Here is a 57671-nt window from a genome sequence, read left to right as displayed (position 1 = left end):
AAGCTGACCTCGATCTACACCTATCTCGACGGCCGTCTCGGACGCCGCGCCTACCAGAGCGGGGCCGGCTTCTTCATCCTGTCGCGCCTGTTCGGCGCCACCGCGCGCCTGTACCTGGTGGTGGCGGTCCTGCAGAGCATCATCCTCGACAGCCTGGGCGTGCCGTTCTGGCTGACCACCTTCGTCATCCTCGGCATGATCCTGCTCTACACCTACCAGGGCGGCGTCAAGACCATCGTCTGGACCGACACCCTGCAGACCACCTGCATGCTGGGCGGCCTGTTCGCCTGCGTCTGGTTCATGCTGGGCCACCTCGACCTCACCGTCCCGCAGGCCCTGCAGCAGATGCACGAGCGCGGCCTGTCGCGCGTGTTCACCTTCGACGCCGACAGCCCGAATTTCTGGCTGAAGCAGATCGTGGCCGGCGCCTTCATCGTCGTGACCATGACCGGCATGGACCAGGAGATGATGCAGAAGACGATCTCCGTGAAGACCCTGGGCGACTCCCAGAAGAACCTGCTGAGCCTGACCGCGGTGCTGGTGGTGGTGCTGTCCGCCTTCCTGTTCCTGGGCGGCCTGCTCTACCTGTACGCGCCGATCGCCGGCGTCACCGCCACCGGCGACAAGATCTTCGCCGCCGTGGTCATGGGCCACCTGCCGGCCGCGGTGCAGATCATCTTCCTGGTCGCCCTGATCTCGGCCCTGTTCCCCAGCGCCGACGGCGCCATCACCGCGCTCACCTCCACCTTCTGCATCGACATCCTCGGCATCAAGCGCCGCGACGACCTGTCGGAAGAAGGCAAGCAGCGCCTGCGCCGCCACGTCCACCTCGGTTTCGCCCTGCTGTTCCTGCTGATGGTGCTGTTCTTCAAATGGGTCGACAATCCCAGCATGATCGGCGTGATCCTGAAGCTGGCCGGCTATACCTACGGACCGCTGCTGGGCCTGTTCGCCTTCGGCATGATGACCAGGCGCACGCTGAACGACCGCCTGGTGCCGGTGGTGACGATCGGCGCGCCGATCCTGTGCGCCCTGCTCGAATACAACCAGCACTACCTGCTGGGCCATTACCGATTGGGCCTGGAGTTGCTTATTGTCAACGGCGCACTCGTGTTCCTAGGCTTGCTGGCGATCTCGCGCCGGGCGACCATCAAGCCCGCTGCCGTCGCTGCCTAACCTCTTTCAAAGGAGTTCCCGATGCCATTCAAGCCCATGACCTCCCTGCGCCGCGGCCTCGGGTCGCTCTGGCGCGGCCTCGATGCCACCCGCCGCTTCGTGCTGAACCTGATCTTCCTGCTGATCCTGATCTTCCTGCTGTGGGGGATCTTCGGCGGCGGCATCAAGCCGCTGGCGCCGAAGACCGCCCTGGTGCTGGACCTGAAGGGCGAGCTGGTCGAAGAAAAGGCCGGCAGCGTGCGCGACTCGCTGGTGGCCGGCCTGTCCGGCAATGCGCGCCGCCTGATTCAACTGCGCGACGTCCTCACCGTGCTCGACGCCGCCGCCAAGGACGGCAATATCGACAGCGTGGTGCTGCTGCTCGACGAGATGAATGGCGGCGGCCTGGCTTCGCTGCGCGAGATCGGCGCCGCCGTCGAGCGCGTGAAGGCGGCCGGTAAGACGGTAGTTGCCTGGGGCGGGGCCTACGACCAGAAGCGCTACCTGGTCGCCTCGCATGCCAACGAGGTCTACCTGCACCCGATGGGCATGGTGATGATCGAAGGCTTCGGGCGCCACCGCAACTACTACCGCGACGCCCTCGACAAGATCGGCGTGACGGTCAACCTGATGAAGGTCGGCACCTATAAGAGCTTTGCCGAGCCGTTCATCGGCAACGGTCCGTCGCCGGCGGCGCAGGAGGCCGACAGCTTCCTCTACAACGCCTTGTGGACCAACTACACGAACGAAGTCGAGAAGGCGCGCAGGCTGCCGGCCGGCAGCATCGCGAAGGGCATCGAAGAACTGCCGCAGCGCATGACGGCCGCCAACGGCAACGCCGGCAAGGTGGCGCTGGACGCCAAGCTGATCGACGGCCTCAAGACCCGCGATGAAGTGCGTGCCCTGATGGTCAAGCGCGGCGCCTGGGACGAGGCCAACAAGACCTTCCGCCAGGTGTCCTTCCACGACTACCTGTCGCGCAATCCGCCCAAGCTGCTGGGCGATGCGGTGGCCGTGGTGGTCGCCGCCGGCGACATCACCGAGGGCACGGGCGGCCCCGGCATGGTGGGCRGCATCACGACCGCCAACATGATCCGCGCCGCGCGCGAAGACAAGCAGGTCAAGGCCCTGGTCCTGCGCATCAATTCGCCGGGCGGCAGCGCCTACGGTTCGGAGCTGATCCGCCGCGAGCTGGAACTGACCCGCAACGCCGGCAAGCCGGTGGTGGTGTCGATGGGCGACGTGGCGGCGTCCGGCGGCTACTGGATCTCGATGGCGGCCGACGAAGTCATCGCCGACCCGAACACCGTGACCGGCTCGATCGGCGTGTTCGCGATCCTGCCGACCGCCGATAAAGTGGTCGACAAGCTGGGCATCCACACGGCCGGCGTGACCACCACCTGGCTGGCCGACGCCTACAATCCGCTGCGCCCGCTCGACCCGCGCTTCGGCCAGGTGGTCCAGGCCAGCATCAACCACATCTACGACGAGTTCACCACCAAGGCCGCGATCGCGCGCCGCACCACGCCCGAGAAGATCGACGCCGTCGGCCAGGGCCGCGTGTGGACCGGCGGCCAGGCCAAGGAACGCGGCCTGGTCGACCGTCTCGGCAGCTACGGCGACGCCCTGCAGTCGGCGGCCAAGCGCGCCCACCTGGAGGGCAACTTCCGCGTCGCCTACACCGAGCGCGAGGAAAGCGTGTTCGCGCGCCTGCTGGAGCGCATGGGCCTGTCCGAAGCCCAGACCCTGACCGTCCAGGTCAAGCTGGGCCTGCTGCCGGCCGACCTGGCCCTGGACGCGCTGCCGGCCGGCGCCGCCGCCGGGGTGGCCAGGGACCTCGGCTGGCTGTCGCAGGTGGCCTCGCGCCGCCAGCCTTTCGCGGCGGTCACGCACTGCCTGTGCGAAGTTCCTTAACGCTCTTAACGAGCGTTAAGCCTTTGTAACAAGTTGTAGGCCTGAGCAAGCCAGTGACTACGGGCGCGGAGCCGATCCGCGCCCGTTTTCGTTTTTGCTTCTGTACGTTCTGAAACATAAAGGCAAGGCGCTCCATGCTACATTCGGGGCGTCATTTTTATTGTGCATTTGAACACTCGGCCGCCAAGGACTCGCATGAACCCGACCGTTACCCCAGATAAGGAAAAGCCAGCCATCCGCCCCCAGCGCACACGCCGTTCGCGCGTGATCGGCGCCATCGTCGCCATCCTCGTGATGGCCGGCCTGGGCTGGCTGGCCTGGCACCTGACCCACCAGCCATCAGGCGCAGGCGCCGGCGCCGGTCCGGGTGCGGGCGCCGGCGCGAGGGGGCAGGGCGGCGCGGGCGCCGGCGGTCCGGGCGGCGGCGGCCGTGGAGGCCGCGGCGGCGGCATGGCGGCCACCACGGTCGGCGTCGGCAAGGCCGAGCGCAGCGATATCCCGATCACCCTCGAAGCGCTGGGCACCGTGACCCCGGCGGCGGTGGCGACCGTGCGGCCCCAGGTCGGCGGCGTGCTGCAGAAGATCACCTTCACCGAAGGCCAGCTGGTCAAGGAAGGCCAGGTGCTGGCCACCATCGACGCCCGCCCCGCGCAAATGAGCCTGCTGCAGGCGACCGGCCAGCGCCAGCGCGACCAAGCCCAGCTGGAAAGCGCGCGCGTGCTGCTGCAGCGCTACCGCACCCTGCTGGAACAGGATTCGATCGCGCGCCAGGACGTCGACACCCAGGCGGCCCTGGTCAAGCAGCTCGAAGGTGCCGTTACCACCGACAAGGCGGCCGAAGGCATCGCCCGCATCAACCTCGGCTACACCCAGGTGCGCGCGCCGATCGCGGGCCGGGTCGGCCTGCGCAACGTCGACATCGGCAACCTGGTGAGCGCAAACGACGCCAACGGCATCGCCGTGATCACCCAGCAGTCGCCGATCGACGTCGAATTCGCGGTGCCCCAGGACCACCTGCCGGAACTGCAGCAGCGCATTAACCAGAACGCGGTCCTGCCGGCCATCGCACTGGACCGCACCCGCACCCAGAGCCTGGCCGAGGGCCGCTTCATGGCGATGGACAACCAGGTCGACACCCAGACCGGCACGGTGCGCGCCAAGGCCCGCTTCACCAATGACAGCGGCAAGCTCTTTCCCAGCCAGTTCGTGAACGTGCGCCTGCAGATCAACACCATCAAGAACGCGGTCACGGTGCCGGTGACGGCCCTGCGCCACGGCGCCAGCGGCGACTACGTCTACGTGCTGAACCCGCAGGACAAGACCGTCGCGCTGCGCACCGTCAAGCGCGGCCAGGCGAATGCCGAGCGCGTCGAGATCGTCAGCGGCCTGGAAGGCGGCGAGACCGTCATCACCGAAGGCGCGGACCGTCTGAAGGACGGGGCCAAGGTGACCTTGCCTGGGGATCGTCCGGCCGGTGCCGGTGCGGGCGCGGGCGGCCGCGGTGGACAGGGCGGGGCGCAGGGCGCTCAGGGCCAGCCGGGCGAACACCGTCAGCGCCGCCAGCAGCAGGGAGGGGCGGCGCAATGATGAGCATGGAATACTCGTCGTTCCCGCGCAGGCGGGAACCCAAGTTTGCCTGCGTTTCGACGGCTCAGGCAGAACTTGGACCCCCGCCTTCGCGGGGGCGACGTGGTGATCAGCGTGCATGGCGTAGCGAGGGGGCAGCATGAGCCCATCCGCCCCCTTCATCCGCCGTCCGGTCGCCACCTCGCTGCTGATGCTGGCGATCGTGCTGGCCGGCCTGGTCGGCTATAAATTCCTGCCGCTGTCGGCGCTGCCCCAGGTCGACTTCCCGACCATCCAGGTGCAGACCCTGTACCCGGGCGCGAGTCCGGAAGTGATGGCGCGCACCGTGACGGCGCCGCTGGAGCGCCAGTTCGGCCAGATGGCCGGGCTGTCGCGCATGAGCTCCACCAGCGCCGCCGGCGTGTCCGTCATCACCCTGCAGTTCAGCCTGGGCCAGACCCTGGACGTGGCCGAGCAGGAAGTGCAGGCCGCGATCAATGCCGGCGGCTCGCTGCTGCCGACCGACCTGCCGGCGCCGCCGGTCTACGCCAAGGTGAATCCGGCCGATGCGCCGGTGTTGACCCTGGCGATCACCTCGGACACGGTGCCGCTGACCGAGGTGCAGAACCTGGTCAACACCCGGCTCGCGCTGAAGATCAGCCAGGTCACCGGCGTCGGCCTGGTGACCCTGCAGGGCGGCCAGCGTCCGGCGGTGCGGATCCAGGCGAATACCGAGGCCCTGGCCGCCAACGGCCTGGGCCTGGACACGCTGCGCTCCGCCATCACCGCGGCCAACGCCAACAGCGCCAAGGGCAGCTTCGACGGCCCAGCGCGCGCCTACACCATCAACGCCAACGACCAGCTGGTCACGGTGCCGGACTACACGAACCTGATCGTCGCCTACCGCAACGGCGCGCCGGTGCGCCTGGGCGACGTCGCCCGCGTGGTCGACAGCGCCGAGAACGTCAAGCTGGGCGCCTGGGCCAACATGAAGCCGGCCATCATCCTGAACGTGCAGCGCCAGCCGGGCGCCAACGTGATCGCCACCGTCGACGCCATCAAGGAGCGCCTGCCCGAGCTGCAGGCCAGCCTGCCGCAGTCGCTGCGCGTGGACGTGCTGTCCGACCGCACCACCGGCATCCGTGCCTCGGTCGAGCACGTGCAGATCGAGCTGGTGCTGGCCGTGCTGCTGGTGGTGCTGGTGATCTTCGCCTTCCTGCACAGCGTCCGCGCCACCGTGATCGCCAGTCTCGCAGTTCCCATTTCGCTGGTCGGCACCTTCGGCGTCATGTACCTGCTGGGCTACAGCCTGAACAACCTGTCGCTGATGGCGCTGACGATCGCCACCGGCTTCGTGGTCGACGACGCCATCGTCATGATCGAGAACATCTCGCGCTACATCGAGGAAGGCGAGCAGCCGATGGCCGCCGCGCTCAAGGGCGCGACCCAGATCGGCTTCACCATCATCTCGCTGACGGTCTCGCTGATCRCGGTCCTGATTCCGCTGCTGTTCATGGGCGACGTGGTCGGCCGCCTGTTCCGCGAGTTCGCGGTGTCGCTGGCGATCACGATCCTGATCTCGGCGGTGGTCTCGCTGACCCTGGTGCCGATGATGTCGGCGCGCTGGCTGCGCCAGAACGACGAGGCGCACAACTCCCGCTTCGCACGCCGCTTCCAGGCGACCTTCGACGACACCATCGCCTACTACGACCGCGCGCTGAACTGGGTGCTGGAGCGCCAGGGCCTGACCCTGCTGGTGGCGCTGGGGACCCTGGTGCTGACGGCGCTGCTGTGGATCTTCATTCCGAAGAGCCTGTTCCCGACCCAGGACACCGGCCAGCTGCAGGCGCGCGTGGAGGCGCGCCAGGCGATCTCCTACCAGGCCATGAGCGAGATCCAGCAGGCCGCCGCCCGCGAGATCCTGGCCGACCCGGACGTTGCCTCGCTCAGCTCGACCGTCGGCGTGGACGCCGCCAACAACACCATGCTCCACACCGGCACCATGCTGATCAACCTGAAGAAGGGACACGGCGACCAGGAAGAGCTGATGAACCGCCTGCGCGACCGCGTGAGCCATAACGTCGCCGGCGTCACGCTCTACCTGCAGCCGGCCCAGGACCTCACCATCGATGCCGAGAACGGCCCGACCCAGTACCGGCTGTCGATCGAGGGCGCGGACACCAAAACCGTGACCGAGTGGGCCAACAAGCTGGCCGACGCGATGGCCCGCCGCAAGGAAGTGCGCAACGTCGTCACCGATGCCGGCGCGACCGGCGCGGCCGCCTACGTCAACATCGACCGCGACAGCGCCTCGCGCCTGTCGGTGACGGCCTCGAACATCGACGACGCCCTGTACAGCGCCTTCGGCCAGCGCATCGTCTCGACCATCTTCACCGAGACGAATCAGTACCGTGTGATCCTGGAAGCCCAGCAGCCGCAGGACATGTCGCTCGACGCCCTGTCCAACCTGCAGCTGCGCACCGGTTCCGGCCAGCCGACGCCGCTGTCCGCGATCGCCTCGATCACCGAGCAGGCCGCGCCGCTGCAGATCACCCACGTCGCCCAGTACCCGGCCACCACGATCGGCTTCGACACCGCGTCCGGCGTGAAGCTGGGCACGGCGGTCAGCGCGATCAAGGAAGCGGCGCAGGAGATCAAGCTGCCGGCTTCCGTCACCATGACCTTCCTGGGCGCGTCCGGGGCCTACCAGAACTCGCTGTCGAACCAGCTGTGGCTGATCCTGGCGGCGGTGGTCTGCGTCTACATTGTGCTGGGCGTGCTGTACGAGAGCTACATCCACCCGCTGACCATCCTGTCGACCCTGCCGTCGGCCGGCGTCGGCGCGCTGCTGGCGCTGATGGTGACCGGCCAGGGCCTGGGCGTGATCGGCATCATCGGCATCATCCTGCTGATCGGCATCGTGAAAAAGAACGCGATCATGATGATCGACTTCGCCATCGAGGCGGAACGGGACGAGGGCAAGGACCCGCGCACGTCGATCCACCAGGCCGCGATGCTGCGCTTCCGCCCCATCATCATGACGACCCTGGCGGCGCTGTTCGCGGCGGTCCCGCTGATGTTCGGCTGGGGCGAGGGCGCCGAGCTGCGCCGTCCGCTGGGCCTGGCCATCTTCGGCGGCCTGATCGTCAGCCAGATGCTGACCCTGTTCACCACCCCGGTGATCTACCTGGCCTTCGACCGCCTGGCGCGGCGCTGGGGCGGCGAAGCGCCGGCCAAGCCGCACGGGCCGGGTTCCGATGACGGTCCGGGCGGCGGGCATCCGCAAGCCTGGCCGGCACCGCAGCAGCCGGCCCTGCTGACGCCGCAGCCGGCAAGCCAGAAGCGGATCGACGATCCGCACGGAGCGGGCGCATGAACCTGTCGCAGCCGTTCGTGCGGCGCCCGATCGCGACCGTGCTCCTGACCCTGGGCCTGGCCCTGGCTGGCATCGCCGCCTTCTTCGTGCTGCCCGTCTCGCCGCTGCCCCAGGTGGACTTCCCGGCGATCTCGGTGTCGGCCAACCTGCCGGGCGCGAGCCCGGACACGATGGCGTCCTCGGTCGCCACGCCGCTCGAACGCAGGCTGGCCGTCATCGCCGGCGTCAACGAGATCACCTCCAGCAGCGGCAACGGCTCGACCCGCATCAACCTGCAGTTCGACTTGAACCGCCAGATCGATTCCGCCGCGCGCGAAGTGCAGGCGGCGATCAACGCCTCGCGCGCCGACCTGCCGGCGACCCTGCGCAGCAACCCGACCTACCGCAAGGCCAATCCCTCCGACGCGCCGGTGATCATCCTGGCGCTCACCTCGAAGACGCGCAGCCCCGGCCAGATCTACGACGAGGTCTCGAACACCGTCCAGCAGAAGCTGGCCCAGGTGCGCGGCGTCGGCGACGTCGAGATCGGCGGCGGCTCGCTGCCCGCCGTGCGGGTCGACCTGAATCCCTTCCAGATGAACCGCTACGGCCTGTCCAGCGAGGACGTGCGCGCGGCCATCCAGGCCAGCAATCCGAACCGCCCGAAAGGCGCGCTGGAAGGCAACGGCATGCGCCTGCAGATCTATTCGCAGGCGAATACCCCGACCAACGGACGCACCGCTGCCGACTACCGCGGCCTGGTGGTGGCCTGGCGCGACGGCGCCGCGATCCGCCTGCAGGACATCGCCGACGTCACCGACGGCGTCGAGAACATCAACACCCTCGGCCTGTTCAACGGCCAGCCGGCGGTGATCGTGCTGGTGACCAGCCAGCCGGGCGCCAACGTCATCGAGACCGTCGATGGCGTGCGCGCATTGCTGCCGACCCTGCAGGCCCAGCTGCCGGCCGACGTCAGCATGCAGGTGGCCTCGGACCGCACCAACTCGATCCGCGCCTCGCTGCACGAGATCGAACTGACCCTGATGATCTCGATCCTGCTGGTGGTCGCCGTGGTCAGCGTATTCTTGAGAAGCGCGCGCGCCACCATCGTGCCGGCGGTGGCGACCGTGGTCTCGCTGCTCGGCACCTTCGGCGTCATGTACCTGCTCGGCTTCTCGATGAACAACCTGTCGCTGATGGCGCTCACCGTCGCTACCGGCTTCGTGGTCGACGACGCCATCGTGGTGCTGGAGAACACCAGCCGCCACGTCGAGCAGGGCATGGACCGCATGAAGGCGGCCCTGCTGGGCGCGCAGGAAGTGGGCTTCACGGTGCTGTCGATCAGCCTCTCGCTGGTCGCGGTGTTCATCCCGCTGCTGTTCATGGGCGGCCAGGTGGGCCGGCTGTTCCGCGAGTTCGCGGTGACCCTGTCGGCGGCGGTGATGATCTCGCTGGTGATCTCGCTGACCACCACGCCGATGCTGTGCGCGGTACTGCTCAAGGGCGGCCACGTGGAACGCAAGCCGGGCAGGCTGGCGCAATGGGCGGAGCGCGGCTTCAACCGCATCCTGAAGAGCTACGAGCACGCGCTCGACTGGGCGCTGGACATGAAGCTGCTGGTGATGCTGATCCTGGCCTTCGTGGTGGGCCTGAACGTGTTTTTGTTCTCGGCCGCGCCGAAGGGCTTCTTCCCGCAGCAGGACACCGGCCAGATCAACGGCGGCATCCGCGCCGACCAGAGCATCTCCTTCCAGGCCATGCAGGAAAAGCTGCGCCAGCTGGTCAACATCATCAAGAGCGATCCGGCGGTCGATACCGTGGTCGGCTTCACCGGCGGTTCGCGCGCCGGCGGCGGCTTCATGTTCCTGAACCTGAAGCCGGTGGGCGAGCGCGCGAAAGGGGAGAGCGGCCAGGCCGTGATCGCCCGCCTGCGGCCCAAGCTGGCGCGGGTCACCGGCGTGCAGCTGTTCCTGAACCCGGTGCAGGACCTGCGCATGGGCGGACGCCAGAGCAACTCGACTTACCAGTACACGCTCAAGAGCGACAACCGGGCCGACCTCAAGATGTGGGCGACGCGCCTGGCCGACGCCATGAAACAGCAGAAGGCGCTGATCGACGTCGACACCGATCAGGCCGAGAACGGCGTCGAGACCTATGTCGACATCGACACGCAAAGCGCGGCGCGCCTGGGCATCAGCGCCAAGGACGTCGACAATGCGCTGTACAACGCCTTCGGCCAGCGCCAGGTCGCCAACATCTACGATGAGCTGAACCAGTACCACGTGATCATGGGCGTGGCGCAGAAGTATGCGCAGTCGCCGCAGGCGCTGGACGATGTCTACGTGCCGGCGAAGAGTGCCGGCGCGTCGTCGGCCACTTCTTCCAGTACCGGCACGGGCACGGTCGGCGCCACGTCCGGCAGCTCCACCAGCTCCACCAGCTCGACCGCCAGCGCCGGCACCCCGGCCGCGCCCAGCAACCTGACGGCGGCGCGCGACCCGTCCAGCGGCTCGGCGCTGTCGACCAGGTCGACCCCCATGGTGCCGCTGTCGGCGATCGCGAAATTCGCCGAGCGCTCGACCCCGAGCTCGGTGAACCACCAGGACGGCGAGCTGGCCACCACCGTCTCCTTCAACCTGAACCAGGGCTATTCGCTGTCCGACGGCCAGGCCGCGGTGCGCGACGCCGAGGCGGCGATCGGCATGCCGGTCAACGTGCGCGGCAGCTTCCAGGGCCAGGCCAAGCAGGCGCAGGAATCGAACCAGCAGCAGCCGCTGCTGATCCTGGCGGCCATCGTCGTGATCTACATCGTGCTGGGCATCCTGTACGAGAGCCTGATCCACCCGATCACCGTGCTGTCGACCCTGCCGTCGGCGGGCGTGGGCGCGGTGCTGGCCCTGCTGATGTTCAAGATGGAGTTCTCGATCATCGCGCTGATCGGCGTCTTCCTACTGATCGGCATCGTCAAGAAGAACGCGATCCTGATCATCGACTTCGCGCTCGAGGCGGAGCGCGCGCGCGGCCTGTCCGCCACCGAGGCGGTGCGCGAGGCCTGCCTGCTGCGCTTCCGGCCGATCCTGATGACGACCCTGGCTGCCGCCCTGGGCGCGCTGCCGCTGGCGATCGGCTTCGGCGAAGGCTCCGAGCTGCGCCAGCCGCTCGGCATCGCCATCATCGGCGGCCTGATCGCCAGCCAGCTGCTCACGCTGCTGACCACGCCCGTGGTCTACGTCTACCTCGACAAGCTGCGCCGCGCCAGCCCGCACGAGCGCGAGCTGGCGCGCCATCCCCACGAACACGAGTCTCCGGTTACCACTCAATGAAAAGAACCATGCGTACCAACCCGTCCCTGCGATCGATCACCCTTGCCATGCTGGCCGCCGCGCTGGTCTCCGCCTGCGCCGTCGGCCCCGCCTACCAGCGCCCGACGGCGCCCGAGCCGGCGGCCTTCAAGGAGCTGCAGGGATGGGTGCCGGCGGCGCCTGCCGATGCGCTGGAGCGCGGGCCGTGGTGGACGCTGTTTGACGATCCGCAGCTGAACGAATTGGCGGCCAGCGTGGAGGTCTCGAACCAGAACGTGGCGGCGGCGGTGGCGGCTTATGCCCAGGCGCGCGCCCTGGTGTCCGAGCAGCGCGCCTCGCTGTTCCCGAGCGTGACCCTGAACGGCTCGGGCACGCGCTCGGGCACGCGCGGCGGCGGCAGCGGCAATGCCACCGTCGACGCCAACGGCAACATCATCGGCGGCGGCAGCGCGGGCGGCAGCGCGCGCAACGCCTACCGGCTGTCGCTGGGCACCAGCTGGGAACCGGACGTGTGGGGCCGCCTGCGCGCCGGCGTCACCGCCGCCAGCGCCAGCGCCCAGGCCAGCGCCGCCGACCTCGCCGCGGCGCGCCTGTCGGCCCAGGGCGAGCTGGCGGCCGACTACCTGCAGCTGCGCGCGATCGACGCCCAGCGCGCGCTGCTGGCCACCACCATCGAAGGCTACCAGCGGGTGCTGACGATCACCCGCAACCGCTACGACGCCGGCATCGCGCCGCACTCGGACGTCTACCAGGCCGAGACCCAGCTCGCCAGCGCCCAGAGCGACGACCTGAGCCAGGCCCGCCAGCGCGCCCAGCTCGAGCATGCGATCGCGGTCCTGGCCGGCAAGGCCCCGGCCGACCTGTCGATCGCGCCGCGGCCGCAGGGGCCAGCGCAGTACACCTTCTTCGTGCCGGAGGTGCCAATCGGCGTGCCCTCGACCCTGCTGCAGCGCCGTCCGGACATCGCCGGCGCCGAACGCCGCGTGGCCGCCGCCAACGAGCAGATCGGCATCGCGCGCTCGGCCTACTTCCCGAACATCGGCTTGAGCGCTTCTTACGGCACCTCGGCCAGCAAGGTGAGCGAGCTGTTCAACGCATCGGCCGCGGCCTGGTCCTTCGGCCTGTCGGCCGCCCAGACCCTGTTCGACGCCGGCGCCACCCGCGCCCGCGTGGAAAGCGCGCGCGCCGCCCACGAGGAAGCGGTGGCGCGCTACCGCCAGACCGTGCTGACCGCCTTCGCCGACGTCGAAGACCAGCTGTCCGCCACCCGCGTGCTGAGCCAGCAGCAGGAACTCCAGCGCCGCGGCTCGGAAGCCGCCGACAAGGTCGAGCAGCAGGTGCTGAACCGCTACAAGGCCGGCCAGGTCAGCTACTCCGAAGTGGTGCAGGCCCAGGTAACCGCCCTGAACGCCCGCCGCTCCCTGGTCACGACCCAATCCACCCGCCAGACCACGGCCGTGGCCCTGATCCAGGCCCTGGGCGGCGGCTGGCACGCCGAGTAAGCCAGCAACTTAAAATTCGGGGTCAGAGCACTTTTTGCCGATAATTCGGGGTCAGGATAATTCGGGGTCAGAGCACTTTTTCTGGAAAGGTCTTTGGTGAAATACTCTGGCGCTAGGGTGCAGGGCCTCACTACTCAGGCCCTCCTTATCCTTCGCAAGAAATGCGGTTAAGCTTTTGCCCAAAATGTGCTCTGACCCCGAATTTTGCGAGAAATGCGCTCTGACCCCGAATTTTTGAGAACGGGCTCGCCCGCGTGGGCGGCTCTTTATTTGCTTGGCACCATCGTGCTGACGGTGTGGATGCGGCGTGCCGATTTCAGGCGCGGCGGGCGGGCGGCGGGTGTTGCTGTGCTGGATGTGCTGGCCAGTGTGAGCCTGTCGATTCCGGCGCTGGCTTATTGGGATGCGGATATTGCCACCGGCCTAGGCGATCTGCCGCTGCGGCTGCTGTTCTTCCTCGGCGTGCTGGGTCTGCTCGGCTTCGTTGCCCATGACGCCCGCACCATGCTGCAGCATCCGCGCATGACGCCGCGCCAGCGCCGGATCTTTGCCGCGGTCGGCGCGGCGGCGGTGCTGTTGCCGTCGTCGCTCGAGCTGTGGTGGGGCGGCGCGGCCCTGGTTCACATCCACGCTTCCCCTGAAGAACTTGCCCAAAAAAGTGCTCTGACCCCGAATTACGGTTTGATCTAGGTCGATTGCTGGCGTTGCGCCCAGCGGGCGGCCAGGATGGCGCAGACCATCAGCTGGATCTGGTGGAAGAGCATCACCGGCAGGATCACCATGCCAAGTGCACCCGGTGCGAACAGGACCTTGGCCATCGGCACGCCGCTCGACAGGCTCTTCTTCGAGCCGCAGAAGACGATGGTGATCTCGTCCTCGCGCGAGAAACCCAGGCGGCGGCTGGCGAAAGTGGCCAGGCCGAGGGCGAGCGCCAGCAGCACGCAGCACAGCACGCCCAGGCCGATCAGGGTCGGCAGCGACAGCTTGTGCCACAGGCCTTCGTTGACGGATTCGCTGAAAGCCGTGTAGACCACCAGCAGGATCGAGCCCTGGTCGACGACCTTCAGCATCGGCTTGTGGCGGTCGACCCAGGTGCCGATCCAGGGACGCAGGAACTGGCCGGCCAGGAAGGGCAGCAGCAGCTGTTCGACGATGCTGACGATGGCGTCCAGCGAGGATCCGCCCGCCGACGATGCGCCCTGCACGATCAGGGTACCCACCAGCAGCGGCGTGACGAAGATGCCGACGAAGTTCGAGGCCGAGGCGCTGCACACGGCGGCGGCCACATTCCCGCGCGCCACCGAGGTGAAGGCGATCGACGACTGCACGGTCGAGGGCAGGGTGCACAGGAACAGGAGACCGATGTAGAGGTCCGGGGGCAGCACGCTGGTCGCCAGCGGCTTCATCGCCAGGCCCAGCAGCGGGAACATCACGAAGGTCGAGGCCAGTACCAGCAGGTGCAGGCGCCAGTTGGTCAGCCCCGACACCATGGCTTCGCGCGACAGCTTGGCGCCGTGCAGGAAGAACAGCAGGCCGATCGCGAAGGTGGTGACCTTGCCGTACACCACCGCGGTCTCGCCCTGACAGGGCAGCACGCTGGCCAGCGCCACGGTGCAGAGCAGCATGACGGTGAAGGAATCGGGAATCAGGCCGCGCACGGCGGAGGTGAGGCGGGCAAGGGCAGACATGAGGGGCTATTCGCAAACTCGACGGAGCAACCGTCTATTCTATCGCGTTGCAGCATCCGCCGCTGGCAGCCGCCAGGCGCCGCCGATCGCCACGGCCGTCACTACGCCGCGAAAGCACAAGGTGTTTGTCGGAGAGAAAGTTATTTCCAGTCATAACCAAGGACGATATACTCGCGCTTGCTTTTTATTCACCCTGGGGTCTACCGTGTTCAAATCCACGCTTCTTAACTTCGCTCTGCCTGCCGTCGCAATCATGGGGGTCATCGCCTCCGCTCACGCCGACGAGGGCCAATGGCAGCCGCACCAGCTGCCGCAGCTGAAGTCCGAACTCAAGCGCATCGGCATCACCATCCCGGCCGAGAAGCTGGCCGACCTGTCCAAGCACCCGATGAGCGCCATCGTCTCGCTCGGCGGCTGCTCGGCCTCCTTCGTCTCGCCGGACGGCCTGGTCGTGACCAACCACCACTGCGCCTACGGTGCGGTGCAGCGCAACTCGACCCCGGAGCACAACTACATCGTCAACGGCTACCTGGCCAAGACCCGCGACGCCGAACTGCCGGGCGGCCCGAACACCCTGGTCTACGTGACCGAGAAGGTCGAGAACGTGACCGACCGCGTCCTCAAGGGCCTGTCGCCCAGCCTGTCGGGCAAGGAGCGCCACGAGCAGGTCGAAAGCCGCATCAAGGCCCTGATCGCCGAATGCGAAAACAGTGACAAAGGCGCCTACCGTTGCTCGGTGCCGGCCTTCCACCGCGGCGGCGAGTACTACCGCATCAAGCAGCTGATGATCCGCGACGTGCGCCTGGTGTACGCGCCGGCGGACTCCGTCGGCAACTTCGGCGGCGACATCGACAACTACGAGTTCCCGCGCCAGGCCGGCGACTTCTCCTTCCTGCGCGCCTACGTCGGCAAGGATGGCCGCCCGGCCGATCCTTCGCCGGACAACGTGCCGTACAAATCGAAGGACTTCCTGGTGGTGTCGGCCGAAGGCCTGAAGGCCGGCGATCCGATCCTGCTGGCCGGTTATCCGGGTCGCACCAGCCGCTACAAGCTGCCGTCCGAAGTCCGCTTCGCGCGCGACGTCGACTACCCGGCCAAGGCCGCATCGATCACCGCCGATCTGTCGGTGATCGCAGCAAGCACCATGGGCAACCCGAACTGGGACGTGCGCTACGCCAGCGTGGCGAAGAGCCTGAACAACGTACTGAAGAAGACCCAGGGCCTGATGGACGGCTTCGCACGCACCGACATCGCCGCCATCAAGGACAAGCAGGATGCCGAGTTCCGCAGCTGGTACAAGCAGCATGGCAAAGGCGGCAGCCTGCTGTCCGACCTCGACACCGCGATCGGCAACGACATGGCCGGCTCGCAGCAGGAAGCGGCATGGCTTGAGGCCACCCACAGCGACCTGCTGAAGAGCGCGCGCACCCTGTACCGCCTGTCGCTCGAGCGCCAGAAGCCGGACGCCCAGCGCGAAGCCGGCTACCAGGAGCGTGACCTGTCCTTCATCAAGGCGCGCCTGACCCGCCTCGAACAGTCCTTCGTGCCGAGCGTGGACCAGGCCCGCTGGCAGGCGGCCCTGAACCGCTACGCCAGGATCGACGCCAAAAACCATCCGCAGGGCCTTGACGCGCTGCTGCCGAAGGCCGACGCGGTCCCGGCGATGGTCAAGTCGACCGAACTGGCCGACACCGCCAAGCGCCTGGCCTGGATCGGCAAGGATCCGGAAGCCTTCCGCAAGTCGAACGATCCCTTCATCCAGCTGGCCGTGCGCCTGCACGACACCGGCATGGCGCTGGAAGACCACCGCAAGGAAGTCGACGGCAACCTGGAACGTGTGATCCCGCAGTACATGGAAGCCGTGATCGCCTGGAAGAAGTCGCAGGGCAAACCGGTCTACCCGGACGCCAACTCGACCCTGCGCGTGACCTACGGCACCGTGGGTTCGTACCAGGCGCGCGACGGCGTCGTCAAGGGCCCGTTCTCGACCGTGCAGGGCATCCTCGAGAAGAACACCGGCAAGGAGCCGTTCAACGCCCCGGACAATCTGCTGCAGGCGATCCGCGACAAGCGTTACGGCGTGTTCAAGGATCCGGTGCTGGGCACCGTGCCGGTCGACTTCCTGTCGAGCGCCGACACCACCGGCGGCAACTCGGGTTCCGCGGTGATGAACAAGCGCGGCGAACTGGTCGGCCTGAACTTCGATTCGACCTACGAGTCGATCACCAAGGACTGGTACTTCGACCCGGTGATCACCCGCGCGATCCACGTCGACATCCGCTACATGCTGTGGGTGATGAAGGAAGTCGACCATGCCGACAACCTGTTGAAGGAAATGACGATCAAGTATCCGAAGAAGTAAGCGGATCAGTCCCATCATCGTCCCCGCCTTCGCGGGGACGATGTTTTCAGGCAGCCGGAAACCAGATATCGAAGCGCGTCTCACCCGCCCCCGCGGGCGCCAGCGCACAACCGGCCCCATGCCGCTGCAGCACCTCCCGCACGAACATCAGGCCGATTCCCTGGCCGCCGCGCTTGGTGCTGAAGAAGGGCGTGAACAGGCGCTGCGCCTGCCCGTCCTCGAGCAGGCCGCCGGAGTCGATCACCGACAGCCGCACGCGCTCGCCCAGATCTTCCAGTTCCACACGAATCGCGCCGCCGCTCGAACCGTCGCGCGCATTGCGCTCGTCGATGGCTTCGACCGCGTTCTTGACGATGTTCAGCAGGGCCGGTTCGATCAGGTTCACGTCCAGCGGCATCGGCGCCACCGTATCGCAGCGGCTCCAGCCCAGCTGGATGCCGCGCGCATTGCACTGTTCCCGGTTCAGCCACAGGATGTCGTCGACCACGTCCTGCAGGCGGGTCGGGCGCGGCTCCGGCGCCGGCATTTTCACCACCCGCGTGAAGCGGTCGATGAATTCGCCCAGGCTGACGTTGCGGCGCTTGACGGCGACGATGGCGGTCACGAAGTCGCCGGCGTCGCGCTCCGCCAGCTGGCCGCGGTAGGTCAGCAGGGAGTCTAGCACCGAGCCGGTGGCCGCCACCGTGTTGTTGACCTCATGCGCCAGCACGCGGATCAGGCGCGCATAGGTGGCGCGTTCGGAGTCCTCGAGTTCCGCGGTCAGCTCCTCGACGATCAGGAAGTGGCGGGCGAAGCCGCGGTCGAAGAAGCGGCTGCGCTGGGCGCGATAGCGGCGTCCCTCGGTGTCGACCAGCAGGCGGCTGTCGCCGAGGGCGAGGGCGTCGAGCTGGCGCGCCAGGTCGCGGCTGCGCGCGCGGCCGCGCTCGTCGAGCGCCGGGTCGAAGGCCGCGTCATCGCCGGTCCAGGCAGACAGCGGCTTGCCGAGCGGCGCATCGAGTCCCAGCAGGGCGGTGGCGCTGGCGTTCACCAGGCTGATCGCATGGTCGAAATCGAACACCAGCACCGCGCTCGGCGTGGCTTCCAGCAGCCGTTCCAGGAAGCCCTGCTGCTCGCCGATCGCCAGGCGCTCGCGGTGCAGGGCGGTCAGCATGCCGTTGAACATGCCGACCAGGTCGTCGAGTTCCGTCACCCCGGGCGCCGCCAGCCGCGAGGCGTATTGCTGGTCCTGCAGCAGGTCGTGGAAGCGGCGCGTGTAGCCGAGCGGTTCCAGCGCGCCGCGGATCAGCCACCAGCCCAGCGCAAAGCTGGCCGCCAGCATCAGCTCGGCGCCGACGAACAGCAGCGGGCGCTCAGGCAGCAGCAGGACGGCGCAGCCCCCCAGCGCCAGGTGCAGGAGTGCGAGGTAGACGGCCAGCCGCGTCTGGAGCCTGGGCGGCTGGAGCTTCAATGCTCGAAGCTTCATTCCTCGCGCACGCCGGCGCCCAGGCCGTGGCGTTCGAGGCGGCGGTACAGGGCCGTACGCGACAGGCCGAGCGCCTTGGCCATGCGCGAGATATTCCCCGCGTGCTGCTGCAGCGCCTGTTCGATCATGTGACGCTCCACCTGCTCGAGCGTCATCCCGTCCACGCCCAGGCGCGCCCCCGGTACGCCCTCGTCAACCGCGCTGGCGGCCAGGAAGTCGGCCTGGCCGAGATGCTGCTTGCCGGCCAGGAGCAGGGCACGCTCCAGGGTCTGCTTGAGCTGGCGGATATTCCCCGGCCAGGGCTGGTTCGACAGCCAGTCCAGCGCGCCGGGCGCCAGCACGACCTCGCCCAGGCCGTAGCCCTCGGCGACGCCGGCGGCGATGTGGCGCGCCAGCAGCGGGATGTCGCTGCGCCGCTCGCGCAGCGGCGGCAGGCGGATCGTGATCAGGTTCAGGCGGTAGAACAGGTCTTCGCGGAATTCGCCGCTCGCCACCAGCTCTGCCAGCTCGCGGTTGGTGGCCGACACCACGCGCAGGTCGGCCTGGGTCGTGGAGCTGGCGCCGACCGCCTGGTAGCGCTGGTCCTGCAGCACGCGCAGCAGCTTGACCTGGTCGCCGCGCTGCAGTTCGCCGATCTCGTCGAGGAAGAGCGTGCCCTTGTCGGCGCTGGCGATGTGGCCCTTGCGGTCGCTGCGCGCATCGGTGAAGGCCCCGCGTACATGACCGAACATCTCGCTCTCGAACAAGGTCGGCGTGATCGCGCCCATATTGATCTTGACGATGGGATGAGCGGCGCGCGGGCTGTTGCGGTGGATGGCGTCGGCGATCAGCTCCTTGCCGGTGCCGCTCTCGCCGAGGATCAGCACCGGCGCGCGGGTGTGCGCCACCTGGGCGATGGTTTCCAGCAACTTCAGCAGCTTCGGATGCTCGCCGACGATGCCGGAAAAGTCGCATTGCGCGTCGAGCGCGCGGCGGGTGAGGGCGGGCGTACGCGCCGGCCTTGCCAGCTCCAGCGTGGCCTCGATCAGCGCCACCAGCTGGGCGTTGTCCCAGGGCTTGGTGAAGAAGTTGGCGGCGCCGGCCTTCACGCCGCGCACCGCCAGCGAAATCGAACCCCAGGCCGTCATCAGGAGCACCGGCAGCGCCGGCTGCAGCTGCTTGATGCGGGCCAGCAGGTCCAGTCCTTCTTCGCCGCTGGTCTGCAGGGAGAAGTTCATGTCCTGTAAAACCAGGTCGAACTGCGGATCGACCGGGCCGGCCTGTAGCTGCTCCAGCGCCTGCTGCGGACCGTCGGCGCAGACCGCCTCGAAGCCGGACTGCTTGAGCAGCAGAGCCAGCGAGACCTGGACTGCGCTGTCGTCGTCGACGATCAGGATGCGCCGCTTGCGTGTTGCTTCCATATTTTTAATGCGAACCTTTTTATTCGTAGTGCAGCGCTTCGGTCGGACTCAGGCGGCTGGCGCGCCAGCCCGGGTAGAGCGAGCAGAGCAAGGATAGCAGATAGATCACGGCCATCGACAGCCCGGCGGCGCCGATGAAGACTTGCCAGTCCAGGTTCTCGCCGATGGCCCCGGTGAGCGGCAGCTGCACCAGCAGCACCAGTCCGAGCACCATCGCGAAAGAGCTGACAAGCAGCTGTTCGGCGACGATCTGGCGGTAGATGTCGGCGGCACGGGCGCCGATGGCGCGGCGCAGGCCGATCTCCGGGATGCGCCGCGTGGTGTTCTGCCACAGTACGCCGAACAGTCCGAAGGCCACCATGGCCAGCATGAAGGCGGCGATCACGCTGAGGACGGCCAGCGGCACCAGGTGTTCCTTCAGCAGCGAGGCGCGCATCGCCATCAGCGGCGCGATCTCATAGGACCAGTCGTTACGGATCAGCTTGAGCTGGCGGTTCAGCTTCGCCTCGAAGGCGCGCGGCGTACCGGGCGCCACCTTCAGCATGATGACGTTCAGGCGCGAGGTGCCGGCCTGCGGCGCGAAGCGTGTCATGATGAAGTTGGCGGGCGCAATCAGCGGCCCCTTGTTGCGGTAGGTGTCGATGATGCCGACCACCTTCAGCGTCTGCGCGACCTTGTTCTCGGTATGGGTCAGCTGCTGGCCCAGGGCATCCTTCCCGGGGAACATGGCCGCCGCCATGCGCCGGTCCATGACCACCGGCTGTACCGCCGCGCCTTCGTCGCTGGCGTCGAACCAGCGTCCGCGCACCATCTTCATGCCGATCGCGTCGGCGAAACCCTCGTCGGCCTCGAGGATGTTGGTGTTGACGTCGGCGCCGGTCTGCGGCGACTTGAAGGAGGTGTGCCAGGTCGACATCCGGTACGGCGCGTAGGCGGCGAAGCCGACCGTGCGCACCTTCGGCAGCGCCCGCAGGCCGCGGCGCAGGGTGTCGTAGGTATCGGCCGGGATCTTCGCGGTATCCTCGCCGGTGCGGATCGTGACCGCCCAGGTGTCGCTGCCGTCGAAGCCGATCGGTTCGCGATACAGCTGCCAGTAGCGCAGCGCGAAGGCGGCCACGCCGAACACGATGGCGAAGGCGAGCAGGATTTCGAGGCTCAGTAACAGGTTCCTGGATTTGCGCTTCCAGGTCAGCTTCAACAGGTGGCGCAGCATCATGCGGCTCCTTTCAGGGCGWGGACGGGATCGAGACGCGACATCTTCCAGGCCGGGATCAGCCCGGACAGCAGGCCGAAGACGAAGGACAGCAGCATGCCGCAACCAAACACCGGCAGGTTGACGCTCACCTGCAGGTAGGGAATCAGCTGCGATTGCTCCAGCCACCACAGCACCCCCTGTGTGGCGGCCAGGCCGAGCAGGCCGCCGGCCAGGCACAGCAGGATGTTCTCGACCACCAGCTGTCCGGCCAGCTGCATGCTGGTGGCGCCGAAGGCCTTGCGTACCCCGATCTCGGCGCTGCGTTCGAGGATGCGCCCCATGTTCAGGTTGACCAGGTTCAGGGCCGGCAGCAGCATGAACACCAGCATGCCGCCGGCGATATACGCCAGCAGCTTGCGGGCGCCGGAATCCKGGCCCTCGTCCCGGTTGATCTCGCCGCCGAGCAGGTTGCGGGCGAAAAGGTCGAGCTTGCTGTCGGCCCAGAAGGTCGTGGTGGCGAAGGTCTTCGGGTCTTCCGCCACATAGCCCTTGGCGATGCGCGCGACTTCCTGCTGGATACGCGGCAGGTCGGCCTTGTCCCTGGCCAGCAGCATGGCGGCGAAGGAGCCGGTGAGCTGGTTCTGGTAGTCGCTCGACGGGAAGGTGGAGAGCGGCGCCCACATGTCGGCATAGGCATTGAAGTGGATGACATCGTCGACCACGCCGATCACGCGGAACAGCTGGCCGCCTGCGCTGATGGTCTGGCCGACCGCTTGTTGCGGCGCGCCGCCGAACAGCCTGCGGGCGGTCGAGGCGTTGATCACGGCCACCAGGCGGCCGCCGGCTTCATCGTCCTCGTTCGGCAGGCGCCCCGCCAGCACCTTGAAGTCGAGGATCTTCCAGTAGTCGGCGTCCACGCGCCGCATCTGCAGCTCGCTGACGCGGTCGCCCTGGTAGACCGATACCGCGTCCGGCGTGGTGAAGGCGGACACCCGCTCGACCCCCGGCATGGGCTTGAGGTATTTGTCGATGGTCTTGAAGCCCAGCGTGCCGGTGCGGATGGTGCTGTGGTCGGCGCTCATGCTGCGCATGGTGTAGATCTGCAGGAAGCGCTCGCTCTTCCCTTCGACGCCGGTCGGCCAGAAGGTGGTTTCCAGCAGGGCGCTGATCACCATCAGCACCACCAGGGTGAGCACGATGCAGGCCAGGTTGATCGCCGTGAACAGCTTGCGGCGCATGAAGACCTTCCAGGCGGTGAGCAGGTAGTTACGCAGCATGGAGGTGCTCCGGCGTGACCAGCTGGCCGTCGAACAGGCGCACGATGCGGTGGGTGCGGCGCGCTTCGCGCTCGTCGTGGGTGACCATCACCACGGTGGTGCCCTCGGCGTTCAGCTTGAGCAGGATGTCCATGACTTCCTCGCCCATCTTGCTGTCCAGGTTACCGGTCGGTTCGTCGGCCAGCAGCACTTTCGGCTGGCCGACGATGGCGCGCGCGATCGCCACGCGCTGCTGCTGGCCGCCCGACAGCTGGTTCGGGTAGTGGTCCATGCGTGCACCCAGGCCCACCTTTTCGAGGGCCTCGCGCGCTAGCCGGCGCCGCTCGCTGCCGCTGCCGCTGCGGTAGAGCAGGGGCAGTTCGACATTGTCGATCACGCGCAGGTCCGGGATCAGGTGGAAGCTCTGGAAGATGAAGCCGAAGGTGCGGTTGCGCATGCCGGCCAGCTGGCGGTCGCCGTAGCGGGCAACCGAAGTGCCGCCGACTTCCACGCTGCCCTTGCCGGGCCGGTCGAGCAGGCCGATGATGTTCAGCAGCGTGCTCTTGCCGCAGCCGCTCGGTCCCATCATGGCGACGAATTCGCCTTCCCTGACGTGCAGGTCGATGTCCTTCAGGGCCAGGGTCTCGACCTTGTCGGTGCGGTAGGTCTTGCTGACCTTGTTCAGTCTGATCATTGTTGTTCCCCTCGTTTTGTCGGTCAATTCGAAATGCGGATGCTGTCCAGATCCTTGAAAGTACTGGTGTCGGACACGATGAAGCGGTCGCCGGCACGGGCGCCGTTCACGACTTCGACCAGCTTGCCGTCGCTCGAGCCGAGCTCGATCCAGGTCTTGCTGGCGGCGCCTTCGTGCACGGCAAAAGCCGGCTGGCGGCCCTTGCCGTTGAAGGCGGCGCCGTTGTCGATCACCAGCACGTTCGCGCGGCTGGCGGTGACGACGTTGACGTCGACCCGCATCTTGTTGCGCAGGTGCGGGTTGTGCGGCTGTTCGAGGTCGACCAGCAGCTTGATGGTGCCGTTCTGGATTTCGGGCAGGATGGTGTGCACGCGGCCGGCCAGGATTTCGCCGTTCTGCTCGACGCGCACAGGCTGGCCGGCGGCCAGCTGGCGGGCGTGGAAGTCGGACAGGGTCGCTTCGACGCGGTAGTTGTTCAGCTCCGACACGCGCGCCACCAGCTGGCCGGCGGCGACGCTGGCGCCTTCTTCCTCGACCACTGAAGTCAGCATGCCGGAGAAGGGCGCGGTCACCCTGGTTTGCTGCAGCAGCCCGTCCTGGCGGGCGATCTGCTTCTGCAGGATCTCCTTTTGCAGATTCGCGGCGGCGACGGCGCTGGCGGTGGCGCGCCGCGTGTCCTCGATCAGCTCGTGCTGCTGGCGCAGCTGGACTTCGTTGCGCTGCACGTTCAGCTCCGAGGTGAGCAGGTCCTGGCCCGACACCAGGCCGCTTTCGCGCAGCTTGCGGTTGCGCTCGCGCAGCGCGCGGCTGGCCTGGAGGTCGATCTCCAGCAGTTCGATGGCGGACCTGGTCTGCTTGAGCTTCTGGTCCATCTCCAGCTTGAGCACGACGACCCTGTTTTCCTGCTGCGCCAGCTGCTCCTTCAGGGCTTCCAGCGCCAGGCGGATCTCGCGGTCGTCCAGTTCCAGCAGCAGCTCGCCCTGCCTGACCTGCTGGCCCGGCTTGGCGTGGACCTTGGCGATGCGGCTGGCGCCGGGGCTGGACACGACTTCCTCGTGTACGGGAATGACCACGCCGGCGGCGTTGATGGTGTTGTCGACGCCGCCGCGCCGCACCTCCGCCACCACGATGTCGGCGGCGGAAACGCCCGGCCGCACGACGCGGTTGATGCCCCAGGCGGCGCCGAGGAAGCCGGCGCACAGCAGGAGGCCGGTGGCGAGCCGAAAGTGGCGGCGGCGGCGGAGCAGATCGATGCCGATGGCTTGGTCCATGACGATGCTTGCGATGAAGGAGTGAAGATGCATCCTTTATTGCAAGCATCGTGCCAGCACCGCTTCACTGGGCGGAAGCCGCCATCAGGCGCCGGGTCCTGCCCGTGCGCGGGCAAGGGTGTCCGGATCCGGGCAGTGGCGAGCGTCGCAAGGGCACCTACTGGCCGAGATGTTTGGCCAGGAAGGTCTCGAGCCGCTGGTAGAACTCGGTCACGTTCTTCGTGTCGTAGAAGCCGTGGCCTTCGTTGGGAGCAAGGAACCACTCGGGCGTATGACCCGCCTTGACGAGGGCCGCGCGCATCGCTTCCGCGTGTTCGACCGGCGCCCGCTTGTCCTTGCCGCCGTGGACCAGCAGCACCGGCGCCGTGATGTTCGCCGCCAGCGTCACCGGTGACGCCTTCTCCAGCGCGGCCCTGTCGGCGCCCACGGTCTTGCCGATGTAGGCGGCGCGGTAGGCGTCCTTGCGGTTGTTCTCGGGCTTGGCCAGCAGGGTCAGGTCGTACACGCCGATGTAGCCGACCGCGCACTTGAACAGCGCCGGTTCGCGCGCCGCCAGCATCAGTGCCGAATAGCCGCCGAAGCTGGCGCCGTACACGCACATGCGCCGTCCGTCGACCTCGCCCTGCGCCACCGCCCAGCGCACGCCGTCGACCAGGTCGTCCTGGATCTTGCCGCTCCATTCGCGGTAGCCGGCTTCCATGAATCCGTCCCCGCGCCCACCGGAGCCGCGGAAGTTGACCTGCAGGACCGCATAGCCGCGGCTGGCCAGGAACTGGGCGTCGTTATCGTAGCGCCAGGTGTCGGCGATGCCGAACGGGCCGCCGTGCGGCATCAGCACCAGCGGCACCTTGCTTCCTTGCGCGTGCGCCGGCATGGTCAGGTAGCCGTGCAGTTCGAGACCGTCGCGCGCCTGGAAGCTGATCGGGCGGCGCGGCGCCATCTTGTCGGGGTCGATGGTCTCGAGGGAGGAGAACAGCAGGCTGGCCTTCATGGTCTTGCGGTCGAGCAGATAGAAGGAGCCGGGGTCGCGGTCGCTCGACACGCCGAACAGCAGGACCGTGCCGTCGTCGCTGAAATCGACGAAGCTGACCCGATGGTCGGGGAACTGGGCGCTCAAGTCCCTGTGTAGGCGGGCTTCCGCGCTGTTCTCGTCGAAGTAGACGGCGCGCGGCCGGCCGATCGAGGTCGAGGCGCCGAAGGGTTCGCCCAGCTTGGCGCCGTACATCACGCTGGTGACGCTGCCGGTCYCGTCCTTGAACAGCGTCGTCCGTTTGCCGTCGGCGACCTGCTCGCGGATCAGTTCATACGGGCCGCCGTCGGCCGAGTAGCTGACGTAGAGGGCGCTGTCGTCGGCGTTGAAGCCCATCGGAGCGTAGCGCCGCCCGAGCTGGGCGTCGGCCTTGCGCCAACGCTTGCCGGCATCGTCGAAGCGCATCAGGACCCGTTCCGCGCTGTCGTTCGCACCGAAGGCGAAACGCGGCACCCCGTTGTTCTGGATGACGAAACCCAGGTCCGACAGCGGCAGGTCGGCCACCAGGCTGCGCACCGCGCTGCGCGAATCGACGTCGTACAGCAAGCTGTGGCTGCCTTCCCAGGCGTGGGAGGCGATGAACAGGTGGCCGTTGCGGCTGCGCGGGATGTCTTCGATGTAGCCATATCCTTCGTCGGCGCCGTAGCGGCTGCCGCGGCTGGAGCTGTTGCGCATCTTGTAGCCGTACAGGTATTCCTGTTTGCCGCCGTCGAGTTCCGCGGCCAGCACCTCGCCGGTGGGAACCGGCTTTTCACGCGAGCCCAGTTCGATGCCCTTGGTGATCGCCAGCCGCGTATTCGTCAGCCACTGGTAGTCGAGCGGCACCTCGAAGGCGGGCATGCGGATCGCGCCCGTCATCGTCATCTCCGGCACCGAGTAGAAGGTCACGACGGGAACGAAACGGTCGCCGTCCGGGACCCGCGCCGTGATCGCGATGTGCTTGCCGTCCGGCGCCAGGCGCGGATGCGAGAACTGGTCTTCGTAGACGAAGGCGGCGAGCGGCACGGTGGGCGCGGCCAGGGCGGGCGCCGCGCTGGCGGCCAGCAGGAAGGTACACAACAACAGGGATCGCAGCGTCATGATGGCTCCGTTCGGTCCCGGCGGGACGATCCGCTCATTATGTATGTATGAACCCCCAAATGACTCACCAATTGTCACGCCTTCGGCTTGCGCAATCGCGCTCCAGCTTCGATAATCGACCGCTATGAACGACCCGCTCACCTTCCTCGGCTTCCCGACGACCCCGCTGGAACTCATCTCCTTCGTCCTCTCCATCGTCACGGTGCTGCTCAACATCCGCCGCATCCACTGGGCCTGGCTGTTCGCGATCGTGTCGTCCGCCACCTACGGCGTCGTGTTCTTCGAGGCCCGCCTGTACGGCGACGCCGGCCTGCAGGCGGTCTTCATCGCCGCTGCAGTGTGGGGCTGGTACGAATGGCTGCGCGGTACGGGCGAAGATGACAAGCCGCTGGTGGTGACGCGCCTGGACGCGAAGGGCTGGATCTGGTCGCTGGCCGGATGGGGACTGGGCTTCTTCATCCTGTCGTGGTTCCTGCATGGTTACACCGACACCGACGTGCCGCACATGGACGGCTTCCTCACCGCCGGCAGCCTGCTCGGCACCCTGCTGGCGGCGCGCAAGAAGGTCGAGAACTGGCATGTGTGGATCGTGGTCGACATCCTGTATGTCGGCCTGTACGTCTACAAGGACCTGCACCTGACCGCGATCCTGTACGCGGTGTTCGTGGGGATGGCGGTGCTGGGCCTGCGCGCCTGGGCGCGTGCGGCGCGCGAGGGGGCGCGATGACGCGCGGCTCGCTACCGGCGCGGATTGCGATTCTCGGCGCCGAGTCGACCGGCAAGTCGACCCTGGCGCCGGCGCTGGCGGCGCGCTACGGCACGCTGTGGGTGCCCGAGTACCTGCGCGAGTTCGTCGAGACGGAGCAGCGGGTGCCGCGCGAAGAGGACCAGCCCGCGATCGCGCGCGCCCAGCGCGGGCGCGAGGATGCCCTGGCCGGATCGAAGGATGCGCGGCGCTTCCTGTTCTGCGACACCACGCCGCTGATGACGGCGGTCTACAGCCGCATCTACTGGGGCCGGGTGCCGGTGGAACTGCTGGAGATGGAAGCCGCGCACGACTATGCGGCGACCCTGGTGGCGGGCCTGGACCTTCCCTGGGTGCCGGACGGCCTGCAGCGCGAATCGGAAGAGGTGAGGAAGCAGGTGCACGACTGCCTGCTGGCGGTGCTGCGCGAACGGGGCATCCCGTTCACGCTGCTGGAGGGAGACCTGGCGCAGCGGCTGCGCCAGGTGGAGGACCTGCTCGGTCCTCCCTGAGCTTCGCGATCAGAAGTCGAATTGCCCCGACACGCGGAAGGTGCGCGGCGCGCCCGGCAGCAGGTAGCCGCCCAGCGCCGGCGTGACGTCGCGCCAGTAGAACTTGTCGAACAGGTTGTCGACGCGGGCGCGCAGCGTCACTTTCGTCACGCCCAGCTTCATGGCCCAGGCGGCGCCGAGGCCGAACACGTGGTAGTCGGGCACGAACACGCGGTTCTCGACATCGAAGGCCTTCTTGCCCGAGTACTGCCAGTTGGCGTCGACCTTCAGGCCGGGCACTTGCGGCACGGCGTACTCGATCCAGGCGGTCGACTTGACGCTGGGGACGTCGGTGACGCGCTTGCCGTCGATGGTCGGATCGCCGGTGCCGTCCTGCCGGGTGTTCAGGGCCATCAGCGACAGGCCGGCCTGCAGGTTGGAAGCCAGCTTGCCGTCCGCCGACAGCTCGATGCCGCGGTGGGTCTCGCGGCCGCCGCGCACGTAGGGATGGCGCTGCACGGTGTCGCCGTCGACCACCACGGCCACGGTGCGGTTCGGGTCCGTGTACTCGAGGCCCTGGCGGATCTGGAACAGCGAGGCCGACAGGTTCACCCCGCGCACGGAGCCCTTGGCGCCCAGTTCGAACTGCTTCGAGCGGCCCGGTTCCAGCACCTGGTTCTCGTTCGAGGTTTCCATCGGCGCGATGCCGCCGTGCTGCAGGCCGTGGCTCACGGAGCCGTAGACGTTCCAGTCGCGATTCAGGTTGTAGACCAGGGCGACGCTCGGCAGCAGGAAGGAATCCTTGCTATCCACGTAGCCGGCGGTGTGCACGACCGGACGGTCGTCTTCCCAGTCGCGGCGCTTGGTCTCGACGTAGCGCAGGCCGCCGTGCAGGGTCAGCTGCGGGGTGATGGTCACGATGTCCTGGGCGAACAGCGCGCTCTCCTGGTCGCTGCGGCGTTCGAACACGGGGCCGGTGACGCGGTCCGGGCCGGCGTGCGGGGTGTCCAGCGGATGCCAGATATTGCTGTAGCCGACCAGGTCGTAAACATAGTCGCCGAAGCTGTCGTGGCGCTCCGAATACGAGGCGCCGACGGTCAGCTCATGGCGCAGCGCGCCGGTGGCGAAGCGGCCCTGCAGCATCGCCTGCAGGCCCCACGGCGTCTTGCGCTCGCCCTCGCTCTGGTAGTCGTAGACGTCGTAGTCGCCGTTCGAGCAGAAGCCCGGATAGTAGCCCGCGCCCTCGTTGCTGCAGCCGTAGGGGAAGGCGGTGTAGTCGTTACGCTTGAACCAGTGCTTGTTGGCGGCAACCAGCGCTTTCCAGCCGTCCGCCAGCTTGTACTCGAAGCGCAGGCCGAGATTGGTGTCGCGGGTATCGACCGGACGGGCCCAGGGCTGGTCATTGAGCAGCAGCCTGGCGGAGACGCCGGACGGCAGCACCTCGTTGCGGATCAGCTGATAGCCGGGTGCGGTGAGCTGGGCCTTGTGCTGGTAGTCGAAGTCGACCTGGAACAGGGCGTCCGGGCTGATCTGCCAGTCGAAGGCGCCGGACACGAACTGGCGGTCGCCGTTGGCGCCGCGCACATAGGAATGCAGGTCGGCGGCGGCGGCATTGATGCGGTAGCCGAAGCGGCGGTCGTCGAAGCGGCCGCCCAGGTCGACCGTGCCGTACAGGGTGCCGCGCTCGCTCACTTCGACGGTGGCCGAGCGCAGCGGGGTATTGGTCGGGCGCTTGGTCACGTAGTTGACGATGCCGCCCGGGGTGGCGACGCCGGCGGTGAGGCCGGCCAGGCCCTTCAGCACCTCGATGCGTTCCTTGTTCTCCAGCGGGATCTGGGTGTCGCCCGGAATCGCGAAGCCATCCTTGCGGTAGCTGTAGTTGTTGTCGAGGGCGAAGCCGCGGATCGAGAACTGTTCGGCATAGCCGACCGCGTTGTAGGCGTCGCTGACCGAGGCGTCGTAGCGCATCGCCTCGGTGGCATTACGGATCGACAGGTCCTGCATCCGGGTGCGGTCGATCGCGCTGATCGAGGCCGGGGTTTCCCACAGCGAGGATTCGGAGAAGCCGCCGACGGCGGCGCGTTCCAGTCCGGCGCGGGCGCCGGTCACGACCACTTCGGCGATCGGCTGGCCGTTCTGTTCCTGCGCATGGACGTTGAGGGAGAAGGCTTGCGCGATGGCGCAGGCGAGGATCGGGTACTTCAGTTGTGGTTTCATTGTTTGCTCGTCTTCGCGCCGGCTCGGGGAAGGGCAAACTGGAGTGGGCGCCGTTCGGCACCGCGTTGCGCTTTCCTTCGCTGGCATTATCCAGATCAGGTACGAAGGGTATCTCTCACCCGGAAGCAGATCGGCTTCCAGGACCCCTAGCGAAGGCGCGAGTGTAGCACGGATGCGGGCGAGCGTGGCGAGTCTGGCAATGCTCGCCGGATGGCGCTCAGCTTCTTTGCGTTATGTAGGCTTCGCGCAACGGCCGCCAGCTCAGGCGGGCTTCGATGAGGCGGCGGTAGGGCGTGTCGATGTGGGCGGGTGTGCGGCGGATGTAGTCCTCGGCCTTGGCGCGCTCGCCGCCGCGCAGGCTGCCGAGCCAGGCGACGGCTTCCCCGGCCGTCGGCGCACGGCCGCTGGCGCGGTCGAATTTGGCGGGCAGGGCGGTCCAGACCACGGCGTCGATGCGCTTGCCGCGCATCCATCCGGTGATACGCGGGGAGCCCCAGGCGATGCAGGCGATGTTCATGAGCAATTGAACTTTGGCGATATCGAGTGCCAGTCTGGCTTGCCAGAACAAAGCGGGGTGCACGGCTGTCCGCGCACCCCACCGTGCGTCTACATCAGGCGCAGCGCTCGAGAACCTTGCGGCTCACGTTCAGCGTGACCTCGCCGCTTTCGCCCAGGTTCGTCATGCCGTGCGCTTCCAGGGCGGCGACGACGGCCGGCACGACATCCTTGCCGAGGCCATAGTCGGCAAAGCGGGTACCCACGCCGACTGCGCGGAAGAAGTCCTCAGTGCGGGCAATGGCCGCCTCGATGCGCGCATCTTCGTCGCCGTCACGCAGGCCCCATACGCGCGCCGCGTACTGCAGCAGCTTTGCCCGCTTGGCATCGCGGCGTTCGCGCAGCATGGCCGGCAGTACCAGCGCCAGGGTCTGTGCATGGTCCAGGCCGTACAGTGCGGTCAGTTCGTGGCCGATCATGTGGGTGGACCAGTCCTGCGGCACGCCGGCGCCGATCAGGCCGTTCAGGGCCAGGGTCGCGGTCCACATCAGGTTGGCGCGCACCGCGTAGTTGTCGGGCTCGGCCAGCGCGCGCGGACCTTCTTCCACCAGGGTCTGCAGCAGACCCTCGGCAAAGCGGTCCTGCACCTTGGCATCGGCCGGCACCGTCATGTACTGCTCCATGATGTGGACGAAGGCGTCGACGATGCCGTTGCCGACCTGGCGTGCCGGCAGGGTATAGGTGCGGGTCGGGTCGAGGATGGCGAACTGCGGGAACACCAGGCGCGACATGAAGGCGAATTTTTCCTGCGTGGCTTGTTTGGTGATCACGCTGCCGGAGTTCATCTCGGAGCCGGTGGCCGGCAGGGTCAGCACCGCGCCGAAAGGCAGGGCCGCGCTCACGTTCTTTGCGCGCTGTTCGAGAATGGTCCACGGGTCGGCATCCAGCAGGCTGCCGGCGGCAACGAACTTGGTGCCGTCGATGACCGAGCCGCCGCCCACCGCGAGCAGGAAGTCGATGTTCTCGCGCTTGACCACGGCGATGGCCTCGACCAGGGTCTCGTAGCTGGGGTTCGGCTCGATGCCACCGAATTCGAAGATGGTACGGCCGTCCAGGGCGGCCATCACAGCGTCGTAGGTGCCGTTGGCGCGGATGCTGCCGCCGCCGTACAGCACCAGCACGCGCGCGCGGGCAGGGACCAGCTGCGCCAGGTGCTCGATCTGGTTCTCGCCGAACAGGATGCGGGTAGGATTGTGGAAGTCGAAGTTAAGCAAAATAAAAATCCCCCTCGGGTTGCAGAGGAGGGGGATTATCGCGCAAGCGGGAAAAGCGCGTTGGCGGGCGGTCCGCCGCCGGAGTTCAGACCTGCGCCGGCTCCAGCACCGGCGCCGCATGCTCGACGTGGGCGCGGGCATGCAGCAGGTGGCGCTGCAGCGTCGTGCGGGCGGATTCGCAGATCAGGCGCCAGTGTTCGCGGCGCTGGGCGGCGCGCTTGCGGTGCTTGGACGGCATTTCGGACAGCGGCTTGACGTAGAAGGGCAGGGCGATCCGGTAGCCCCGCTTGCCCGGCATTTCCTCGCCGCCCAGGATTTTCCAGAAGCCGTCGTAGGCATTGGCGAAGTGCTTTTCCGGGTCGGGGTCGTAGGCGATGTGATCTTCGCTGCGGATGGCCACGACCTGGTCGATGYCGACCGCCTGCGCCACGCCCTGCATCGCGGCGAAGCAGAAGAAGCTGGGGGAATTGTTAGGGAATACGCGCTCGAAGGCTTCGAAGGCGGCGCCGGAATCGACCCAGCGGCCCTGGTTGCGGGCGATGAAGGGCACCACCGGCGCATCGACGCCGACCATGTGGCCTTCCAGCCAGCTGAAGGACAGGCGGTGCAGGCATTTGCCGTCGGCGACCAGGGCCAGGGTCAGGTCGCCCTCGGCATTGCTGCGCGACGCCATTTCGAGCTGGATCATGAAGCTGCTGCCGTCGGCATCGATCTGCCACAGCGGCAGGCAGCGGGCGCCGTAGACGGCCTGCTTGTAGGCGTCGTTGAAGGTGGTTTCCTCGAAGCGGTAGTGGCTCAGGACCGCCTGCACGCGGCGCCGCGCCGACAGGCCCTTGATGAGGTAGTCGCGGTGACTGAGGTGGTGGAAGGGGTCGTCGTTCGACGGCAGCGCCACGTGGTTGCGGTAGACGCCGAGCTGGCACAGTGCGCGATGGTCGCGCATATAGGCCAGCACGCGCAGGCTGCGCGCGATGCAGAGGATCCAGGAGGTCAGGCTGTACTGGCTGCGGCGGGCCATCCAGTGCTTGGTGAGGTGAGCGAAAATCATGGTGCGCTCCGGGCATTCATTATCGGGGTGGTTCTATCTTGGCTCACCGGCTTTGGCGGCACGGTGATATTGCTCAATGGAAATAAAATGCCAAGCAGGTCAAGATCGCCACGCTCGATAACGCATCCCTGGGGTTTTCTTATTCGTGATCACGATGTCTCTTGTTGATTTTTTGTCAGGCAGAGGTTGCCAGTCGCAAGACTAGCACGATTGCCGCGCCGAACATCGAAATCCTAATGAATAATTGAGTCATCCCGAATAAGATGAGGAGCGTCGCATGGTGTACGAACTTTTTTACTGGCCGACGATCCAGGGCCGCGGCGAATTCGTGCGGCTGGCGCTGGAGGAAGCCGGGGTCGACTACGTCGACGTGGCCCGCGAACCGGGCGGCATGGCGCGCATGCTGGCGGCGATGGACGGTCCCGACCATCCATCGTTCGCGCCGCCCTTCCTGAGGGCGGGCGGGCTGACCATCGGCCAGACGGCGAACATCCTGCTCTTCCTGGGCCAGCACCATGGCCTGGCGCCCACGGACGAGGCCGGTGGCTTATGGGTGCACCAGCTGCAGCTGACGATCGCCGACCTGGTCGCCGAAACCCACGACACCCATCACCCGATCGCGACCTCGCTGTATTACGAAGACCAGCGTCCGGAAGCGAAGCGCCGTTCGGCCGATTTCATCGAGACGCGCATCCCGAAATTCCTCGACTACTTCGAAGGCGTCCTTGCGCGGCCGGAGCCGAAGGACTACCTGACCGGCGCCACGCTCACCTATGCCGACCTGTCGCTGTTCCAGCTGGTCGAGGGCCTGCGCTATGCCTTTCCGGCGACGATGGCGCGGATCGATGCGAGCTATCCTCTGCTCGGCGCGCTGCGCGAGCGGGTGGCGAAGCGGCCGCGAATCGCGGCCTATCTGAAATCGAAGCGACGGCTGCCTTTCAATGAGGAGGGGATCTTCCGGCACTATCCGGAGCTGGAAAATCGGGATAGTGAATGACATCCGCCCGGCGCGCACCGTTGCGGTATTCAAGAGGACTGCTGCCGGTCCAGTGCCTGAAGGCGCGGCAAAAACCTGTGGCATCGGCGAATCCGAGGTCGAAGGCCAGCGCCGCCACCGGCGTGTTCGAATGCGTCAGCCGGTGCACCGCGACGTCGCGCCGCAATCCATCCTTCACCTGCTGGAAGTGCGTCCCTTCTTCGGCGAAGCGGCGGTTGAGGGTACGGACCGACATATGCAAGGCCGAGGCAAGGCCGTCGATCGTGGCCGGCCGGGAGAGCGTCTGCTCGAGATAGGCGCGCGCTTTCGCGGCGACGGTGCCGCCTTCCGCCTGGCGGAATACCCAGTCTTCGGGAGCGCGTTTGAGGAAGGCCCACAGCTCGTGCTTCTCGCGTTTGAACGCGGACGCGCAGTCCGCGTAGGCGAGGGAAATGCCGGTGGCAGCCGCATCGAAGCCTACGTCGCCCGGAAACATGAACACATAATCCTCGACATGCCTGGGCTCAGGAAAGCGGAATTCGGCCCGGAGCAGCGTGACGTCGCGGCCGAGCAGCCACGACACGATGCCGTGGACCAGCTTCATCATCAGCGCATGGCCGAGTGGCTTGACCTCGGTATCCGGCGTCCTCTCCAGCAGGGCGATGCCGACCGTTTCGTTCCTGGTCGCGAGGTGCAGGCGGTAGTCGTCGAGCAGCAGGTTCCAGAAACGGACGAAACGGTTCAGCGCCACCAGCACGGTCGGYGCGTCGAGCAGGCTGAGCATCAGGTATTTCAGGGTGCCGCTCCGGATCGGCCTCGACCACAGGCCGAGCATTTCATCGTCGAGCGTCGCCGCGATGGCGCGGTAGAGCGCCCCGTATTGTTGCCGGGTGATGCGCGCGCCGGGCCGGTGCAGCAGCGAGCGCGGAATGGCGGCGCTGGCCAGCGCCTGTGCGGCCACGTCCTTGCCGCGGCTGCCGCGCAAGGCATGCAGCATCTCGTGCAGGACGCGGGCCGACACCGTGACGGCGCTTGGCGAGGGCAGGTTCATGGTCCGTGATTATGGCGCACTTTGCATATAAGTTGGCGTGACGGGGCAATTATTCCCGACTCATTTGCCTATACTTCTCATCAGTTCAACGGGATGATGCGGCCTTGAGGCGGGCTCGGCAACGTGCCATTGGCGTGCTTTGCGCATCGCCGGCTGCATCGCTCATCAACACATGGGAGCATCGCTTTGACTACGAGACGCATCGTCGTGACCGGCATGGGCATGGTATCGCCCCTGGGATGTGGAGCCGGGACCGCCTGGGCCCATCTGCTGCAGGGCCGTTCGGGACTGGTTCCCCTGAACGACGCGCTGGCGGACGGGATGCCGTGCAAGGTCGGCGGGCTGGTGCCGGCGCTGGCGCCGGACCGGCCATGGGGATTCGACGCCGGGCTGGTGGCCGAAACCCGGGATCTGAAGAAGATGGACCGCTTCAGCCTGTTCGCCCTGGCGGCGTCCGGCGAGGCGCTGGAGCAGGCCGGCTGGCGGCCCGAGACCGACGAGGAGCGCGAACGGACGGCCACCATCGTGGCTTCCGCCGTCGGCGGCTTCGGCACGATCACGGACGCGGTGCGCACCCTCGATGCGCGTGGCCCGAAGCGCCTTTCACCCTTCACCGTGCCGAGCTTTCTGGCGAATATGGCGGCCGGACAGATTTCGATCCGCCACGGCTTGCGCGGTCCCATCGGTGCGCCCGTCACCGCCTGCGCCGCCGGCGCCCAGGCCATCGGCGACGCCGCGCGCCTGATCAGGGCCGGCGAGGCCGATATCGCCGTCTGCGGCGGGACCGAGGCCTGCATCGACCGCGTCAGCCTGGGCGCCTTCGCCGCCGCCAGGGCGGTGTCGACCGGCTTCAATGACGACCCTGCGGCGGCCTCGCGGCCGTTCGACCTGGAGCGGGACGGCTTCGTGATGGGCGAGGGCGCGGGCATCCTGGTCATCGAAGAACTCGAGCACGCCTTGCGGCGCGGCGCCGTGCCGATCGCCGAACTGCTTGGCTACGGCACCAGCGCCGACGCCCATCACATGACCTCGCCGCCGGACGACGGCGCCGGCGGCCGGCGCGCCATGCAGGCCGCGATCCGCCAGGCTGGCATCGCCCCGGCCATGATCGGGCACCTGAACGCCCATGCGACCTCGACCCCGGCAGGCGATGCCAGCGAGCTTGCCGCAATCAGGGCCGTATTCGGCGCGGGCCGCGGCCCGGCCGTCTCGGCCACCAAGTCGGCCACCGGCCACCTGCTGGGCGCAGCCGGCGGCGTGGAAGCGATCTTCACCGTGCTCGCACTGCGCGACCAGCTGGCGCCGCCGACACTGAACCTGGCCCGGCCGGACCCGGCGGCGGACGGCGTCGACATCGTCGCCGGAGCGGCCCGCGCGATAGCGACCGAGTACGCGATATCGAATGGCTTCGGCTTCGGCGGCGTGAACGCCAGCCTCGTTTTCGGGCGCTTGTGATCCGCTGGGACCGGCTTGTTGTTCCGCTCACGAGCATCGGTTAGGATCGACGGACAAGAGCGCGCAACGCTCCAAGTCCGTCACCCAACCGCAGAGGAGTCATGACACAACGCCGCCAGTTCCTGATCAATGCGCCGCTCGGCCTGCTCGCCGTCGCCGGCGCCGCCCGTTCCGAACCCGTCCCGCAAGTGGCCGATACCCCTGGTGCGCCGCCGACCTTCGGCGCCACCCCGGCGGTCGGCCCGGAAGTCACGCCCGCCACCTTTGCCGAAGCCGAAAAGCTGATGCAGGTGTCGATGACGCCCGCCGAACGCCAGATGGCGGCCGGCAGCTGGCGGGTATCGCTGGCCTCGACGATGGAGCGGCGCACCGGGCCGCGCAAGCTGGCGATCGAGGACGGCATCGCGCCGGCCACGGTCTGGTCCCCGGCGACAGTCGGGGCGAAAGCGGCGGCCGTGGGCGCAACGGGTGGACCCGTGCGCGAACGCTTCGTGCGCAGCCGCAGCGATGCCGGCCCGCTGCCGAAGAACGACGAGGACATCGCCTACGCCCCGGTCGCGAAACTCTCGCGCTGGATCGAGACGCGTGCGCTGACGTCCGAACGGCTGACCCGCATCTACCTGGACCGCATCAAGCGCTACGACGGCAAGCTGCGCAGCGTGATCACGCTGACCGAAGAGCATGCGCTGGCGCGCGCCCGCCTGGCGGACAAGGAAATCGCCGCAGGCAGATACCGCGGCCCGCTGCACGGCATTCCGTACGGCGTGAAGGACCTGCTGGATACGAAAGGCATCCGCACTACCTGGGGCGCGGAATTCAATCGCGACCGCGTGCCGGCCCAGGACTCGGCCGTGGTGGCGAAGCTGGATGCCGCCGGCGCCGTGCTGATCGCCAAGCTGAGCCTGGGCGCGCTGGCGCTGAACGACGTCTGGTTCGGCGGCCAGACCATGAATCCATGGCTGCTGGAAGAGGGCGCTTCGGGCTCCAGCGCCGGCCCGGGCGCGGCCACCGCCGCCGCCCTGGTCGCGTTCTCGATCGGCAGCGAGACCGGCGGCAGCATCGTCAGCCCGTCGATGCGCTGCGGCGTCACCGGCCTGCGCCCGACCTATGGCCGGGTGCCGCGCACCGGCGCCATGACCCTGTGCTGGTCGCTCGACAAGCTGGGGCCGATGACGCGCAGCGTCGAGGATGCGATGCTGGTGCTGAAGGCGATCTCCGGCACCGACCCCGGCGACGTCGCCGGCGTGCCCGCGAAGCTGGACTACGACGCGAACGCGAAGGTGGCGGGCCTGAAGGTCGGCTATTTTGCCGACTGGATGAAGGAGGCGCCGGCCCTTGATGCCGACCGCGCCGCGCTGGAGAACCTGAAGAAGCTGGGCTTGAACCCGGTGCCGGTGACCTTGCCGGACTGGCCGTATCAGTCGCTGAACGCGGTGCTGTTCGCCGAAGCGGCGGCGGCCTTCGAGGAGATCACGCTGGACCACCGCGTCGACCAGCTGAAAGCCCAGGTGCCGGATGCCTGGCCGAACCTGTTCCGCGAGGCGCGCTTCCTGTCGGCGGTGGACTTCGTGCAGGCCGACCGCATGCGCAGGAAGGTGGCGCTGGAGATGACACGCATTTTCAGCCAGGTCGACCTTCTTCTCGTACCTTCGCTGCGCGACGAGATGCTGACGATCTCGAACTTCACCGGCCACCCCTCGCTGACCCTGCGTACCGGGCAGGTCGAGGTGACGCAGGCGCGCAGCGACTGGGCGCCGGATCCGGCGCAACCGCTGCCGACATTCTCGCCGCCGCGCAGCGTCCCGCATGGCGTGACCCTGATCGGACGCCTGTTCGACGAGGGCACGATCGGGCGGGTGGGATTGGCCCTGGAGAAGGCCGCGGGTGTGGCGGGGGAGCGCCCGCCGGGTTTCTGATCCGTTTGCGGTCGTGGGCACCCCGTGCCCACGCTCACGCGCCGCCGGCGCGCTCCAGCCGCTTGTAATACACCAGCGAGTAAACCACCGGCACCAGCGCCCCCGCCAGCAGCGCGGCGGTAGACACATACGGGGGCAAGCCGGCCAGCGCGGCGGCCAGCACCACCAGGCCGCCCGTCACCATGGTCTTGCCGGCCAGCCGGTGGGTCGAATACCAGACCCGGTCGCTGGCCAGGGTCCAGGGGGTGCGCACGCCGAGCCAGAAGTTGCGCTTCACCTTGCCCAGTACATTCCCCAGCAGGACGAAGGCGATGCCGATGCCGCCGAGCAGGGCGCGGCCGATGTCCAGCGAGCCGTGCGCCAGCACCGCCAGCTGTACGACCTGCACGTAGGCGAGCAGGGCGACCATCACCAGGCCGCTGAACCACCAGGTGTCGCTGAAGCCTTCGACGCGGAACTTGTCCGGCGAGACCGTCGGCAGGACGGGCCACAGCAGCAGCATCAAGCCCATGATGAGGGGCAGCAGGAAGATCGTAATGCGCGCGCCGTAGCCGTTGGCTTCGCCGGCCGCGTTCCAGTGGATGGGGATGATGTCCGGCAGGTCGCGGTAGACCAGCGCGGTCGCTCCCAGCACCAGCACGAGCACCGGAATCGACCACCACAGAAAACGCTTCTTCGTCATTCTTGTCTCCCTTATGTCAATCGCGCGCGCCGCCGCGCGCCATGTCCATCGTCCAGGCCAGCACGTCTTCCAGGACGGTCGTGTTCAGCGCGTACCAGATGGTCTGGCCCTCGCGCCGGCTGCTGACCAGGCCGGCATCCTTCAGCACCGCGAAGTGGTGCGACATGGTCGGCTTGGTCATGTCGAAGTGGGCGGCGACGTCGCCGGCCGTCATCTCTTCCTTGCGCAGCAGGTGCAGGATTTCGCGCCTGGTCGGATCGGCGATGGCCTTGAACGCGGCGGTGAGCTTGCCCGTCATATTCGATTCTTCTCTAATTAGATGGATGTCTAAATATAGGCCGGTCCGGCGCCGCCGTCAAGCCGGCATTATCATTATTCTTCTTTCAACCAGTTCGAGGAGAGCCCCATGAGACTATCGTCCACCCCGGTGCTTCGCATTGCCGCCTTTTCCGACGGCGACCAGGGCGGGAATCCGGCCGGCGTCTGGATCGGCGCGGCCATGCCGCCGGACGCCGAGATGCAGCGCCTGGCGCATGAAGTGGGTTTCTCGGAAACCGCCTTCGCGGTGAAGGAAGAGGGGGGCGAGGGTTTCCGCGTGCGCTACTTCTCGCCGGCGGCCGAGGTGCCGTTCTGCGGCCACGCCACCATTGCCCTCGGCGCCGCGCTGGCGCGCGAGTTCGGCGACGGCGTCTACCCGCTGGCCCTGAACCAGGCCAGGATCACGGTCGAAGGCCGCCGCGAGGGCGCGATGGTGGCCGCGGCGCTGCAGTCGCCGCCGACCAGCAGCCGGCCGGCCGACCCGCAACTGGTGGCCGCGGCGCTCGACCTGTTCGGCTACAGCGAGGCCGACCTCGACCCGCGCATTCCGCCCGGCCTGGCCCATGCCGGCAACGACCACCTGGTGCTGGGCCTGGCGAGCCGTGATTTGCTGTCGGCGATGCGCTACGAGCTCGAGGCCGGCCGCGCCCTGATGCAGGCCCACGGCCTGGTCACCATCGTGCTGGTGTGGGCCGAGAGCGCGCGCCTGCTCCATACCCGTAACCCCTTCGCCATCGGCGGCGTCTACGAAGACCCGGCCACCGGCGCCGGCACCGCAGCCCTGGCCGGCTATCTGCGCGACCTCGGCTGGCCACACGGCGGAGCGATCGACGTGGTGCAGGGCGAGGACATGGGCATGCGCTCGCGCCTCCATGCGGATATCGGGAATGCGCCCGGCAGCTCGATCCGCGTGGCCGGCACGGCCCGCTTCATGTAAGCCTGTCCATGAATCGAACGGGTGTTCGGGAACGCGTGAAAAGGGGGTAAAAAGCGCCTTTCCTCAAGGCTTAGGATTTTTTTGAACGATTGATAATGGTCAAAACGAAAAACCGTTGTCTAGCCAATCAAGGAATCCTGTCATGGAAATGCGCATCCCCGCCGCCGTGTCCGCCGTGCACCCGCGGGCAGGCATGAAGATCGAACGCCTGCCGTTCACCGTCCGCCGTGTCGAGACCGAGGATGGCCTGCGGAAGGCAGTCCGCATTCGCCATGCCGCCTATGCGCGCCACGTTCCCGAGTTCGCCCGCACCCTGAGTGTGCCGGAAGCCTGCGATTACGAAGAAGACACCGTCGTGCTGCTGGCCGAGTCCAAACTGGACGGCTCGCCGATCGGCACCGCGCGCCTGCAGACCAATATCTTCCGTCCGCTGCACCTCGAGGAATCGGTGGCGCTGCCCGCCTGGCTGCAGGGCCGCGCCCTGTGCGAAGTGGAGCGCCTGGGCGTGGGCGAGGGCCGTATCGGCCATATGGTCAAAGTTGCATTGATGAAAGCATTTTTCGATTACTGGGAATTAAGTGGCACCGAATTCGCCGTGGTCGCAGGCCGCAGCCCGGTCGACCGCCAGTACGAACAACTGCTGTTCAAGGATGTCTTCGGCGACAAGGAAATGGTGCCGCTGCGTAACACCGGGAATATCCCGCACCGCGTGATGGCCTTCGAGATCGCCACCGCCGAGGAACGCTGGCGCGCCGCCAACCATCCACTGCTGAAGTTCTTCCGCGAGACCCATCATCCGGACATCGACATCGGCAGCGTCACCCCGCAACGTGGTTTTACCGCCACACGGCCTGTACAGCGTACCGCCGCACCGACGCATATGCCCCAGTTCGCCTAGTCTGAGTAAAATATTCCATGACCGTATCATCGGCAGGATGTATCCTTAGGGAAATTTCATGCGCCCGCATCTGCATGCCGGCGCCTGCCTGCCCGATCGATACAATTTATGCCACAGCCCTCCAGTCCAGCACGAATACCGGTGTCCGGAGTCCTCGACCGTCTTCTGCAGGCCATGATGCGCCTGCTGTCGGTCTACTTCGTGCCGCTGGGCGTGCTGCTGGTCTCGGTCGTCGCCTACGCTTCCTGGAATAGCCATTACGTCGCCAGCGGCGACGTCACCCTGCCGCTGCGGGTGCTCAGCGATGCAAGCGCCCGGCTGGATCCGGCCAGCGCGCTGCGCGAGCTGGCGCATGCGCCGGCCACCGACCGCTACGAAACCCACCTCTCCGAAGCGCCGGTCTGGTTCTCCCTGCGTACCCGGGACATACCCGGCGGACCGCATGTGGTCGAATTCCCGTCGCGCCACGCGGTCGACGTCAGCTGCTGGGATGCGGCGACCCTGGTGTCGCTCGGCAGCGCTTCGCACGAAGGGGCGAGCGGCGCGATGACGGCCGCCAAGGCCGGCTTCGTGCTGCGCACGCCGTTGACGCCGGCCGAGGTACTGTGCCGCGCGCGCTTTACCGGACCGGCGCGCCTGAGCGCCGTGCAGTGGCCGGCCAGCGAGATGACCCTGTCGATCCAGCAGTTCCACCGCAAGTCCGGCCTGCTGGACGGCGGCATGATCGTGCTGAGCCTGTTCATCCTGATCACCGCGCTGATCAACCGCCAGCTGCTCTACCTCGAGTTCGCGGCCTGGCTGATCCTGAACCTGCGCGTGGGCGCGATCTCGGCCGGCTGGGATATCCAGTGGCTGGGCCAGGCGCTGCCGGCCAGCTGGCTGGTGCCGAGCAAGGCGGTGACCACGGCGCTGTACTCGATCTCGACCCTGACGCTGTACATGTCCCTGTTCGGCGCCGACCTCGCGAAGTCCCGCTTCGCCAGGCCGCTGCGCCTGATGCAATGGCTGGCCCTGGCGCTGCTGCCGCTCTCGCTGGTGCTGCCTTTCGCTTACTACCTGCCGGCGATGTGGGTGGTGGCCTCGTCCGGCCTGACCCTGATGACGGCCGGCCTGATCAACCTGATGCTGCGCGACCAGGCACGGGTGGCGATGTGGTTCGCGGCGTCCTTCGGCGTGACCTTCCTGTCCGGCCTGGCCGAGGTGGTCGCCGCCGCGCTCGGCGTACGCGAGATGCTGGGCCTGGTCAACAGCGTGACCGCGGCGCTGGCGTCCAGCCTGCTGGCGGCGCTGGCCATCGCCGAGCAGATGCGCCTGGAAACCAAGAAGCGGATTGCGGTCCAGGCCGAACTCGAACACGCGTACGAAGCGATGCCGGTGGGCCTGTTTACGCTCGACCAGTACGGCGGCTTCCTGTCCGCCAATCCGGCCCTGCTGCGCATGCTCGACTGCGAGGCGGTGGTGGTGGGCCGCACCCGCTGGCAGCAATTCTTCAGCGACGCCACCTGGAGCTACCTGCGCGAGCAGGTGCAATCCCAGCTCAGCGTCGAACTCGAGATCGACCCGCGCGAGGGCGAACGCCGCTTCCTGGTGCGCGCCACCCTGGCGCATGGCCGCATCGAAGGCGTGCTCGAGGACATCACCGAAAAGACCAAGGCCACCGAACAGCTGCGCTTCATGGCCAACAACGACCCGCTGACCAAGGTCTACAACCGGCGCGGGATCGAAAAGTTGTTCGAAACGGTCGCCGCGACCACGGCGCCGGGCCGTCCGCTGACCCTGGCCTACCTCGACCTCGACCGATTCAAGCTGATCAACGATCTGTTCGGCCACGCCGCCGGCGACGAAGTCCTCAAGCAGGTATGCGACCGGGTATCGATGACCCTGGCCGGCAACCAGCAGGTCGGGCGCGTGGGCGGCGACGAATTCGTGATCGTGATGCCGGACACGGCGATCTCGATGGCCTCGCTGATCTGCCGCAGCATCGTCGACCGCATCGGCGGCTCACCCTACCGCGTCGGCGACAAGGCCTTCCACGTGCGCGGCTCGGTCGGGCTGATCGAAGTGGCGCCGGGCATGGAGATGAAGGATGCGATCTCGACCGCCGACCGTGCCTGTCGCGAAGCCAAGGAAGGCAATAGCGAAGGGCTGGTGGTGTACAAGCGCGGCTCTTCCGCCTTCCACGAGCGCGAGGCCGAACTGAACCTGGTGGCGCGCCTGAACGGCCCGAACGCCACCGACGGCATGTTCCTGGAGATGCAGCCGATCATGTCGCTGCGTTCGCCGCACGAATCGCTGAACTTCGAAGTGCTGCTGCGCATGCGCGAAGAGGACGGACGGGTGTCGCCGGCCGGCCCGCTGATCGCCGCCGCCGAGAAGAGCGGACGCGTGGGCGTGATCGACCGCTGGGTGCTGTCGAGCACCCTGGCCTGGATCGAGGAGCACGTGGACTCGCTGCGCAACACCCGTTTCGTCTGCATGAACCTGTCGGGGGCCTCGCTCAACGACGAACGCTTCGTGCAGGACACGCTCGAGATCCTGTCGCGCTACGAGCACGTGGCGGGGCGCCTGTGCATGGAGATCACGGAAAGCGTGGCCCTGCACGACCTCGACAACACGCGCCGCTTCATCGACCAGGTGCGGGCCTTCGGCGTGAAGGTGGCGCTGGACGACTTCGGCGCCGGCTATACCTCCTTCTCCTACCTGAAGGAACTCCCGGCCGACGTGCTGAAGATCGACGGTAACTTCATCGTCAACATCAATGCGCACCCGGCCAACGTCGCCATCGTCGAGGCCATCGTCAGCCTGGCGGTGAACCTGGGCATGAAGACGATCGCCGAGTGGGCCGAGGATGCCGACACGGTGCGGACCCTGGCCGAGATCGGCGTCGACTACGTGCAGGGCTATGCGATCGCGCGTTCCCAGCCCCCTGAGAAACTGCTGGCGGCCAGCTCGTCGGCGAGCTTCATCAAGAGCGAAGAGGTGCTGCAGCTGGTGCGCACGCTGGGCGCGTCGGCCAACGAGCCGGAACTCCCCGACCTGATGCCCTTGCGGGATCTGCACTAAGCAAGCCGAGCCGCACCAGGCAGTTTCAGTTCAGCCCGGCCAGACGCGGACGGGCTTCCTGCAGCATCAGCATGCGGCGCGCCGCCTTCAGGGTAGCGACGTCGCGCGACAGCGGGGCCGCCTTGGGTTCCTGCGGCCGTTTCCATCCTTCGTGGCGCAGCTCGGTGGCCGGGAGCACGTGGCGCTGCGGCGGCGGTGTTTCGCTCGACAGCCTCACGATGGCGCTGCCGGCTTCGCAGGGCTGGTCGGTCAGGGTCACGTGGCCGCCCGCGTCGACGCATTTGACGATCTCGTTGCCGGCCAGCGCGGCCGGGGTTGCCATCGATGCCGCGCAGGCGGCAGCGGCAACGATGCTCAGCAGTGTAACTGGACGCTTCATGATGTTCTCCTTTACCTGGTTCCCATCCTGCCCGCCGCGCCCGCCGCTCTCTGTTCGCTGACTCACCGTGAACGAATGTTGCTTTGACAAGCCTCCCGCGTGCGCTCAGCGGGAAACTGTGACATGATGCCCGACATGCCGACCACCCCCGACAACGCCGCCAGCCAGGAACTGCGCTTTCGCGAACTGTTCCGCCAGGCCCCGGTCAGCCTGCAGATCCTTGCGCCCGACGGCCGCACCCTGCGCGTCAACAAGGCCTGGGAGGCGCTGTGGCAGATCCACGAGGGCTCGGAGCTGAAGCGCTTCGTGCTCGGCCAGTACAACGTGCTGACCGATCCGCAGCTGGTCGCCAAGGGCGTCCACGCCTATCTGCGGCGGGCGCTGGCCGGCGAGTCGGTCGAGATCCCGGCGATCCGCTACGACGTCGGCCAGCTCGAGGGCGGCGTCCAGCATGCGCGCTGGGTCATCGCGCGCGCCCATCCGATCAAGGACGACAGCGGCGCCGTGCTCGACGTGCTGCTGATGCACGAGGACATCACCGACCGGGTCGAGGCCGAGCGCGCGCTGCGCCTGCGCGAGGAGCGCTTCCGTTCGCTGGTGATGGCGACCTCGCAGATCGTCTGGACCACCTCGCCGGATGGCCGCGTGCTCGAGGACTCGCCCTCCTGGCGCGCCTTCACCGGCCAGTCCTATGACGAGTGGAAGGCCCTTGGCTGGCTCGAGGCCCTGCACCCGGACGACCGCGAGCGCATCGAGCGCCTGTGGCTGCACTGCGTGGCGCACCGCACCGTGTTCGAAGCCGAGTACCGGCTGCGCCGCGCCGACGGCGGCTACCGCTGGACGGCGGTGCGGGGCGCGCCGGTCACCGATGAGGACGGGACCGTGCGCGAATGGATCGGCGCCAACACCGACATCCACGACATGGTCATGGCCCAGGCCGAGCTGGCCCACCGGCTGGAGCGCGAAAAGCGCAACTCGGCCCTGCTGGCGAGGGTCGCCCAGGCCACCCGTATCCTGCATTCGGCGCTGTCGGACAAAGCCATCGCCGAGGCGCTGGTGGAAGAAGTGCGCGCCATCCTCGAGGTGCACCAGGCGGTGGTGTCGCTGAACGACGGCACGAACCTGGCGCAGGCTATCAATGCGGTGTCGCTGTCCGACAAGTATGCGCGCTATCGCAGCTACGACGCGGCGCCGGACGGCAGCGGGATCTACGCCGAAGTCTGTCGCAGCAACCGGACGATGCGCCTGACCCAGGACGAGTTGCTGGCGCACCGGATGTGGAAGGGCTTCGGCGCGCATGCGGCGCAGCATCCGCCGATGCGCGGCTGGCTGGCGGTGCCGCTGATCGACCGCCAGGGAAAAAATATCGGCGTGATCCAGGCCTCGGACAAGGTCGAGGGCGAATTCACGGCCGAGGACGAAGCCATCCTGGTGCAGCTCGCCGCGATCGCGGCGACCGGCTTCGAGAACGCGCGCCTGGTCGCCTCGCTGCAGGAGCAGGACCGGCGCAAGGACGAATTCCTGGCCATGCTGGCGCACGAGCTGCGCAACCCGCTGGCGCCGATCGCGGCGGCGGCGGAGATGCTCAAGCTCGGCCACGCCGGCGAGGAACGGGTCGCCAGGGCGAGCGAAGTGATCGGCCGCCAGGTGCGCCATATGACCTCGCTGGTCGACGACCTGCTGGACGTCTCGCGCGTGACCCGGGGCCTGATCCAGCTGGAGCGCGAGCGGGTCGAGGTCGGCGCCATCGTCGCCAGCGCCGTCGAGCAGGCCCGGCCCCAGTTCGAGGCGCGCGAGCACGCGCTCGCGATCGGCGAGGTGCCGCCCGGCGCCGCCGTGACCGGCGACGCCAACCGCCTGGTGCAGGTGATCGTCAACCTGCTGAACAATGCGGCCAAGTACACGCCGCGCGGCGGCCGCATCGCGCTCTCGGTCGGCTGCGGCGAGGGCAGGGTGGCGATCGCCATCCGCGACAACGGCATCGGCATCGACGCCAGGCTGCTGCCGCATGTATTCGGCCTCTTCACCCAGGCCGAACGCACGCCGGACCGTGCCCAGGGCGGCCTCGGCATCGGCCTGGCCCTGGTCCGCAACATCGTCGGCCTGCACGGCGGCACGGTCGCCGCCCACAGCGAAGGGCCAGGTCTGGGCAGCGTGTTCACGGTGACTCTCGACGCCATCGGGTAAAACGACATGCAAAACGACTTCAGTTCCGCGGCATCGTCCGGTGCCGGTGCCGGTGCCGGGCCCGGGCCAGGCGCCAGCCAGGAGCAGCGCTTCCAGGCGCTGTTCCAGCAGGCCCCGGTCAGCATCCAGATCCTGGCCCCGGACGGCAGGACGCTGGGCGTCAACAAGGCCTGGGAAACGCTGTTCCAGATCCACGAGGGCTCGCCGCTCAAGGAGCTTTTCCTCAGCGGGGCGCTCAATGTCCTGACCGATCCGCAGCTGGTCGCCAGCGGCGTCACCGCCTATCTGCGGCGCGCCCTGGCCGGCGAGTCGGTCGAGATTCCGCCGATCCGCTTCGACACCGCGCTGCTGGGCGGGGTGGCGCACGTGCGCTGGATCCGGGCGCGCGCCCACCCGATCATCGACGAGCGCGGCACGGTGGTCGAAGTCATGCTGATGCACGAAGACATCACCGAGCAGGTGGAGGCGGAAACCGCCCTGCGCCTGCGCGAGGAGCGCTTCCGCTCGCTGGTGATGGCGACTTCGCAGATCGTCTGGACCGGTGCGCCGGACGGCCGGGTGCGCGAAGACTCGCCCTCGTGGCGGGCCTTCACCGGCCAGTCCTATGAAGAAGGAAGGGACTTCGGCTGGCTGGCCGCCATCCATCCCGACGACCGCGAGCGCGCCCGCGACCTGTGGCAGGCCAGCGTGGCCTCGCGCACCGAATTCGCGACCGAGTACCGGCTCCGCCGGGCCGATGGCGCCTGGCGCTGGACCGCAGTCAAGAGCGTGCCGATCCTCGACACGAACGGTGCGGTGCGAGAATGGATAGGCGCCAACACCGACATCCACGAGAAGATCATGGCGCTGGCCGAGCTGGCCCAGCGCCTGGATCTGGAGAAGCGCAACTCGGCGCTGCTGGACAAGCTGGCGCGTGCCTCGCGCACCCTGCACACCGCGCTGTCCTCGAAGGACATCGCCGGCGCGCTGGTGGAGGAGGTGCGCCTGATCCTCGGCGTGCGCCACGCCGGCGTGTCGCTGAGCGAAGGGCCGCATGTGCGCCAGGCCATCAAGGCGGTCTCACGCACCGACGACGGCGCCGAGCCCGCGCCGATGCGCGCCCGCCTGGCCGTGCCGCTGGTCGACCGCAAGGGCCGCAACATCGGCCTGATCGAGGCCTGGGACAAGCAGGGCGGGTTCACGGAAGAAGACGAAGCCATCCTGGCGCAGCTGGCGTCGATCGCCGCGAACGGCTTCGAGAATGCGGGCCTGTATGGTTCGCTGCAGGAGCAGGACCGGCGCAAGGACGAGTTCCTGGCGATGCTGGCGCAGGAGCTGCGCCATCCCTTGGAGCCGATCTCGAAGGCGATGGCGACGCTGCAGTCGGCGCACGCCGCCGACGCGCGGGTGCTGGAAGCCGGCCAGGAGATCGGCCGCCAGGTGCAGCACCTGGGCGCCCTGGTCGACGACCTGCTGGACGTTTCGCGCGTCACGCGCGGCCAGATCCAGCTGGAACGATCGAGAGTCGAGGTGGCCGGCATCGTCGCCGCCGCCGTCGAGCAGGTGCGGCCGGCGGCCGGGGCGCGCGCTCATGCGCTGGTGGTGGAGCAGGAAGAGGATGGGCCGGGACGCGGCCCGGCCGTGATCGGCGACGCCAGGCGCCTGGTCCAGGTGCTGATCAGCCTGCTCGACAATGCAATCAGGTACACGCCGCCCGGCGGCAGGATCCTGCTGTCGGTCATGCGCCAGGCGCCGGCGGTGCGCATCGCCGTGCGCGACGACGGCGTCGGCATCGAGCCCAGGCTGCTGCCCCATGTGTTCGAGCTGTTCACGCGGGCCGAACGCATGCCGGGGCCGATCCAGGGCGGACTGGGCATCGGCCTGGCCCTGGTGCACAACATCGTCGTGCTGCACGGCGGCACGGTCAGTGCCTACAGCCAGGGGCCGGGCAAGGGCAGCGTGTTCACCGTCAACCTTGCCACGGCTCCCGACTAGACCTCAGCTGCGGTTCGGGTTGTTGGGACGGGCGTCGTAGCGGTTCGGTACGCCGTCGCCGTCGCGATCGCGGTCGCGGCCGTTGCGGATGCCGTCGCCGTCACGGTCGCCACGGCGCCAGCCGCCGCGTTCCATTACCCAGCTGCCGTCGCGCTGCACCCAGGTCGGGGCGTTGTAGGCATAGCCGTGGCGTTCGCGCAGCCAGCTGCCGCGCACCCAGACGTAATGGCCGCGGCGGTATTCCCAGTGACCTGGCGCCCACACATGGCCGCGGCGCGGCGGCGGGGTGCGCTCGGCGCGCGGCGGCGGCGGGGCTTCGCGGATGATGATGGTATCGGCGACCGCCGGGACGGCGATGCTGCCGACGGAACCGGCGATCAGGCTGGCGATCAGAAGCTTGTGCAAGTTGTTCATTGTGGCCTCCTTGTAAGAGTGATGCTGCAGGTTCACTCTACGCTTCGTAAGCCAGCCCGACTGTGCGCGGCTTAACGCGTTCAGGCCTTGATGCCGGTGCCCGGGAGGTTGGCCGCAGCGCCCTGTTCGACAATGCCGTTCTCGACGCGGTTGATCGTCACCAGGCGGAACAAGGCCAGCACGCGGATCGCCAGCCAGCCGGCATCGAATTCCCACCAGCGCATCGAGGTCTTTGCCGAGGCGGGGTAGGCGTGGTGGTTGTTATGCAGTTCCGCGCCCCAGAAGATGATGCCGATCGGGAAGAAATTGCGCGAATGCTCACGCGTCTCGAAGTTGCGGTAGCCGACCACGTGGAAAAAGCTGTTCACGAAACCGGCGGCCCAGATCGGCGATACCGACAGCTGGAACAGCCAGATGTAGAAGCCGTGTTCGATGCCGAACAGCGCCATCTCCGCCAGCAGGAAGAACCAGGCGCCCTTCATGCGGTGCTTCGTGTAGAGGTGGGTATCCATCCAGTCGTCCTTGACGCCGACGCCGTAGGTCTTGATCACGTCCGGATTCAGGGCCGCCTTGCGGTAGAAGAGCACGCCCTTGGTCAGGATCGCCCAGAGGCCGTGGACGATCGGGCTGTGCGGATCTTCGGCGGTGTCGGTCTTGGCGTGGTGCTTGCGGTGCACGGCCACCCAGGCCTTCGTGGTCAGGCCGAAGGTGGTCAGGAACATCCACATCCGGAAGAACTGGCACAGCAGCGGATGGAAGGTGATGGCCCGGTGCGTGCGCGAGCGGTGCAGGTACAGCTCGCTCGCGGCGGTGGTCAGCGCGAACGAGATCGCCATCGCAATCATGACTGCTGCTGGCGAGAGGTGGATAAACCCTGAGAACATCTTCTTCCCTTTTGTGGATGACAAATTGGGAAGAAGAATAGCGGGACGGCGTTGTTTTCTAAGCCACGATTACAGGCGCTTTTACCGCCTGTTCCTCGCGTTTGCCCCGCTTGCGTAAATTAGACGGCCACCAGCCTGGCGAAGCGCGCCAGGTCGACGTTGCCGCCGCTGATCAGGATGCCGACCTTCTTGCCGGCCACCGGCACCGCGCCATGGAGGGCGGCCGCGGCGGCCAGGCAGCCGGTCGGCTCGACGATGGTCTTCATGCGCTCGGCGAAGAACTTCATGGTCTCGACCAGCTGGGCATCGCTGACGGTGACGACGTCCGACACCAGCCGCTGGATCACGGCGAAGTTGTGATGGCCGAGGTGGCTGGTCTGGGCGCCGTCGGCGATGGTCTGCGGCACGCCGATGTCGACGATCTTCCCGCTGCGCAGCGACTGCTGGCCGTCGTTGCCGGCTTCCGGCTCGACGCCGATCACGCGGCAGTTCGGCGACAGCTTCGAGGCCGACAGCGCGCTGCCGGCCAGCAGGCCGCCGCCGCCCAGCGGCACCAGCAGCAGGTCCAGTTCGCCGACCTCGTCGAACAATTCCTTGGCGGCGGTGCCCTGGCCGGCGATCACGTCCGGATGGTCGTAGGGCGGAATCAGGGTCATGCCGCGCTCCTTCGCCAGGCGGGCGCCGATCTCTTCGCGGTTCTCGGTATAGCGGTCGTAGAAGATGACTTCGCCGCCATAGCCCTGGGTGGCGCGCACCTTCAGCTCCGGCGCGTCCTTCGGCATGATGATGGTGGCGCGGATCCCGGCCAGTCTGGCCGACAGGGCGATCGCCTGCGCGTGGTTACCGGACGAGAAGGTCAGCACGCCGGCCTGGCGCTGCGCCTCGCTGAACCTGGCGATGGCGTTGCAGGCGCCGCGGAACTTGAACGCGCCCATGCGCTGGAAGTTCTCGGCCTTGAAGAACAGCTGCGCGCCCGCCATCGCGTCGGCGGTGCGCGAGGTCAGCACCGGGGTGCGGTGGGCTGCGCCGGCGATGCGGGCGGCCGCCTGTTCGACGTCGGCGTACTGGAGTTGGGTGTCGGTCATGTCTGTCAGCCCTTCGTTCGGTTGGATCGAAAGGCGACAGTATAGCGGAGGGTCAGGCCGCCAGCGGGAAGGCAAACTGCAGCACCAGCCCGCCGCCCTCGCGGTTGCGCACCAGCAGCTCGGCGTTGTGGCGGCTGATCACGCGTTCGACGATCGCCAGGCCGAGGCCGGCGCCGTTGGCCTGGCCGCGCGCGCTGTCCAGGCGGGTGAAGGGGCGCATCAGCTGCTGGATCTGGTCGTCCGGCACACCGACCCCGCGGTCGCCGATCTCGACCACGGCGCGGCGGCCGTGGCCCGTCATCTTCACGTGACAGGCGATGTCGATCTCGGTCACGTCGCTTCCCGGCGTCTTGCCGTAGCGGCGGGCGTTCTCGATCACGTTGTTGATCACGCGCCGCAGGTCGGTGGCGTTGGCCGGCACCTCGATGCCCGGCTCGATGGAGGTGGCGGTGCGCACGTCCGGCAGGCGGTCGGCCGTGTGGGCGCAGTCTTCGAGCAGCTCGGACAGGTCGACCGGCACGAAGGTGGCGGCCTCGGTCGGCCGCGCGAAGTCGAGGAACTGGCCGATGATGGCGTCCATCTGCGCGATGTCGGACTGCATGCCGTCGCGCGCTTCCTGCGACAGGTTGGCCATCTCGACCTCCAGCTGCATGCGCGCCAGCGGCGTGCGCAGGTCGTGCGAGATGCCGGCGAGGATGATCGCGCGGTCCTTCTCGAGTTGTTGCAGGTCGTCGACCATCTGGTTGAAGCTGCGGTTGGCCTCGATGATCTCCTTCGAGCCTTTTTCAGGCAGGGCGGCGGGGCGCTTGCCCTGGGCGATCGCGCGCGCGGCGGCGGTCAGGCGCGCCAGCGGCCGGTTGATCAGGGTCGAGATCAGGGCCGCGCCCAGCAGCGACAGGGCGCCCACCACGGTGGCCCAGCCCAGCCACTGCACGCGCGTGAGGCCGGCCAGGCGGTCGCGTTCCAGCATCAGCCAGTACTTGTCGCCGTCGATGTCGAAGCTGACCCAGAAGCCCGGCATGTCGTTCACCTTGCGCGAGAAGCGGGTGTCCTTGCCGAGGCGCTCGCGCACCATGGCGGCGATCTCGGGCATCAGCGCGTTCGAGGGCGGCGGCTCGACCTTGTCGTCCGGTTCCAGCGTGAGGATGCGGATGCCTTCGTTCGACACCAGTTCGAACAGCAGTTCGCGCCGCAGGTCGGGCGCCGAGTGGGTCAGCGCCGCCTTGGTGAGGGTGACCACCGAGACCAGCAGCTCGGCGGTCTGCTCGGCCTGCGGGCCGCGCTGGAATACGTTGATCATCCCGATCCACGATGCCATCGACAGCGTGGTCAGGAAGGACAGCAGCAGGAAGGTGCGCCAGAACAGGCCACTCTTCATGCGGCCGAGCAGGCGCGCGCGGGGTGCTTCGAACATCGCCTGGGACACTCAGCGCGGCTGGCCTTCGGGGATGAACACGTAGCCCAGGCCCCACACGGTCTGGATGTACAGCGGGCTGGACGGATCCGGTTCGATCAGTTTGCGCAGGCGCGAGATCTGGACGTCGAGCGAGCGGTCGAACACCTCGTACTCGCGGCCGCGCGCCAGTTCCATCAGCTTCTCGCGCGACAGCGGCTGGCGCGCATGGCGGGCGAACACCTTCAGCACCGAGAATTCGCCGGTGGTGAGCGGCACGGTCTCGCCGTTCTTCTTGAGCGTGCGGGTGCCGAGGTCGAGCACGAAGTCGCCGAACTCGAAGGTCTGCGGGGTCTCGGAAGGCGCGCCGGGGATCTCGTCCGGGCCCTTGCGGCGCAGCACCGCGTTGATACGGGCCACCAGTTCGCGCGGGTTGAAGGGCTTCGGCAGGTAGTCGTCGGCACCCATCTCGAGGCCGACGATGCGGTCCACATCCTCGCCCTTGGCGGTCAGCATGATGATCGGGGTCTGGTCGCCGGCGCCGCGAAGGCGGCGGCAGATCGACAGGCCGTCCTCGCCGGGCAGCATCAGGTCCAGCACCAGCAGGTCGTAGCGCTCGCGCAGCCACAGCTTGTTCATGGCCGGCGCGCTTTCCGCGGTCACGACCTGGAAGCCCTGTTCGGTCAGGTAACGGCGCAGCAGGTCGCGCAGGCGCACGTCGTCGTCGACCACCATGATTTTCGCGGAATGGCCGCTGTTCTGGCCTGCGTTATTCGGGGTAGTTGCATTCATGAGTCTGTCAGGATTTGTCAGATTAATGTCGCTATGGTAACTTCATATGGCTTCGCGAACGGGAGATATTGCTGAGGCATTACATTGTGTTACAAACTTTACCCATTTGGCCTTATACCACCAGTGGAATCCACCTACACTGGCCTCAAGTCGAAACTGAAACTGAAACTGAATCTGAATCACAGCTTATCCCCTTACTTGGCATCGCGGAAGAGGCACACCATGAACAGCGTCACTCACCACTACGCAGGAACGAAGGCAGGGCGGATCGCCCGCTGCGCGCTTCGCAGTGCGCTGGCGTGCGCCCTGGTCATCGGCGGTGCCGGGACCGCGTTCGCCCAGCAGTATGGCGACCGCCAGCTCGACCGCCGCGACGACCCGTCGATGCAGCAGTCCGGCCGCGGGCACATCTCGCAGGACCGCGACCCGCGCTACGACGTCCGTGCCTACGAGGAACAGCGCCGCCTGCAGCAGCAATTCCAGCAGCAGCAACAACAGCAGCAGCTCCAGCAGGAGCAGCGCGAGTCGCGCCGCAGCCCTCGCATGACGCCCGACGAACGGCGCGACCTGCGCCGCCAGATCAACGAAGCGGGCATGGATCTGTACCCGCCCAAGCGTTGATTGCTCCACGCCGGGTTATTTCTTTGATGCAATCTAGTTGCCAGATGTTTATTTAGCGTCTGCAACGTGATACGCTACCCAGTCTATACCTTGGCCCAAGCCTTGCCGGGGTAGGTAACCTGGACTGGGAGTATCAAGTGCCTACGGATTCTGCCGCAGCGCCGGCGCAAGTACAGGCGGCCCGCTTCGCCGCCACCGGCCCCGAGCACTGCATCGCCAAGCGCCATGACGGCGTCTACGCCGATCCCGCCGTGCTCGGCACGACCCTGGTCGCCGCCATCGACAGCATCTTGCGCGGCGGCCATTACCTCTCCGGTATCGATTACCCGGTCCTGCTCAAGGCCCTGTTCGACTACGGCCCCGCGCTGCCGAAAGCGGCGGACGGCACGGTCCAGGCCCGCATCGCCGCCGACATCCTGCCTTTCGATCCCGCCCGGCGCGAACTCTACCGCTCGGTGAAGATCGGCGGCGGATGCGCCGAATACTATTTCGAGCCGGTCTGGCTGCCCGATCCCGCCAACCCCGACGGTCCTGGCATGCCGGCCCGCCTGGACCTCGACGAGTTCGTCGCCGACATCTGGCTCAAGGGTATCCGCTTCGGGGTCGACCTCGACGCCGTGCGCGCCGCCATCGCCACCGGCAAGGCCGATCGCATCACCGTGGCGCGCCGTCTCGATCCGGTGCCGGGCCAGGATGCCCGCATCGCCGAAGTCTCGGAGGACATCCACCGCAACGACGCGCCGCGCCAGCTGCCCAACGGGAAACTCGACCTGGGCAGCTTCCAGAACCGCTTCCCGCAGATCCAGCCCGGCGTACGCCTGCTGCAGAAGATCCCGCTCACCGAAGGCGAGCCCGGCTTCGAGATGGCGGGTGCGCAGCTGACGGCCAAGCCCGGGCGCGACCTCGACCTCGGCGAATATGCCGGCGAGGGCACGAAGGTCGAGCGCCTGAAGGAAGGCGAGTTCCTGGTCTCGCAGCAGGCCGGCTTCCTGACGGTCGACTCCTCGACCAGCCGGATTTCGGTGGGTGCCAAGATCGTCAGCCGCGACGGCGTCAGCGCCAAGACCACCGGCAACCTGCAGCTGACGGGCGATTACGAGGAGTTCGGCGAGGTGCAGGAAATGCGCGTCATCGAGGGCGAGAGCATCACCGTGCACGCCGACGTGTTCGGGCGCCTGGTCTCGCGCGGTGGCACCATCCTGCTGCATGCCAATCTGGTCGGCGGCAGCGCCCACAACCGGCGCGGCGACATCCGTGTGTGCGGCGTGGCCTCCGGCGCCGTGCTGCAGGCCGAAAACGGCGCGGTGGTGCTGGAACGCGCCGAGAACTGCGTGGTGTCGGGCACCCGCGTCACGATCGCGCATGCGGTCAACTGCGAGGTGATCGGCGACGAAGTGCACATCGGCCAGGCCGAGGGCAGCGCGATTGCCGGCCGCCGCGTGACGGTCGAATTCGCGATGCCGCGCAAGCAGGGCGAGATGCTGGTCTACGCGCTGCTGCCGGAAGGCGCCCAGGTCGAGGAAGTGATCGCGGCGGTGGGCGCGCGCCTGGCCCAGTTCGAGCAGCTGGCGGTCCAGCACAAGGCGCAGATGGATGGGCTGACGGCGCAGCCGGATGTGCGCCGCTACCTGATGCTGGCCTCGCGCGTTCGCAAGAACGAGATCAGCTTCACCCCCGAGCAGGGGCGCCAGTTCCAGCGCATGGCGCAGGACATGGCGCCGGCGCTGAAGGCGATCGGCGAGGTGTCCGCCAAAATCAAGCAGCTGGATACGGACCTGGAGCAGGGCCGCAAGGTGCTGGCCGACCTCGAGCGCCAGCGCCGCGACGCCGCCTGCACCTCCGCCGTTACCGTGCACCGGGTGCAGGGCGACACCCTGGTACGCGTGCTCGGATTCAGCCCGGCGTCCGGCAGTCCGTATATCATTGCCCCGCGCGACATCAAGGCGCGCCTGCGCGGGCCGCAGACCGGGGAGCTGCTGTTCTCCGGCGCGCAGGGCAGCTTTGCATGGAGCAGCGAGCAGGCCGCGACGGCCTGACGAATCCCAAGAGAACAGAGAGGAGACAGCTTGAAGACCATGCATACGACATGCCGCCGCAGCCTGATCGCGACGCTGGTGGCGGGCGCCGTCCTGGCGCTGCCGGCCGGCGCCAACGCAGCCACCGCCAAGGCGACACCCGTCAAGACCCAGGGCAAACCGACCGTCGCCGAGGCTGAGCGCTTCATCAAGGACGCCGAGGAGAAGCTCGAGCAGCTCGGCCTGGACGCCCAGCGCGCCGAGTGGGTGGCCGAGAATTTCATCACGCTCGACACCCAGACCATGACGGCCCAGGCCAACGAAGGCTTCCTGACCCTGAGCGGCGAGACCGCCCTGAAGTCGCGCCGCTACAAGGACCTGAAACTGCCGGAAGCCAGCGCGCGCAAGCTGATGCTGATGCAGCAGACTTTGATGCTGCCGGACGCCGCCGATCGTGGCGCCTACGCCCGCCTGGCGGCCCACATGACCGGCGCCTATGGTTCGGCCAAGTACTGCCCGCCGGCCGCCGCCGGTGCCGCCGCGCCGGCCTGCATGCCGCTCGGCGAGCTGGAAAAGGTGCTGGCCACCAGCCACGATCCGAACCGCCTGAAGGAAGTCTGGCTCGGCTGGCATGCGCAATCGCCGGCCTACAAGGACGACTACGCGAAGTATGTCGAGCTGTCGAACAAGGGCGCCCGTGCGATGGGCTATGCCGACACCGGCGCGCTGTGGCGCTCGGGCTACGACATGAGCCCGGAGGCCTTCTCGGCCGAGATGGAGCGCCTGTGGCAGCAGGTCAAGCCGCTCTACGATTCGCTGCACACCTATACCCGCTACAAGCTGCGCCAGGCCTATGGCGCCTCGGTGGTGCCGCAGAACGGCAATATTCCGGCCCACCTGCTGGGCAATATGTGGGCCCAGACCTGGGACAACCTGTACCCGCTGCTCAAGCCGGCTACGAAAGAGGGCGGCGAGGACCTGACCGCGCTGCTGGAAGAGCGCAAGACCGACGCCGTGGCGATGACCCGCTACGCCGAGGGTTTCTATACCTCGCTCGGCATGCGCCAGCTGCCGGCCACCTTCTGGGAGCGCTCGCTGCTGACCAAGCCGCGCGACCGTGAAGTCGTGTGCCACGCCTCGGCCTGGGACCTGGACGGCAAGGACGACGTGCGCGTGAAGATGTGCATCACCCCGACCGCCGAGGACTTCCGCACCATCCACCACGAGCTTGGCCACCTGTACTACGACCTGGCCTACAGCGCGCAGTCGCCGATGTTCAAGAACGGCGCCAACGACGGCTTCCACGAAGCCATCGGCGACACCGTGGCGCTGTCGATCACTCCGGCCTACCTGAAGCAGATCGGCCTGATGAAGAGCGAGCCGGATCCCTCCCAGGACATCGGCCCGCTGCTCTACACCGCGCTGCAGAAGGTCGCCTTCCTGCCCTTCGGCTACCTGGTCGACAAGTGGCGCTGGCAGGTGTACGCCGGCCAGGTGAAACCGGCCGACTACGACAAGGCCTGGTGGGCGCTGAAGGAGCAGTACCAGGGCGTCTCGCGTCCGGCCCCGATCGCCGCCAACGGCTTCGACGCCGGCGCCAAGTTCCACGTCGCCAGCGACACCCCGTACGCGCGCTACTTCCTGGCCGCCATCCTGCAATTCCAGTTCCACCGCGCGCTGTGCCGCGAAGCCGGCTACACCGGCCCGCTGAACCGCTGCTCGGTCTACGGCAACAAGAAGGCGGGTGCGAAGTTCCAGCAGATGCTGGCGATGGGCAAGAGCAAGCCGTGGCCGGAAGCGCTGAAGGCCGTGACCGGCGAAGACAAGATGGATGCGACGGCGATGCTGGATTATTTTGCGCCGCTGAAGGCCTGGCTGGATGAGCAGAACCGGGAGCTGGCGAAGACGGATGGGTCGGTGAAGCCCTGATCCGTCGCTGCACGTGCGTTTCACGCAGCGCAAAAACGTCGTCCCCGCGAAGCCCCCTATGTCAGACTAGTTGTCGCCTCCTTTTTCAATGGGAGGCGTACAAGTGAAGTATCCTGCAGCATTCATCGAACAAGCCTTGGTAAAGGTGCACTCACGCGGCGACCGGACGATACGTTCGGTCGCCGAAGAGCTCGGCGTGA

General features: G+C 67.5%; 42 protein-coding genes and 1 riboswitch (1 of these 43 running past the window's edge). Of the genes, 21 read left to right on the top strand and 21 right to left on the bottom strand.

Annotated features, from left to right (window positions below; genetic code table 11):
• The 7 genes from AC1DIX_RS05005 to AC1DIX_RS04975 all read left to right on the top strand — a co-directional run.
• Positions 1-1176 carry the 3' portion of a sodium:solute symporter gene (locus AC1DIX_RS05005; RefSeq protein ID WP_477250896.1) on the top strand. 294 nt of this gene lie to the left of the window's left edge, so the window shows 1176 of its 1470 coding nt (coding positions 295-1470); the start codon falls outside the window, past its left edge; it ends in the stop codon at positions 1174-1176.
• A 21-nt stretch (positions 1177-1197) separates the two neighbouring features.
• Entirely contained in the window at positions 1198-3069 is a 1872-nt protein-coding gene (gene sppA / locus AC1DIX_RS05000) for a signal peptide peptidase SppA (RefSeq protein ID WP_477322475.1), read from the top strand.
• A gap of 195 nt (positions 3070-3264) precedes the next feature.
• The gene (locus tag AC1DIX_RS04995; protein WP_477322473.1) at positions 3265-4656 is read left to right on the top strand and encodes an efflux RND transporter periplasmic adaptor subunit; all 1392 of its coding nucleotides are present in this window, start codon (positions 3265-3267) and stop codon (positions 4654-4656) included.
• 139 nt (positions 4657-4795) lie between these two features.
• Entirely contained in the window at positions 4796-8011 is a 3216-nt protein-coding gene (locus AC1DIX_RS04990) for an efflux RND transporter permease subunit (protein ID WP_477322471.1), read from the top strand.
• On the top strand, positions 8008-11313 hold the full coding sequence (locus tag AC1DIX_RS04985; protein ID WP_477322469.1) for an efflux RND transporter permease subunit: 3306 nt from the start codon (positions 8008-8010) through the stop codon (positions 11311-11313). Before AC1DIX_RS04990 ends, AC1DIX_RS04985 begins: the two co-directional genes overlap by 4 nt.
• Positions 11314-11321: 8 nt before the next feature.
• Positions 11322-12794 carry an efflux transporter outer membrane subunit gene (locus AC1DIX_RS04980; protein WP_477322467.1) on the top strand — a complete coding sequence of 491 codons (1473 nt, stop codon included), beginning with the start codon at positions 11322-11324 and terminating at the stop codon, positions 12792-12794.
• Positions 12795-13007: 213 nt separating this feature from the next.
• A complete protein-coding gene (locus tag AC1DIX_RS04975) occupies positions 13008-13484 on the top strand; it encodes a hypothetical protein (RefSeq protein WP_477322465.1) in 477 nt (158 codons plus the stop codon).
• On the opposite strand, the gene AC1DIX_RS04970 is transcribed toward AC1DIX_RS04975, so the two are convergent.
• The gene (locus AC1DIX_RS04970) at positions 13481-14482 is read right to left on the bottom strand and encodes a bile acid:sodium symporter family protein (RefSeq protein ID WP_477322463.1); all 1002 of its coding nucleotides are present in this window, start codon (positions 14480-14482) and stop codon (positions 13481-13483) included. The genes AC1DIX_RS04975 and AC1DIX_RS04970 overlap by 4 nt on opposite strands.
• A gap of 205 nt (positions 14483-14687) precedes the next feature.
• Between AC1DIX_RS04970 and AC1DIX_RS04965 the strand changes: the two genes are divergently transcribed.
• Entirely contained in the window at positions 14688-16844 is a 2157-nt protein-coding gene (locus tag AC1DIX_RS04965; RefSeq protein ID WP_477322461.1) for a S46 family peptidase, read from the top strand.
• Between the two features lie 46 nt (positions 16845-16890).
• Here AC1DIX_RS04965 and AC1DIX_RS04960 read toward each other — a convergent pair whose 3' ends face one another.
• From AC1DIX_RS04960 to AC1DIX_RS04930, 7 genes are all read right to left on the bottom strand, one after another.
• Positions 16891-18306, bottom strand: coding sequence for a sensor histidine kinase (locus tag AC1DIX_RS04960; RefSeq protein ID WP_442123755.1), 1416 nt, complete (start codon positions 18304-18306; stop codon positions 16891-16893).
• Positions 18303-19706 carry a sigma-54-dependent transcriptional regulator gene (locus AC1DIX_RS04955; protein WP_477322459.1) on the bottom strand — a complete coding sequence of 468 codons (1404 nt, stop codon included), beginning with the start codon at positions 19704-19706 and terminating at the stop codon, positions 18303-18305. The genes AC1DIX_RS04960 and AC1DIX_RS04955 overlap by 4 nt, the downstream gene beginning before the upstream one ends.
• 19 nt (positions 19707-19725) lie before the next feature.
• Positions 19726-20922, bottom strand: coding sequence for an ABC transporter permease (locus AC1DIX_RS04950; protein WP_477322456.1), 1197 nt, complete (start codon positions 20920-20922; stop codon positions 19726-19728).
• On the bottom strand, positions 20919-22178 hold the full coding sequence (locus AC1DIX_RS04945; RefSeq protein WP_477322454.1) for an ABC transporter permease: 1260 nt from the start codon (positions 22176-22178) through the stop codon (positions 20919-20921). The genes AC1DIX_RS04950 and AC1DIX_RS04945 overlap by 4 nt, the downstream gene beginning before the upstream one ends.
• The gene (locus AC1DIX_RS04940) at positions 22168-22851 is read right to left on the bottom strand and encodes an ABC transporter ATP-binding protein (protein ID WP_442123751.1); all 684 of its coding nucleotides are present in this window, start codon (positions 22849-22851) and stop codon (positions 22168-22170) included. Before AC1DIX_RS04940 ends, AC1DIX_RS04945 begins: the two co-directional genes overlap by 11 nt.
• A 23-nt stretch (positions 22852-22874) precedes the next feature.
• The gene (locus tag AC1DIX_RS04935; RefSeq protein ID WP_477322452.1) at positions 22875-24122 is read right to left on the bottom strand and encodes an efflux RND transporter periplasmic adaptor subunit; all 1248 of its coding nucleotides are present in this window, start codon (positions 24120-24122) and stop codon (positions 22875-22877) included.
• A 157-nt stretch (positions 24123-24279) separates the two neighbouring features.
• The gene (locus AC1DIX_RS04930) at positions 24280-26232 is read right to left on the bottom strand and encodes an alpha/beta hydrolase family protein (RefSeq protein ID WP_477322450.1); all 1953 of its coding nucleotides are present in this window, start codon (positions 26230-26232) and stop codon (positions 24280-24282) included.
• Positions 26233-26356: 124 nt separating this feature from the next.
• On the opposite strand from AC1DIX_RS04930, the gene pnuC reads away from it, so the two are divergent.
• Both pnuC and AC1DIX_RS04920 read left to right on the top strand, forming a co-directional pair.
• The gene (gene pnuC / locus AC1DIX_RS04925) at positions 26357-26959 is read left to right on the top strand and encodes a nicotinamide riboside transporter PnuC (protein WP_477322448.1); all 603 of its coding nucleotides are present in this window, start codon (positions 26357-26359) and stop codon (positions 26957-26959) included.
• Complete coding sequence (locus tag AC1DIX_RS04920) at positions 26956-27489, top strand: AAA family ATPase (protein ID WP_477322446.1); 534 nt, start codon at positions 26956-26958, stop codon at positions 27487-27489. The genes pnuC and AC1DIX_RS04920 overlap by 4 nt, the downstream gene beginning before the upstream one ends.
• 9 nt (positions 27490-27498) lie before the next feature.
• Here the strand turns inward: AC1DIX_RS04920 and AC1DIX_RS04915 are convergent, their stop codons facing one another.
• From AC1DIX_RS04915 to AC1DIX_RS04900, 4 genes are all read right to left on the bottom strand, one after another.
• Positions 27499-29685, bottom strand: a complete 2187-nt coding sequence (locus tag AC1DIX_RS04915) for a TonB-dependent siderophore receptor (RefSeq protein WP_477322444.1) — start codon at positions 29683-29685, stop codon at positions 27499-27501.
• A 55-nt stretch (positions 29686-29740) separates the two neighbouring features.
• Positions 29741-29843: riboswitch (TPP riboswitch) on the bottom strand.
• 59 nt (positions 29844-29902) lie between these two features.
• Positions 29903-30202, bottom strand: a complete 300-nt coding sequence (locus AC1DIX_RS04910; RefSeq protein ID WP_477322442.1) for a hypothetical protein — start codon at positions 30200-30202, stop codon at positions 29903-29905.
• Between the two features lie 94 nt (positions 30203-30296).
• Positions 30297-31454 (bottom strand): iron-containing alcohol dehydrogenase, encoded by a 1158-nt coding sequence (locus tag AC1DIX_RS04905; RefSeq protein ID WP_477322440.1) that lies wholly within the window; start codon positions 31452-31454, stop codon positions 30297-30299.
• A gap of 85 nt (positions 31455-31539) precedes the next feature.
• Positions 31540-32502, bottom strand: coding sequence for a DUF535 family protein (locus AC1DIX_RS04900; RefSeq protein WP_477322438.1), 963 nt, complete (start codon positions 32500-32502; stop codon positions 31540-31542).
• A gap of 277 nt (positions 32503-32779) precedes the next feature.
• Here AC1DIX_RS04900 and AC1DIX_RS04895 point away from each other — a divergent pair, with 277 nt between their 5' ends.
• Entirely contained in the window at positions 32780-33499 is a 720-nt protein-coding gene (locus AC1DIX_RS04895; RefSeq protein ID WP_477250885.1) for a glutathione S-transferase, read from the top strand.
• On the opposite strand, the gene AC1DIX_RS04890 is transcribed toward AC1DIX_RS04895, so the two are convergent.
• On the bottom strand, positions 33441-34529 hold the full coding sequence (locus tag AC1DIX_RS04890; RefSeq protein ID WP_477322436.1) for an AraC family transcriptional regulator: 1089 nt from the start codon (positions 34527-34529) through the stop codon (positions 33441-33443). The genes AC1DIX_RS04895 and AC1DIX_RS04890 overlap by 59 nt on opposite strands.
• Positions 34530-34715: 186 nt before the next feature.
• On the opposite strand from AC1DIX_RS04890, the gene fabF reads away from it, so the two are divergent.
• Positions 34716-35984 (top strand): beta-ketoacyl-ACP synthase II, encoded by a 1269-nt coding sequence (fabF, locus tag AC1DIX_RS04885; protein WP_477322434.1) that lies wholly within the window; start codon positions 34716-34718, stop codon positions 35982-35984.
• A 101-nt stretch (positions 35985-36085) separates the two neighbouring features.
• The gene (locus tag AC1DIX_RS04880; RefSeq protein ID WP_477322432.1) at positions 36086-37900 is read left to right on the top strand and encodes an amidase; all 1815 of its coding nucleotides are present in this window, start codon (positions 36086-36088) and stop codon (positions 37898-37900) included.
• Between the two features lie 34 nt (positions 37901-37934).
• On the opposite strand, the gene AC1DIX_RS04875 is transcribed toward AC1DIX_RS04880, so the two are convergent.
• Together AC1DIX_RS04875 and AC1DIX_RS04870 are read right to left on the bottom strand one after the other, a co-directional pair.
• A complete protein-coding gene (locus AC1DIX_RS04875; protein WP_477322430.1) occupies positions 37935-38582 on the bottom strand; it encodes an SdpI family protein in 648 nt (215 codons plus the stop codon).
• 16 nt (positions 38583-38598) lie between these two features.
• Positions 38599-38880 (bottom strand): autorepressor SdpR family transcription factor, encoded by a 282-nt coding sequence (locus AC1DIX_RS04870; RefSeq protein ID WP_477322428.1) that lies wholly within the window; start codon positions 38878-38880, stop codon positions 38599-38601.
• A 108-nt stretch (positions 38881-38988) separates the two neighbouring features.
• Between AC1DIX_RS04870 and AC1DIX_RS04865 the strand changes: the two genes are divergently transcribed.
• The 3 genes from AC1DIX_RS04865 (at position 38989) to AC1DIX_RS04855 (ending at position 43798) form a co-directional block, all read left to right on the top strand.
• Positions 38989-39837, top strand: coding sequence for a PhzF family phenazine biosynthesis protein (locus AC1DIX_RS04865; RefSeq protein ID WP_477322426.1), 849 nt, complete (start codon positions 38989-38991; stop codon positions 39835-39837).
• Between the two features lie 142 nt (positions 39838-39979).
• A complete protein-coding gene (locus tag AC1DIX_RS04860) occupies positions 39980-40735 on the top strand; it encodes a hypothetical protein (protein ID WP_477322424.1) in 756 nt (251 codons plus the stop codon).
• Positions 40736-40876: 141 nt separating this feature from the next.
• Entirely contained in the window at positions 40877-43798 is a 2922-nt protein-coding gene (locus tag AC1DIX_RS04855; RefSeq protein ID WP_477322422.1) for an EAL domain-containing protein, read from the top strand.
• 25 nt (positions 43799-43823) lie between these two features.
• Here AC1DIX_RS04855 and AC1DIX_RS04850 read toward each other — a convergent pair whose 3' ends face one another.
• Entirely contained in the window at positions 43824-44177 is a 354-nt protein-coding gene (locus tag AC1DIX_RS04850; protein WP_477322420.1) for a DUF4124 domain-containing protein, read from the bottom strand.
• Between the two features lie 123 nt (positions 44178-44300).
• Here AC1DIX_RS04850 and AC1DIX_RS04845 point away from each other — a divergent pair, with 123 nt between their 5' ends.
• Positions 44301-46364: a PAS domain-containing sensor histidine kinase gene (locus AC1DIX_RS04845; protein ID WP_477322418.1), complete on the top strand. Its 2064-nt coding sequence runs from the start codon at positions 44301-44303 to the stop codon at positions 46362-46364.
• A 6-nt stretch (positions 46365-46370) separates the two neighbouring features.
• Positions 46371-48338, top strand: coding sequence for a sensor histidine kinase (locus AC1DIX_RS04840; protein ID WP_477322416.1), 1968 nt, complete (start codon positions 46371-46373; stop codon positions 48336-48338).
• A 3-nt stretch (positions 48339-48341) separates the two neighbouring features.
• Here AC1DIX_RS04840 and AC1DIX_RS04835 read toward each other — a convergent pair whose 3' ends face one another.
• The 5 genes from AC1DIX_RS04835 to ompR form a co-directional block, all read right to left on the bottom strand.
• Positions 48342-48752 carry a YXWGXW repeat-containing protein gene (locus AC1DIX_RS04835; protein ID WP_477250878.1) on the bottom strand — a complete coding sequence of 137 codons (411 nt, stop codon included), beginning with the start codon at positions 48750-48752 and terminating at the stop codon, positions 48342-48344.
• A gap of 80 nt (positions 48753-48832) precedes the next feature.
• Positions 48833-49597, bottom strand: coding sequence for a fatty acid desaturase (locus AC1DIX_RS04830; protein WP_477322414.1), 765 nt, complete (start codon positions 49595-49597; stop codon positions 48833-48835).
• A 158-nt stretch (positions 49598-49755) separates the two neighbouring features.
• Complete coding sequence (locus AC1DIX_RS04825) at positions 49756-50721, bottom strand: threo-3-hydroxy-L-aspartate ammonia-lyase (protein ID WP_442123728.1); 966 nt, start codon at positions 50719-50721, stop codon at positions 49756-49758.
• 52 nt (positions 50722-50773) lie between these two features.
• A complete protein-coding gene (locus AC1DIX_RS04820) occupies positions 50774-52135 on the bottom strand; it encodes a sensor histidine kinase (RefSeq protein WP_442123727.1) in 1362 nt (453 codons plus the stop codon).
• A gap of 12 nt (positions 52136-52147) precedes the next feature.
• Positions 52148-52906, bottom strand: a complete 759-nt coding sequence (gene ompR / locus AC1DIX_RS04815; protein WP_442123726.1) for an osmolarity response regulator transcription factor OmpR — start codon at positions 52904-52906, stop codon at positions 52148-52150.
• A gap of 222 nt (positions 52907-53128) precedes the next feature.
• Here ompR and AC1DIX_RS04810 point away from each other — a divergent pair, with 222 nt between their 5' ends.
• The 3 genes from AC1DIX_RS04810 (at position 53129) to AC1DIX_RS04800 (ending at position 57471) form a co-directional block, all read left to right on the top strand.
• Positions 53129-53527 carry a hypothetical protein gene (locus AC1DIX_RS04810; protein ID WP_477322412.1) on the top strand — a complete coding sequence of 133 codons (399 nt, stop codon included), beginning with the start codon at positions 53129-53131 and terminating at the stop codon, positions 53525-53527.
• A 137-nt stretch (positions 53528-53664) separates the two neighbouring features.
• Positions 53665-55563: a flagellar assembly protein A gene (locus AC1DIX_RS04805; protein ID WP_477322410.1), complete on the top strand. Its 1899-nt coding sequence runs from the start codon at positions 53665-53667 to the stop codon at positions 55561-55563.
• 39 nt (positions 55564-55602) lie between these two features.
• The gene (locus tag AC1DIX_RS04800; protein WP_442123723.1) at positions 55603-57471 is read left to right on the top strand and encodes a M2 family metallopeptidase; all 1869 of its coding nucleotides are present in this window, start codon (positions 55603-55605) and stop codon (positions 57469-57471) included.
• Positions 57472-57671: the final 200 nt, after the last annotated feature.

It is taken from the genome of Massilia sp. 05N420 (genome assembly GCF_056397205.1).
Note: the sequence above shows the minus strand (reverse complement) of the source record. Positions and strands in the feature narration are given on the sequence as shown.

Coding starts and splice junctions, on each gene's coding strand:
- AC1DIX_RS04995 (WP_477322473.1), top strand. CDS start 3,265: ATGAACCCGACCGTTACCCCAGATAAGGAAAAGCCAGCCATCCGCCCC.
- AC1DIX_RS04910 (WP_477322442.1), bottom strand. CDS start 30,202: ATGAACATCGCCTGCATCGCCTGGGGCTCCCCGCGTATCACCGGATGG.
- AC1DIX_RS04920 (WP_477322446.1), top strand. CDS start 26,956: ATGACGCGCGGCTCGCTACCGGCGCGGATTGCGATTCTCGGCGCCGAG.
- AC1DIX_RS04860 (WP_477322424.1), top strand. CDS start 39,980: ATGGAAATGCGCATCCCCGCCGCCGTGTCCGCCGTGCACCCGCGGGCA.
- AC1DIX_RS04835 (WP_477250878.1), bottom strand. CDS start 48,752: ATGAACAACTTGCACAAGCTTCTGATCGCCAGCCTGATCGCCGGTTCC.
- AC1DIX_RS04955 (WP_477322459.1), bottom strand. CDS start 19,706: ATGGAAGCAACACGCAAGCGGCGCATCCTGATCGTCGACGACGACAGC.
- AC1DIX_RS04970 (WP_477322463.1), bottom strand. CDS start 14,482: ATGTCTGCCCTTGCCCGCCTCACCTCCGCCGTGCGCGGCCTGATTCCC.
- AC1DIX_RS04820 (WP_442123727.1), bottom strand. CDS start 52,135: ATGTTCGAAGCACCCCGCGCGCGCCTGCTCGGCCGCATGAAGAGTGGC.
- AC1DIX_RS04850 (WP_477322420.1), bottom strand. CDS start 44,177: ATGAAGCGTCCAGTTACACTGCTGAGCATCGTTGCCGCTGCCGCCTGC.
- AC1DIX_RS04865 (WP_477322426.1), top strand. CDS start 38,989: ATGAGACTATCGTCCACCCCGGTGCTTCGCATTGCCGCCTTTTCCGAC.
- pnuC (WP_477322448.1), top strand. CDS start 26,357: ATGAACGACCCGCTCACCTTCCTCGGCTTCCCGACGACCCCGCTGGAA.
- AC1DIX_RS04880 (WP_477322432.1), top strand. CDS start 36,086: ATGACACAACGCCGCCAGTTCCTGATCAATGCGCCGCTCGGCCTGCTC.
- AC1DIX_RS04800 (WP_442123723.1), top strand. CDS start 55,603: ATGCATACGACATGCCGCCGCAGCCTGATCGCGACGCTGGTGGCGGGC.
- AC1DIX_RS04830 (WP_477322414.1), bottom strand. CDS start 49,597: ATGATTGCGATGGCGATCTCGTTCGCGCTGACCACCGCCGCGAGCGAG.
- AC1DIX_RS04810 (WP_477322412.1), top strand. CDS start 53,129: ATGAACAGCGTCACTCACCACTACGCAGGAACGAAGGCAGGGCGGATC.
- AC1DIX_RS04980 (WP_477322467.1), top strand. CDS start 11,322: ATGCGTACCAACCCGTCCCTGCGATCGATCACCCTTGCCATGCTGGCC.
- ompR (WP_442123726.1), bottom strand. CDS start 52,906: ATGAATGCAACTACCCCGAATAACGCAGGCCAGAACAGCGGCCATTCC.
- AC1DIX_RS04895 (WP_477250885.1), top strand. CDS start 32,780: ATGGTGTACGAACTTTTTTACTGGCCGACGATCCAGGGCCGCGGCGAA.
- AC1DIX_RS04825 (WP_442123728.1), bottom strand. CDS start 50,721: ATGACCGACACCCAACTCCAGTACGCCGACGTCGAACAGGCGGCCGCC.
- AC1DIX_RS04935 (WP_477322452.1), bottom strand. CDS start 24,122: ATGGACCAAGCCATCGGCATCGATCTGCTCCGCCGCCGCCGCCACTTT.
- AC1DIX_RS04915 (WP_477322444.1), bottom strand. CDS start 29,685: ATGAAACCACAACTGAAGTACCCGATCCTCGCCTGCGCCATCGCGCAA.
- AC1DIX_RS04840 (WP_477322416.1), top strand. CDS start 46,371: ATGCAAAACGACTTCAGTTCCGCGGCATCGTCCGGTGCCGGTGCCGGT.
- AC1DIX_RS04985 (WP_477322469.1), top strand. CDS start 8,008: ATGAACCTGTCGCAGCCGTTCGTGCGGCGCCCGATCGCGACCGTGCTC.
- AC1DIX_RS04875 (WP_477322430.1), bottom strand. CDS start 38,582: ATGACGAAGAAGCGTTTTCTGTGGTGGTCGATTCCGGTGCTCGTGCTG.
- AC1DIX_RS04975 (WP_477322465.1), top strand. CDS start 13,008: ATGCGCTCTGACCCCGAATTTTTGAGAACGGGCTCGCCCGCGTGGGCG.
- AC1DIX_RS04870 (WP_477322428.1), bottom strand. CDS start 38,880: ATGACGGGCAAGCTCACCGCCGCGTTCAAGGCCATCGCCGATCCGACC.
- AC1DIX_RS04960 (WP_442123755.1), bottom strand. CDS start 18,306: ATGAAGCTTCGAGCATTGAAGCTCCAGCCGCCCAGGCTCCAGACGCGG.
- AC1DIX_RS04940 (WP_442123751.1), bottom strand. CDS start 22,851: ATGATCAGACTGAACAAGGTCAGCAAGACCTACCGCACCGACAAGGTC.
- AC1DIX_RS04950 (WP_477322456.1), bottom strand. CDS start 20,922: ATGATGCTGCGCCACCTGTTGAAGCTGACCTGGAAGCGCAAATCCAGG.
- AC1DIX_RS04845 (WP_477322418.1), top strand. CDS start 44,301: ATGATGCCCGACATGCCGACCACCCCCGACAACGCCGCCAGCCAGGAA.